The 57,671-nt window shown below is 28.9% G+C and carries 56 protein-coding genes, 1 pseudogene and 1 riboswitch (2 of these 58 cut by a window edge); of the genes and pseudogenes, 17 read left to right on the top strand and 40 right to left on the bottom strand.

What is annotated here, in order from left to right; genetic code table 11:
- A pseudogene (locus CKV72_RS02785) lies at positions 1-577 on the top strand (sodium-dependent transporter); it begins 799 nt to the left of the window's first position.
- 87 nt (positions 578-664) lie between these two features.
- A complete protein-coding gene (locus tag CKV72_RS02780; RefSeq protein ID WP_095177419.1) occupies positions 665-877 on the top strand; it encodes an alpha/beta-type small acid-soluble spore protein in 213 nt (70 codons plus the stop codon).
- 85 nt (positions 878-962) lie between these two features.
- On the opposite strand, the gene addB is transcribed toward CKV72_RS02780, so the two are convergent.
- The 7 genes from addB to CKV72_RS02740 form a co-directional block, all read right to left on the bottom strand.
- Positions 963-4,412, bottom strand: a complete 3,450-nt coding sequence (addB, locus tag CKV72_RS02775; RefSeq protein WP_095177418.1) for a helicase-exonuclease AddAB subunit AddB — start codon at positions 4,410-4,412, stop codon at positions 963-965.
- 158 nt (positions 4,413-4,570) lie between these two features.
- Positions 4,571-5,278 carry a hypothetical protein gene (locus CKV72_RS02770; RefSeq protein WP_095177417.1) on the bottom strand — a complete coding sequence of 236 codons (708 nt, stop codon included), beginning with the start codon at positions 5,276-5,278 and terminating at the stop codon, positions 4,571-4,573.
- A 339-nt stretch (positions 5,279-5,617) separates the two neighbouring features.
- Positions 5,618-7,168, bottom strand: coding sequence for an AbgT family transporter (locus tag CKV72_RS02765; protein ID WP_089863229.1), 1,551 nt, complete (start codon positions 7,166-7,168; stop codon positions 5,618-5,620).
- Between the two features lie 21 nt (positions 7,169-7,189).
- Positions 7,190-8,377: a M20 metallopeptidase family protein gene (locus tag CKV72_RS02760; RefSeq protein WP_089863231.1), complete on the bottom strand. Its 1,188-nt coding sequence runs from the start codon at positions 8,375-8,377 to the stop codon at positions 7,190-7,192.
- Between the two features lie 372 nt (positions 8,378-8,749).
- A complete protein-coding gene (pdxR, locus tag CKV72_RS02750; RefSeq protein WP_089863235.1) occupies positions 8,750-10,195 on the bottom strand; it encodes a MocR-like pyridoxine biosynthesis transcription factor PdxR in 1,446 nt (481 codons plus the stop codon).
- 21 nt (positions 10,196-10,216) lie between these two features.
- Positions 10,217-11,110 (bottom strand): D-alanine--D-alanine ligase, encoded by an 894-nt coding sequence (locus tag CKV72_RS02745; protein WP_089863237.1) that lies wholly within the window; start codon positions 11,108-11,110, stop codon positions 10,217-10,219.
- Positions 11,111-11,212: 102 nt separating this feature from the next.
- Positions 11,213-11,500, bottom strand: a complete 288-nt coding sequence (locus CKV72_RS02740; protein ID WP_089863239.1) for a hypothetical protein — start codon at positions 11,498-11,500, stop codon at positions 11,213-11,215.
- Positions 11,501-11,932: 432 nt separating this feature from the next.
- On the opposite strand from CKV72_RS02740, the gene CKV72_RS02735 reads away from it, so the two are divergent.
- Positions 11,933-12,319 (top strand): hypothetical protein, encoded by a 387-nt coding sequence (locus tag CKV72_RS02735; protein ID WP_095177415.1) that lies wholly within the window; start codon positions 11,933-11,935, stop codon positions 12,317-12,319.
- Here CKV72_RS02735 and CKV72_RS02730 read toward each other — a convergent pair.
- Both CKV72_RS02730 and CKV72_RS02725 read right to left on the bottom strand, forming a co-directional pair.
- Positions 12,302-13,243 carry an SPFH domain-containing protein gene (locus tag CKV72_RS02730; RefSeq protein WP_089863243.1) on the bottom strand — a complete coding sequence of 314 codons (942 nt, stop codon included), beginning with the start codon at positions 13,241-13,243 and terminating at the stop codon, positions 12,302-12,304. The two genes, CKV72_RS02735 and CKV72_RS02730, sit on opposite strands and share 18 nt — an antisense overlap.
- On the bottom strand, positions 13,240-13,680 hold the full coding sequence (locus tag CKV72_RS02725; protein WP_095177414.1) for an NfeD family protein: 441 nt from the start codon (positions 13,678-13,680) through the stop codon (positions 13,240-13,242). Before CKV72_RS02725 ends, CKV72_RS02730 begins: the two co-directional genes overlap by 4 nt.
- A 189-nt stretch (positions 13,681-13,869) precedes the next feature.
- On the opposite strand from CKV72_RS02725, the gene CKV72_RS02720 reads away from it, so the two are divergent.
- Positions 13,870-15,786 (top strand): NAD(+) synthase, encoded by a 1,917-nt coding sequence (locus CKV72_RS02720; protein ID WP_095177413.1) that lies wholly within the window; start codon positions 13,870-13,872, stop codon positions 15,784-15,786.
- A gap of 101 nt (positions 15,787-15,887) precedes the next feature.
- Here CKV72_RS02720 and CKV72_RS02715 read toward each other — a convergent pair whose 3' ends face one another.
- From CKV72_RS02715 to CKV72_RS02680, 8 genes are all read right to left on the bottom strand, one after another.
- A complete protein-coding gene (locus tag CKV72_RS02715) occupies positions 15,888-16,406 on the bottom strand; it encodes a peptidylprolyl isomerase (RefSeq protein WP_089863249.1) in 519 nt (172 codons plus the stop codon).
- Between the two features lie 50 nt (positions 16,407-16,456).
- Positions 16,457-17,086: an HD domain-containing protein gene (locus CKV72_RS02710; protein WP_095177412.1), complete on the bottom strand. Its 630-nt coding sequence runs from the start codon at positions 17,084-17,086 to the stop codon at positions 16,457-16,459.
- A gap of 303 nt (positions 17,087-17,389) precedes the next feature.
- The gene (locus tag CKV72_RS02705) at positions 17,390-18,409 is read right to left on the bottom strand and encodes an RnfABCDGE type electron transport complex subunit G (protein ID WP_089863254.1); all 1,020 of its coding nucleotides are present in this window, start codon (positions 18,407-18,409) and stop codon (positions 17,390-17,392) included.
- A 327-nt stretch (positions 18,410-18,736) separates the two neighbouring features.
- Complete coding sequence (gene ribH, locus CKV72_RS02700; RefSeq protein WP_089863256.1) at positions 18,737-19,198, bottom strand: 6,7-dimethyl-8-ribityllumazine synthase; 462 nt, start codon at positions 19,196-19,198, stop codon at positions 18,737-18,739.
- 25 nt (positions 19,199-19,223) lie between these two features.
- Positions 19,224-20,423, bottom strand: a complete 1,200-nt coding sequence (locus CKV72_RS02695) for a bifunctional 3,4-dihydroxy-2-butanone-4-phosphate synthase/GTP cyclohydrolase II (RefSeq protein WP_089863258.1) — start codon at positions 20,421-20,423, stop codon at positions 19,224-19,226.
- A gap of 450 nt (positions 20,424-20,873) precedes the next feature.
- Complete coding sequence (gene ribE, locus CKV72_RS02690) at positions 20,874-21,524, bottom strand: riboflavin synthase (protein WP_089863261.1); 651 nt, start codon at positions 21,522-21,524, stop codon at positions 20,874-20,876.
- Between the two features lie 404 nt (positions 21,525-21,928).
- Complete coding sequence (gene ribD / locus CKV72_RS02685) at positions 21,929-23,017, bottom strand: bifunctional diaminohydroxyphosphoribosylaminopyrimidine deaminase/5-amino-6-(5-phosphoribosylamino)uracil reductase RibD (protein WP_176760118.1); 1,089 nt, start codon at positions 23,015-23,017, stop codon at positions 21,929-21,931.
- Positions 23,018-23,222: 205 nt separating this feature from the next.
- A riboswitch (FMN riboswitch) is annotated at positions 23,223-23,337 on the bottom strand.
- Between the two features lie 603 nt (positions 23,338-23,940).
- Positions 23,941-24,465 carry a DUF4825 domain-containing protein gene (locus CKV72_RS02680; protein ID WP_089865370.1) on the bottom strand — a complete coding sequence of 175 codons (525 nt, stop codon included), beginning with the start codon at positions 24,463-24,465 and terminating at the stop codon, positions 23,941-23,943.
- Positions 24,466-24,760: 295 nt separating this feature from the next.
- Here CKV72_RS02680 and CKV72_RS02675 point away from each other — a divergent pair, with 295 nt between their 5' ends.
- From CKV72_RS02675 to CKV72_RS02665, 3 genes are read left to right on the top strand one after another with little or no spacing between them, the layout of a single operon-like run.
- On the top strand, positions 24,761-26,086 hold the full coding sequence (locus CKV72_RS02675) for an amidohydrolase (RefSeq protein WP_089865367.1): 1,326 nt from the start codon (positions 24,761-24,763) through the stop codon (positions 26,084-26,086).
- The gene (locus tag CKV72_RS02670) at positions 26,083-26,910 is read left to right on the top strand and encodes a DUF3100 domain-containing protein (protein ID WP_089865364.1); all 828 of its coding nucleotides are present in this window, start codon (positions 26,083-26,085) and stop codon (positions 26,908-26,910) included. The genes CKV72_RS02675 and CKV72_RS02670 overlap by 4 nt, the downstream gene beginning before the upstream one ends.
- 1 nt (position 26,911) lies before the next feature.
- Complete coding sequence (locus CKV72_RS02665; protein ID WP_089865361.1) at positions 26,912-27,358, top strand: LysO family transporter; 447 nt, start codon at positions 26,912-26,914, stop codon at positions 27,356-27,358.
- A gap of 97 nt (positions 27,359-27,455) precedes the next feature.
- Here CKV72_RS02665 and CKV72_RS02660 read toward each other — a convergent pair whose 3' ends face one another.
- The 5 genes from CKV72_RS02660 to CKV72_RS02640 all read right to left on the bottom strand — a co-directional run bounded on the left by CKV72_RS02660 (position 27,456) and on the right by CKV72_RS02640 (position 31,965).
- The gene (locus CKV72_RS02660; RefSeq protein ID WP_095177411.1) at positions 27,456-28,481 is read right to left on the bottom strand and encodes a 5-oxoprolinase subunit C family protein; all 1,026 of its coding nucleotides are present in this window, start codon (positions 28,479-28,481) and stop codon (positions 27,456-27,458) included.
- The gene (pxpB, locus tag CKV72_RS02655) at positions 28,481-29,224 is read right to left on the bottom strand and encodes a 5-oxoprolinase subunit PxpB (protein ID WP_095177410.1); all 744 of its coding nucleotides are present in this window, start codon (positions 29,222-29,224) and stop codon (positions 28,481-28,483) included. The genes CKV72_RS02660 and pxpB overlap by 1 nt, the downstream gene beginning before the upstream one ends.
- 25 nt (positions 29,225-29,249) lie before the next feature.
- On the bottom strand, positions 29,250-30,464 hold the full coding sequence (locus CKV72_RS02650) for an NRAMP family divalent metal transporter (RefSeq protein ID WP_095177409.1): 1,215 nt from the start codon (positions 30,462-30,464) through the stop codon (positions 29,250-29,252).
- A 12-nt stretch (positions 30,465-30,476) separates the two neighbouring features.
- Positions 30,477-31,247 carry a LamB/YcsF family protein gene (locus tag CKV72_RS02645; protein ID WP_095177408.1) on the bottom strand — a complete coding sequence of 257 codons (771 nt, stop codon included), beginning with the start codon at positions 31,245-31,247 and terminating at the stop codon, positions 30,477-30,479.
- A gap of 100 nt (positions 31,248-31,347) precedes the next feature.
- Positions 31,348-31,965 (bottom strand): IclR family transcriptional regulator, encoded by a 618-nt coding sequence (locus CKV72_RS02640; RefSeq protein WP_095177407.1) that lies wholly within the window; start codon positions 31,963-31,965, stop codon positions 31,348-31,350.
- A gap of 273 nt (positions 31,966-32,238) precedes the next feature.
- On the opposite strand from CKV72_RS02640, the gene CKV72_RS02635 reads away from it, so the two are divergent.
- The 3 genes from CKV72_RS02635 to CKV72_RS02625 are packed head-to-tail and all read left to right on the top strand — an operon-like array spanning position 32,239 to position 34,062.
- Positions 32,239-32,544, top strand: coding sequence for a hypothetical protein (locus CKV72_RS02635; RefSeq protein ID WP_095177406.1), 306 nt, complete (start codon positions 32,239-32,241; stop codon positions 32,542-32,544).
- Between the two features lie 35 nt (positions 32,545-32,579).
- Positions 32,580-32,897: a biotin/lipoyl-containing protein gene (locus CKV72_RS02630; RefSeq protein ID WP_095177405.1), complete on the top strand. Its 318-nt coding sequence runs from the start codon at positions 32,580-32,582 to the stop codon at positions 32,895-32,897.
- 16 nt (positions 32,898-32,913) lie between these two features.
- Positions 32,914-34,062 carry a sodium ion-translocating decarboxylase subunit beta gene (locus tag CKV72_RS02625; RefSeq protein WP_095177404.1) on the top strand — a complete coding sequence of 383 codons (1,149 nt, stop codon included), beginning with the start codon at positions 32,914-32,916 and terminating at the stop codon, positions 34,060-34,062.
- Between the two features lie 54 nt (positions 34,063-34,116).
- On the opposite strand, the gene CKV72_RS02620 is transcribed toward CKV72_RS02625, so the two are convergent.
- The 7 genes from CKV72_RS02620 to CKV72_RS02590 all read right to left on the bottom strand — a co-directional run bounded on the left by CKV72_RS02620 (position 34,117) and on the right by CKV72_RS02590 (position 40,200).
- Positions 34,117-34,545 carry a YaaR family protein gene (locus CKV72_RS02620; RefSeq protein WP_095177403.1) on the bottom strand — a complete coding sequence of 143 codons (429 nt, stop codon included), beginning with the start codon at positions 34,543-34,545 and terminating at the stop codon, positions 34,117-34,119.
- A gap of 76 nt (positions 34,546-34,621) precedes the next feature.
- The gene (locus tag CKV72_RS02615; RefSeq protein WP_089865355.1) at positions 34,622-35,230 is read right to left on the bottom strand and encodes a zinc ribbon domain-containing protein; all 609 of its coding nucleotides are present in this window, start codon (positions 35,228-35,230) and stop codon (positions 34,622-34,624) included.
- A 13-nt stretch (positions 35,231-35,243) separates the two neighbouring features.
- Complete coding sequence (locus tag CKV72_RS02610) at positions 35,244-35,543, bottom strand: hypothetical protein (RefSeq protein WP_089865352.1); 300 nt, start codon at positions 35,541-35,543, stop codon at positions 35,244-35,246.
- Positions 35,536-36,132 carry an RNA polymerase sigma factor gene (locus CKV72_RS02605; protein ID WP_157726523.1) on the bottom strand — a complete coding sequence of 199 codons (597 nt, stop codon included), beginning with the start codon at positions 36,130-36,132 and terminating at the stop codon, positions 35,536-35,538. The genes CKV72_RS02610 and CKV72_RS02605 overlap by 8 nt, the downstream gene beginning before the upstream one ends.
- Before the next feature lie 101 nt (positions 36,133-36,233).
- The gene (locus CKV72_RS02600; RefSeq protein ID WP_095177401.1) at positions 36,234-38,897 is read right to left on the bottom strand and encodes a cation-translocating P-type ATPase; all 2,664 of its coding nucleotides are present in this window, start codon (positions 38,895-38,897) and stop codon (positions 36,234-36,236) included.
- 233 nt (positions 38,898-39,130) lie between these two features.
- Positions 39,131-39,661 carry a chromate transporter gene (locus CKV72_RS02595; RefSeq protein WP_095177400.1) on the bottom strand — a complete coding sequence of 177 codons (531 nt, stop codon included), beginning with the start codon at positions 39,659-39,661 and terminating at the stop codon, positions 39,131-39,133.
- A 5-nt stretch (positions 39,662-39,666) separates the two neighbouring features.
- Positions 39,667-40,200: a chromate transporter gene (locus CKV72_RS02590; protein WP_095177399.1), complete on the bottom strand. Its 534-nt coding sequence runs from the start codon at positions 40,198-40,200 to the stop codon at positions 39,667-39,669.
- Positions 40,201-40,369: 169 nt separating this feature from the next.
- Between CKV72_RS02590 and CKV72_RS02585 the strand changes: the two genes are divergently transcribed.
- The gene (locus CKV72_RS02585) at positions 40,370-42,025 is read left to right on the top strand and encodes an alkaline phosphatase (protein WP_095177398.1); all 1,656 of its coding nucleotides are present in this window, start codon (positions 40,370-40,372) and stop codon (positions 42,023-42,025) included.
- A 59-nt stretch (positions 42,026-42,084) separates the two neighbouring features.
- On the opposite strand, the gene CKV72_RS02580 is transcribed toward CKV72_RS02585, so the two are convergent.
- Entirely contained in the window at positions 42,085-42,519 is a 435-nt protein-coding gene (locus tag CKV72_RS02580; protein WP_095177397.1) for a hypothetical protein, read from the bottom strand.
- A 171-nt stretch (positions 42,520-42,690) separates the two neighbouring features.
- Here CKV72_RS02580 and CKV72_RS02575 point away from each other — a divergent pair, with 171 nt between their 5' ends.
- Positions 42,691-43,005 carry a nucleoside triphosphate pyrophosphohydrolase gene (locus tag CKV72_RS02575; RefSeq protein WP_095177396.1) on the top strand — a complete coding sequence of 105 codons (315 nt, stop codon included), beginning with the start codon at positions 42,691-42,693 and terminating at the stop codon, positions 43,003-43,005.
- A 37-nt stretch (positions 43,006-43,042) separates the two neighbouring features.
- Here CKV72_RS02575 and CKV72_RS02570 read toward each other — a convergent pair whose 3' ends face one another.
- Positions 43,043-45,541 carry a DEAD/DEAH box helicase family protein gene (locus tag CKV72_RS02570; RefSeq protein ID WP_095177395.1) on the bottom strand — a complete coding sequence of 833 codons (2,499 nt, stop codon included), beginning with the start codon at positions 45,539-45,541 and terminating at the stop codon, positions 43,043-43,045.
- A gap of 145 nt (positions 45,542-45,686) precedes the next feature.
- A complete protein-coding gene (locus CKV72_RS02565) occupies positions 45,687-46,235 on the bottom strand; it encodes a L,D-transpeptidase family protein (RefSeq protein ID WP_089865385.1) in 549 nt (182 codons plus the stop codon).
- 257 nt (positions 46,236-46,492) lie between these two features.
- On the opposite strand from CKV72_RS02565, the gene CKV72_RS02560 reads away from it, so the two are divergent.
- On the top strand, positions 46,493-46,879 hold the full coding sequence (locus CKV72_RS02560; RefSeq protein ID WP_095177394.1) for a hypothetical protein: 387 nt from the start codon (positions 46,493-46,495) through the stop codon (positions 46,877-46,879).
- A gap of 33 nt (positions 46,880-46,912) precedes the next feature.
- On the opposite strand, the gene CKV72_RS02555 is transcribed toward CKV72_RS02560, so the two are convergent.
- From CKV72_RS02555 to CKV72_RS02545, 3 genes are all read right to left on the bottom strand, one after another.
- Positions 46,913-47,812: an HD domain-containing protein gene (locus CKV72_RS02555; RefSeq protein WP_089865307.1), complete on the bottom strand. Its 900-nt coding sequence runs from the start codon at positions 47,810-47,812 to the stop codon at positions 46,913-46,915.
- Between the two features lie 150 nt (positions 47,813-47,962).
- A complete protein-coding gene (locus CKV72_RS02550; protein ID WP_089865304.1) occupies positions 47,963-48,544 on the bottom strand; it encodes a DUF502 domain-containing protein in 582 nt (193 codons plus the stop codon).
- A gap of 131 nt (positions 48,545-48,675) precedes the next feature.
- On the bottom strand, positions 48,676-49,521 hold the full coding sequence (locus CKV72_RS02545) for a CvfB family protein (protein ID WP_169712378.1): 846 nt from the start codon (positions 49,519-49,521) through the stop codon (positions 48,676-48,678).
- 273 nt (positions 49,522-49,794) lie between these two features.
- On the opposite strand from CKV72_RS02545, the gene CKV72_RS02540 reads away from it, so the two are divergent.
- The 3 genes from CKV72_RS02540 to CKV72_RS02530 all read left to right on the top strand — a co-directional run bounded on the left by CKV72_RS02540 (position 49,795) and on the right by CKV72_RS02530 (position 51,713).
- A complete protein-coding gene (locus CKV72_RS02540) occupies positions 49,795-50,184 on the top strand; it encodes a DUF2500 domain-containing protein (protein ID WP_095177393.1) in 390 nt (129 codons plus the stop codon).
- Between the two features lie 21 nt (positions 50,185-50,205).
- Complete coding sequence (locus tag CKV72_RS02535) at positions 50,206-50,739, top strand: 2'-5' RNA ligase family protein (RefSeq protein ID WP_095177392.1); 534 nt, start codon at positions 50,206-50,208, stop codon at positions 50,737-50,739.
- Between the two features lie 542 nt (positions 50,740-51,281).
- Entirely contained in the window at positions 51,282-51,713 is a 432-nt protein-coding gene (locus CKV72_RS02530) for a CPBP family intramembrane glutamic endopeptidase (protein ID WP_089865295.1), read from the top strand.
- Between the two features lie 95 nt (positions 51,714-51,808).
- Here CKV72_RS02530 and CKV72_RS02525 read toward each other — a convergent pair whose 3' ends face one another.
- The gene (locus tag CKV72_RS02525; RefSeq protein WP_095178352.1) at positions 51,809-53,512 is read right to left on the bottom strand and encodes an ATP-binding protein; all 1,704 of its coding nucleotides are present in this window, start codon (positions 53,510-53,512) and stop codon (positions 51,809-51,811) included.
- A gap of 324 nt (positions 53,513-53,836) precedes the next feature.
- On the opposite strand from CKV72_RS02525, the gene CKV72_RS02520 reads away from it, so the two are divergent.
- Positions 53,837-53,998 (top strand): hypothetical protein, encoded by a 162-nt coding sequence (locus CKV72_RS02520; protein WP_168943707.1) that lies wholly within the window; start codon positions 53,837-53,839, stop codon positions 53,996-53,998.
- Positions 53,999-54,425: 427 nt separating this feature from the next.
- Here the strand turns inward: CKV72_RS02520 and CKV72_RS02515 are convergent, their stop codons facing one another.
- The 4 genes in view from CKV72_RS02515 to CKV72_RS02500 are tightly spaced (at most 55 nt apart) and all read right to left on the bottom strand, a layout consistent with a single transcriptional unit that may run on beyond the window.
- Positions 54,426-55,790, bottom strand: coding sequence for a sensor histidine kinase (locus CKV72_RS02515; RefSeq protein WP_095177391.1), 1,365 nt, complete (start codon positions 55,788-55,790; stop codon positions 54,426-54,428).
- Positions 55,778-56,440 (bottom strand): response regulator transcription factor, encoded by a 663-nt coding sequence (locus CKV72_RS02510; RefSeq protein WP_095177390.1) that lies wholly within the window; start codon positions 56,438-56,440, stop codon positions 55,778-55,780. The genes CKV72_RS02515 and CKV72_RS02510 overlap by 13 nt, the downstream gene beginning before the upstream one ends.
- A gap of 55 nt (positions 56,441-56,495) precedes the next feature.
- Positions 56,496-57,272 carry a lantibiotic immunity ABC transporter MutG family permease subunit gene (locus CKV72_RS02505; RefSeq protein ID WP_095177389.1) on the bottom strand — a complete coding sequence of 259 codons (777 nt, stop codon included), beginning with the start codon at positions 57,270-57,272 and terminating at the stop codon, positions 56,496-56,498.
- On the bottom strand, positions 57,272-57,671 hold the 3' portion of the coding sequence (locus CKV72_RS02500; RefSeq protein WP_095177388.1) for a lantibiotic immunity ABC transporter MutE/EpiE family permease subunit. The gene runs 350 nt beyond the window's last position; the window shows 400 of its 750 coding nt (coding positions 351-750); its start codon lies beyond the right edge, outside the window — the gene reads right to left on this strand; its stop codon occupies positions 57,272-57,274. Before CKV72_RS02500 ends, CKV72_RS02505 begins: the two co-directional genes overlap by 1 nt.

Here is a 57,671-nt window from a genome sequence, read left to right as displayed (position 1 = left end):
TGCAGGCATAGCTGTATTTCCTACAGTATTTTCCTTCCATATGAAACCTGAAGCTGGACCAGGACTACTATTTATGACAATACCATTAGTATTTTCAAAATTACCTTTTGGAAATTTTCTTTTAGTAATTTTCTTTTTCTTAACTGCAATTGCAGCTACTACAGCTTCTATTTCCATAGTAGAAGTAGTCGTTGCTTACTTTGTTGAGGAAAAAAACTTTAAAAGAAGTACTGCAGTAATAGTTAATGCTATCATAATACTATTAATAGGTTCTTTAGCAACATTGTCTGCTGATAAAGCGAGCCTTTTAGGAAATGTCTCTGTATTCTTAGGTAAAAGCTTTTTTGACACTTTTGACTTTATATCATCAAATATATTGTTACCTATAGGTGGACTACTAATCGCCATATTGGTAGGTTACTTTGTAAGTAAACATTCTTTAATTAATGAATTAACTAATAATGGTAAACTTAAAAATAAGGTTCTCATATCTTTATATCGCTATATACTTATGGGTATAACTCCAATATTATTAATAATAGTATTTTTAAGTTCCTTAAATATTATAAAGTTTTAAAGTATATAATTCTATCTTAATTTTCCTAGCATATAATAATTTATGTTGCAAAAACTAAGCATACAAGATAAAGAAAGGAGTCTATATATGGCGCGTAATAGAATTTTAGTTCCTGAAGCTAAAGGAAAGTTAGATGAATTTAAAATGGAAGTAGCTAAAGATATGGCTATTGAATATAAAGAACTACAAAACAGTTCTTCCCCTGAAAGTATTAGTAAAAAAATGGGTACCTTTGGAAATATAGGTGGAGAAATGGTTAAACGAATGATTGCTGAACAAGAGAGAAAACTTATCGACTAAAAAATTAAGGAGCTGTTGCAATGAGTGCACTAGCTCCTTAATACCATTTATTTTATTTATATATTTGATTTTTTACTATATACTACTATTCTTTCATTTCTTCTCTTATACATTGTAAAACTTCGTCATCTTTTTTGTCATTTATAAATCTATATTGGTTTCCCTTTATGGAAGTATCGAATTGACATATTGGGGAATAATCACAAAATCCACAAGGAGTATAATTACTTTTCTTATAGGGTTTTATACTTATATTACCTTCTAACATTTCCTCACAAAGTTCAACTATTAGCTTTCTAACATACTTTCTCAATAATTGAAAATCCTCTAAATCCGCTACAGAAGAATTTTTAGAAGGAGAGCCATCTTTGTTTACTCTAACAGAAATTATATCAGAATATCCACTTATTAAATTATCCATAGCCTTTATTATATCAGCATCTTTTAAAACTAATCCTTTTAACTTTAATTTTTTTAAAACTTCCTTTTCTGCTTCTTCCTTAGTCATTTCTTTTTTGGTGCTTATTAATGGATCATCCATATTAAAATATAACATTGCTGCTGGATTAACTTGTTTTTTCATAGTATTTTCTATTTCTTGAAGTAGTGCATCTAAATATACTAATAGCTGAATTTGGAGACCATAGTATATATCTGATAAACTAAAATCCTGTTTACCTGATTTATAATCAATTATTCTTACAAAGGTAGCATCTTCATTTTCTAATTTATCTACCCTATCTATTCTTCCTATTAAATTTACCCTTTCTCCGGAACTAAGTTCTATAGATATAGGTGGAAAATCTCCGTTAAATCCAAAGGCTAATTCATAAGCTGAAGGTTCAAAATCTCCCCTACTTATTTGCTTAGAAATTACCTCCATGGATTTAGAAAGTATATCTTTAATTCTATTAGTCATATACTTATATCTTGGAGAACTATTTAATATAGAGCCTTTCATATCTTTTATTTTCTCATCTATCATTGCAGATACAAGACTTTGGCATAAGTTTTCGTCTATTTGTTCCCAGGAAATATTCTCTCCTTCTATATATCTTGAAAAGTTTTCTATTACATCATGCATAAGAGTTCCAATGTCTGGTGTGGAAACTTTATATATTTTTCTCTCCTTAGCATTTATACCATATCTAATAAAATATGCAAAAGGACATTGAGAAAATTTTTCTAATCTGGATACACTCATATTTAATTTTGATCCATATAATTTCCTTACTCTTCTTGTGTCTACTATTTCTGCATAATTTGTATGATTAAATCCTTGTGATATATTTATAAATTTCTCTTTCCATTCTTTATTATTCATAAACCAATTATAAACTGACAACCATATGTCACTTAAATCTATCTCATCTTCTCCAACTTGTAATTGGGTTATAAATTCATTAAAAGTCGGTTTAGGCGATGATACTTTTTCTATATCCTCTTCTTCTTTAATTATATTGCTTTTTTCACATAGATTAGGGAATATTTTTCTAAGTCTAGATATAATAATGGAAGGTCTTAGGGTTTTTCCTTCTTCATTGGATATTGGATAACTTATTCTTAAATATTCACTCATAGTTGTAAGAGTTACATACATTAAAAATTGTTCTTCAAAAGCCCTGCTTTTACTATCTTTTGCTACCTCTAATCCATTTTCTCTTAAACTCTCTCTTTCTAAATCTGATAGTATTCCATCTTCATCTAATACACTAGGAAAAATACCATCGTTGGTTCCCACTATGTAAAGAGCTTTTATTTCATGACTTCTAAGCCTTGTAGTACTACTTACAAGAACTTGATCTAAGGACGGAGGTATAATTCCTAATTCATATTGCTCAAAACCACTTTTAAATATATTTTCTAGGGTTTTACTATTTAATTTTTCATCTTCCATAACCTCTACAAGCTGTTCCATAAGTCCTATGGCAACATCCCATATTTGCTTATATTCATTTATTTTATCTAATCTATTTACTTTATTAAAATATTTTATCCAATTTTCTATCTTACTGGCTATATTCATTTTCTCTAAAAAATTATATAGTTCTAAACAAAGATTTTTAGGAGTAAGTTCCCCCTTTATATTGTTATGAAACTCTATAAGTGGTTCTGTTATTTTTTTTCTAATTTCATTTATTTTATTTAATTTTTCTTCCTGTTCTGCTTCTTTCTCTTCACTTAAATCAAAACCATATAATATTTTATAATCCCAGTCCTTTTCTTCTATCCACCTCTTTCCCCTTATTCCATTTGCCAATACATAGTTTTCTATAATATCTATTTCATCTCTTTCTACACCTGCAAGCCCTGTTTTTAAATATCTAAATACGGATTCATAATTCCAATTTTTATTTAAAATTTCTAAGGAAGACAATATAAAAATTACTAAGGGGTTATTATCCACTTGAACTTTTTTATCTATAAAATAAGGTATTCCATACTCTGTAAAAACCGCTTGTATTAAACTTTCGTATCCTTGTAAGTCTCCAGTAATTACTGCTATATCTTTATATCTAAAGTTTTTATCCCTTACAAGTTTTATTATATCTCTTGCCGTATACTCTATTTCACTATACTCATTTAAAGCCTGAAAAACACATATATCCTCTGTATACTTTTCATAAACTTCATAGGGAAATGAAAATAAATTTTTCTCCATATGACTTAATTCTTTACTATTTTTAAATCTATAGCAAGGTGAACAATTAAGCTTTACTGGTTTTTCATACTTAATATTATTTCTTTCTACAATTTCTAAAATTTTTTCTTCTGTAGTTTTTACGGGAAGGAATAGATCTAAATTATCTACATCTTCTCCTCCACTTAGCCCCTCAGTACATAAAGTTATATTCACTTTTTCTGCTTTTAAAAGCAATTGTTCTAATACTGAGTACTCTTGAGGAGTAAAGTCAAAAAACTCATCTACCCAAATATAAGATCCATCAAAATACTTTGATTCTTTAAGTTTATCTGCTAATATAGTTAGGTCTTCTTCCTCATCTATAAATTTTTCTTTTATACTATCTTGAAATTTAGAATATATTAAATATATGTCCTGAAGTTTACCTTTTAATATATTATCTTCTCTATTTTCTGCAGCTTCCAAATACTCTTTTATCATTTCTGGAGGTAAATTATATCTTTTAAACTCTGTTATAATATCTGATAAAGTAGATACAAAACCATTTTTATCCGCAGCATTATTAAATATTTTAAGTTCCCCTTTTAATTCATTCAATATGCCATACAATAGCATATTTTTTCCTGCCTCATTCATATATCTATGGGTTATGCCCCCTACTTCATTAAAAACCCTATATGCCATCCTTTTAAAACTTAAAACCTCTGCTCTTGAAACTGCCTTTTCTCCTATATAATTTATTAAATTTTTCTCACTTTGAAAGGAGAACTGTTCCGGTACAAGCAATATTAATTTTTTATCATTATCTTCTTCTATTTTTCTTTTTATATCCTGAAAACAATAATAACTTTTACCACTTCCTGCCCTTCCATATATAAATCTCAAACTCATCTTACCACTCCTAATTATTACAATAGCCTTAATTATATTTTATCCTAAAACTAGTAAAAAAAAAGAGATTTTCTGACTAAAATCAGAAAATCATCATTAATTGTTCATTATTCATTGTTACTTGTGCATTAATTAAAGGTTATTCATTGACCAGGGGTTTATTTTTTCAATTTATAATTAAATTCCATAATATCATTTTCACTTAATAATACTATATTTGAAAATTCTATTAAACCTAATTCTTCCTTGAATACTTTCTTTTCCTTATATATTTTATTTGGATAACCTTCCAAACCCTTTATAGTTGTTTCTGTTTCTACAACTTTTTTATTGTCTTTATCAGTATAAGCATCTAATATTTTTGTTTCTCCAGGGTATTCCTTTCCCATAAAGGATACCTTTTCTGTCCATATCCTTCCCTTATTTAAAGGAGCTTTTAATACAGTTGATTTTTCTATAGCTTTAACCTTAGCCTTCCCATTTTTTTGTTCTTCTGTAATAGAATCTTCTTTTACAGTATATATTTTTTCAAATTGATGTTCTAAATTCGAAAGACCTTCTCCATCATCTGCAATCTTGTCTACTTCTCCTTTAATATGAATCTTCATCTCTTTTTTATCACTAGATATATTAAATAGCTTTAATTTTTCTCCATATTCTAGAGTTCCACTATAATTTAAATCCTTCTTTTCATTTAAAGGAAGCATTTTCATCAATTCTTTACTATACCCAACTTCATTAACCACTTCTTTATTTTTGATATTGCTAGTTTGTTCTTTTTTATCACTTTTAACTGTAGAACATCCAATAGCAAATATAGATACCAATAATATAATTCCCAATATTAAATTCATTTTATTTTTCATTTAATCGACCCCCATGTAATTAGTGAATAATGAATAATGAACAATGAATAATTATGGACATTTTTTCTCCTCTGTCGTTACGAAAAATTTTGATTTTATAACTTTTATATTAAGCAGTTTTTCACTAAAATAAGCGATGTTCAGCGAAGCGAACGAGCCTACAAAATAAAAGATTTTCTGTAGCAAAGCAGAAGAAAATCCTCCTTCACTGTCCTCTGTCAATTGTCCTCTGTCCTCTGAAAAAGTTCATTATTCATTGTTACTTGTTCATTAACTATATGGTATCTTTTATTGGGTTAAAATGAATTACGCCCTATTTACAATAGTATTACATATTGGTTACAATATATATTTTATAGCTCCTCCTGGTCCTAGTGGGATATTGAATATTATAAATACTATTAAAAGCAGTGTCCAAAATATACCAAAAACCAATGAGTATGGAATCATATTAGAAATTATAGTTCCCATGCCTGCTTTCTCATCGTATTTTCTTACAAAGGCTAATAAAGCAGGGAAAAATACAAATAGAGGACTTATAGGATTAGTTATGGAATCTCCTATTCTAAATGCCATTTGTGTAACTGCTGGATTATATCCTAATATTAAGAACATAGGCACAAATATAGGTGCCATTATAGCCCATTTAGCAGAGGCACTTCCTACAAATATATTTATAATAGACTCTAATATTATGAATCCTACTATTACCCCTATACCTGTAAATCCTGAATTTTTTAATAAGGTTGCCCCTTTAACCGACATTACAATTCCCATGTTACTCCAATTAAATAATGCTATAAATATAGATGCCATAAATGCTAATACTATATAAGAGCTTAAATCCTTCATAGCATCTCCCATCATTTTTACTAAATCCTTATCACTTTTTATACTTCCTGTTATTTTACCATATACATATCCTGGTACTAATAACATTAAAGTTATTATAGGAATTAACCCCTGCATAAGAGGCGACTCCCAGGCTAGTAGAGAACCTGTTTCTGGATCCTTCATAAGTGCATTTTCTCCTATACTTAAAAATACTACAATTAATGTCATTGCAATTAAGGTTATACCTGCCCAAAATAATCCCTTTTTTTCTTTTTCATTTATGGATTTTTCTTCTGTTATATTATTAAAATTATTATATCCTTCTTTTTCAAATCTAGGTGCAATTATCTTTTCTGTTATTAAAACACCTATTACAATTAATAGTATAGTGGAACATATCATAAAATATATATTCATAGCAGGAGTTCCTTTATAATTTGTATCTATCATTTGAGCTGCTGGTATTGTAAAACTAGCTACCAAAACATCTGTCATATTTACAATTAAATTAGCAGAAAAACCACCTGCTACTCCTGCATAAGCTACAAACATTCCAACTAAAGGGTGTCTTCCCATACTTAAAAATAGACTGGCAGCTAAAGGTGGAAGTAATATAAATCCAGCATCTCCAGCCCCATCTGCTAAAATACATACTAAAAGTACTGTAGCTGTTACTAAAGGTTTTGGCACTTTTTTTATGGAATTTTCCATAGCTGCAGACATAAGTCCAGACTTTTCTGCTACTCCTGCTCCTAACATAACAACAATTACCATACCTAGAGGTGGAAACTGTTGAAACTTATTCACACTTTCTGTTAATAATTTAGTTAACCCTTCCCTAGATAAAAGATTTACTATAGATACACTTTCATTATTAGAAGGGTTTATAACAGTAACCCCTGAAGCTAGATTTGATATTATCATTATTCCTATACATAATATAAAAAATATAGTTACCGGATCTGGCATTTTATTGCCTACTATTTCTATTTTATTTAGTATCTTATCTAATTTTGATTCCTTAATTTCTTCTTTTTCTATATTAACATTTTGCATGACTTTTCCTCCTTTATTACTCTAATTCACTAAAGTATTATTCAAAAAATTAATAGCTATAGTTGTTAATGATTCACAAGCTATAAGCAAATTCTTATCGTCCCATTTAAATTTTGAATTATGATGAATTACTTCCTCATCTTTTTTTATTCCCACAAAAAACATTACAGAAGGAACTTCATTTGTAAAAAACGCAAAATCTTCTGATCCTGAATATGGTCTTTTGCATTCTAATATTTTATCCTTTCCATACGTATCTTGTAAAGTTTTTTTAGCAAGCTCTGTCATAGATTTATCATTCATCACCGTTGGTGCAAAACTAAAAAAGTCTATTTCATAGCTTCCATCATAAAATTTTGTGGTATAATCAATAATTTCTTCCATAGAATTTTTAATATATTCTTTTATAGAATTATCAAAAGTTCTAAGTGTTCCTAAAATTTCCACATTATCTGGTATTATATTATGGCTTTCTCCTCCATGTATGGCTCCAAAAGAAAGTACTATAGGTTGAAATGAATCTATTTTTCTACTTATAAAGCTTCTTATATTATTTATAACTTGTACACTAATCTCTATAGGATCTATACATAAATGTGGTGTAGAACCATGTCCACCCTTTCCTTTAATTGTTATCTTAAAATCATCGCAGGATGCCATTAAAGGTCCTTCTTTAATTTCAATATGCTCTTCTTCTACTGAACCCCATAGATGACAAGCTATAGCTCCATGAACTTTAGGATTTTCTAAGACCCCCTGTTCTATCATTTTCCTTGCTCCACCTTCTCCTTCTTCCGCTGGTTGGAAAACTAATTTTATATTACCATGAAGCTCATGTTTAATTTCATTTAATACCATAGCTGTTCCCAAAAGTGCAGCTGTATGTCCATCATGACCGCAAGCATGCATAACTCCTGGTACTTTTGATTTATATTCCACATCTGCTTCTTCATTAATCAAAAGTGCATCCATATCCGCTCTTATTAAAAGAGTTTTTCCTGGATATTTTCCTTTAATTAAAGCAACCACCCCTGTTCCTGCCAAATCTTCCATAGAGTCCACATTCATTTTCCTTAATTCTTCTTTTATCTTTTGAGATGTTTTAAATTCCTTAAAACCTATCTCAGGGTGCATATGAAAATGATGTCTCAATCTAACCATATCCTCATAGTATTTATTGCAAAGTTTTTTAATTAGATTTTTTTCCATATAAGTCACCTTCCCCTTAAAAAATTATTTCCTTCTATTCTACTATAAATAGATATTTTTGTAAATACTTTATTATGATAAATTATTAAAGTATTGAAAATGGAAGATGATTGACATCTTTTCTCCACCTCATTACATTTGACAGAGGACAGAGGATATTTGATTGATATTTTTTCTCCTCCATTGTTACGAAAAAATTTTGATTATATAGAATATTTACGTTTAGCTAAAGCTAAACTTTTTCTAAAATACCTTCAATGTTCCGCAAAGCTGAACGAGTTTTACATAGTGCAACTATCTGCCTTATCTAATAAAATTAAAGTTCTTCCGACGCTAGGAGGAAGAACCTCATTAATTATTCATTATTCATTATTAATTCTTCATTAATCTAAGGGCTTCTTCCCCAATTATCCTTATTCCCTTTTCTATTTCTTCTAGGGAATTTCTTGAAAAACCTAGTCGTAAGGTGTCTTTTCCTCCATCATCTATATAAAACATATCTCCTGGAGTGAATATAACCTTTCTTTTGAGGCAGGCTTTTAAAAGATCTCGTGAATTTATGTTTTTTAATTTGACAAATATATAAAGACCTCCGTCACCTAGAATATATTTATATGGAATTTCCTTCTTACAAAGTTTCATTATATATTCATATTTTTCTCTATATATAGTCTTTACTTTTTTTACATACTTTTCAAAAGCTCCACTATTCATATATTCATAAAGTATTCCTTGGTCTAAAAAAGAAGTATGTATATTTCTGCTTCTTTTTACGCTTTCCAATATATTTATTAATCTTTTGTCTGCTAGAATCCATCCTATTCTCATACCGGGAAAAAGTATTTTAGAAAGGCTGCCTATATATATAATTGAATTTTCTTCTCCGCTTATGGCAGAAATTGGAGCTATATGAGTTCCTGAGTGTTGAAGTTCTTCATTAAATCCATCTTCAATTATTGGCACATTATACTTTTTTAATATTTCATAAAATTCTTTTCTTCTACTAAAAGACATAACTGTACCTGTGGGATTGTGATAAGAAGGAATTACATAACAAAGCTTAACTTCATTATTTTTTAGTTTATTTTCTAATTCATTTAAATTTATACCTTTTTCATCTATAGTAACACCTAATATATTAAGTTTATGAAGTTTCATAAGCTTAATTGCTGTATTATGAGTGGGATTTTCACATATTATTTTGTCACCTTTATTTAAGAGAGCTGAAAGTACTATATCAAAACCTTCTGTAAATCCATTGGTAATTAATATATCCTTATCTTTTACATTTACACCTTTTTCACTCATATATTCTAAAAGATAATCTATAAGTGGCTTATATCCCTTAGCATATCCATAGTTTAATATTTTCTCCCCTTCTAAGGATATTCTATTTAAAAAAGCCCTTTTTAATTCTTCTACGTCAAATAAATTTTCATCTGGTGCTATGCTTTTAAAAGAAATCATACCTTTTTTGTATAATGCTTCAGTTTTCATTATATCTAGATCTTCTGACATTTTTGCGTATTCATTTATTTTACTATCCCAATGTATTTTCCAATCCTTATTTTCTTTTATCTCTATTTCAGCTACAAAGGTTCCTTTTCCTCTTTTTGTGTAAACCAAATTTTCTTCTTCTAAAAGCTCATAGGCTTTCATTATGGTATTTCTACTTAAAGTAGTCATAGTTGCCATTTCCCTTGAGGAAGGTAGTTTACTTCCTGGTGGCATCATTTTGTTTTTTATAATTTCTTTTAAATATTTATATATTTCTTCATAGGCTATTTGTCCATCTTCTATATGGAAAATAGGGAACATTTTACCACCTCAAAATTTATATTACTTAAGGGAAAGTTCTATTATATTATCTAGAAGTTCACTAAAATCTAAGCCATGAAATTTTGCACTTTTAGTAAAAAGGCTCTGCTTAGTCATACCTGGTAAAGTATTTATCTCTATTACATATATTTCTTCCCCTTTTATAATCATATCAATTGCTCCATAAACCTTCAACTTAAAAATTTCCCAACACTTCTTGCTTATTTTTTCAACTTTATCTTTTAAATTCTGTGAAAGACTAGCAACCTTTTCCTCTGCTAGTCCCTCAAAATATTTAGCTTTGTAATTAAAAAATTTCTCTTTTGTTTTTATAGATAATATAGGAAGAGGTTTGCCATCTAACATACAACAGGTAATTTCTTCTCCCTCAATATATTCCTCTATTAAAACTTCTTCATCAAACTTAAAAGCTTGTTCTACAGCTTTTACTAATTCATCATCTTTTCTAACTATACTTATACCTATACTAGAACCACCACTGTTGGGCTTTACTATTAAAGGGTAACCTATATTTTTAATTTTTTTTAAATCTATATCTTCATCTTTATATAATACTATCCACTTAGGAGTTTTAATACCTTCCCCTTGTAATACTTTTTTACTCATATTTTTATCCATACAAAGAGAACTTGCCAACACCCCTGAACCAGAATAAGGTACCCCCATAGTTTCTAAAAGGGCTTGAACCTTTCCATCCTCTCCAAAAGTACCATGTAATGCAATAAACGCAAATTCCAAACATTTTATTTTATCAATTAATCCGAATTTTGTATTTATGGGTATAGGAAGTATTTCATATTTATTCTCATCTAAATTTTCTATTATGTGTTTACCTGTAAGATTTGATATTTCTTTCTCTGTGGATACTCCCCCCATAATTACTCCTATTAGCATAAAAAATTCCTCCTAAAAAAACATTAATACAGTATTATTGTATTAATAACACTGTATTAATGAAAGAACCACTTATATGTATTTTTCTATAGCATGTGGATTTTATAATAATTTATTCTCTCTTAAAAACGATATATTTTTATAAAGTCTAATTCCATTTATGAAAAAAATCAACATACTGCATATTAAAATAAATTTTCCCAACCCCTCTATATCCTTTATATAATTTCTATTCACCATAATAAAAGCAATTACTAGCATACTTAATATGTTTTTTAATACATAATAATAATACAATTTCTCTTCTTTAAAATAAACATCTTTTACATAGCTCTCTAAAAAAATAAATATGCACAATGCTAAAGTTAAAACTATTAAAATCTTTCCCATAAAAACCCCCCGATATGTTGTTAAAATTAAAATTTTAACAACAGTGAATAATGAACAATTATTGATATTTTTTCTCCATTGTCATTACGAAAAAATTTTAATTGTATGACTTATATATTAAGTAGTTCTTAACTAAATAAGTGATGTTCAGCAACGCTGAACGAGTTTTCCATAGTGCAACTATCTTTAACAGATCTAATAAAATGTAAGATTTTCTGTAGCAAAGCAGAAGAAAATCCTCCTAAATTGTTCATTATTCATTGTTAGTTGTTCACTAATTAAAGTTGTTCATTATCCATTATATTATGGCTTTCTTTCCTAATCATTACTAAAATCTTAACTTTTGCTTAATTCTTGTTTAGATTTTAATTTATTCACCTATTTAATAATTTTTCATAATATAATAGTGTAGTTTTTAAAAGGAGAGATTTAATGTACTATAACAAATTTAATTGCCCTTTTTATCGTCAAAGACCTGGTGGATTTCCCGGTGGTCCTATGGGACCTGGCGGTTTTCCTGGAGGGCCAGGAGGTCCAAACAGACCACCTATGGGACCACCTCCATCCTTTACCCCAGAAAAGCCTAAATCTTTTGATGGGATACAAACCAAAGCTGTTGATCCCGGTTCTATAAGACCTTGTAGATTTAGATTTGTTTATATTTGGCCAGAAAGAGGCCGTCCATTTTGGATGTTTGTAACCTTTGTCGGTCCAAGATCCGTTGCTGGCTGGAGATGGAATGGATTTTCTTGGTCATATTTTGGCATAGACATAAATAGAATCGATTCCTTTATGTTATATTTATTTATTTTTATTTAACATCTCACCAATAGCAGCTATGCTTCCTAAACTAGATAAACTTTCGTTTGGAAGTATAAGTTTATTTGCTGGATTCTTAGCCATTTCTTGAAGAGCTTCTACTTGTTTTAATGCTATTACTGTTTCATTAGTTCCTGATTCTAATATAGAAGCGTTTACTAATCTAACAGCTTTAGCTTGTGCTTGTGCTACAGACTCAATAGCTTGAGCTTTACCTTCTGCTTCCAATATTTGAGATTGTCTAAGTCCTTCTGCCCTTCTTATGTTAGCTTCTTTTTCAGCTTCTGCTTGAAGAATTTTAGCTTGCTTATCACCTTGAGCTCTTTCAATTTCACTTTGTTTTTGGCCTTCTGCTTGAAGAATTGCAGCTCTCTTATCCCTTTCTGCTTTCATTTGTTTTTCCATAGCTTGTTGTATTTCTGCTGGTGGAATTATATTTTTTATTTCTACTGATAAAATCTTTATTCCATAAGCATCAGTAATTTCATCAACTACTCTTAAAAGCTCATTGTTTATTTTATCTCTTCCCGATAAAACTTCATCTAAAGTCATATTACCTACTATATTCCTCATATTAGTTATAGTTGAATAAACAATACCAGATTTATAATTTTCTATATTATATACAGCATCTTTTGCATTCATAACTTTATAGAATATAACATTATCTATAGATATTCTAACATTATCTTGAGTTATAACATTTTGAGGTTCTATATCAAGTATTTGTTGCTTTGTAGATATCTTTTTTCTCACAAAATCTGCAAATGGAATTGTAAAATGCCATCCTGGTTCTAAAACCTTATAAAATTGTCCAAACCTCTCCACGATATAAAGACTACCAGTATTTACAATCTTTATTGATGATAATACTGACGCCAATACTATTACTAATAGTATTATCAATATAATTTTCCCTATCATAAATTTGCCTCCTCATATTTTTTTAATATAAACTTATTTCCATCCAAAGCTATTATTTTAGCTTTTTCACCTTTGTTTATTAGCTCACCTTTGTTTATTACAGTCCAGTATATTCCATCTATCTTTATAAGTTCCTCTTCTTTAACATCCTTTTCTACAGTTATAATTCTATTTACATAATTTTCTCCCATAGGTAAGGTTTTAGGCACACTTTTTTTTATAGTCTTCTTAACTATAGGATAACCTATTGCTAATAGAATAACACTAGTAAATATAAAAGCTATAAATTGTACTGAGAAAGCATATCCTAAACCACTGATTATCAAAGCTACTATAGATCCTACAGTAAACCATATAAATAAAAAGCTACTAGTAAATATATCTATAAGTATTGCAACTGCGCCTATAACTATCCAAAGTAAAATTTCCCCATACATGTTTTTCCTCCTCTCCACATAAAGCAATGAAAAAAGGTATTTGAATTAATGTGTTAATTATTTATAATTAAATTAAATGTCTTTATAAAAATTATACACTATATAGAATATTTTTTATAGCATTAATATTTATATAATTGTACTTTTAAGGATATCTTAAGAATGTATATAACAATTGGAGGTAAATTTATGAATTTTTTAAAAGAACAATATAAGCCCTATGAAGATTTTTTAAATATAGCATCTGCCTGCCCTATTACAAATGTAATGGATATAGAGTTTAATTTAACTAATATAAAAGAATGTATAAATGATGCCATAAATAAAAAAGTTAAGTATATAATTTTTCCAGAACTATCTATAACATCCTATAGTTGTGGTGATTTATTTTTTAATGGACAATTATTAAATTACTCACTAAAAGCTATAGAAGAACTTTGTCTATTTTTAAAGGATAAGGATATTTTAGTATCCATTGGAGCACCTTTATTACATAAAAATTCTCTTTATAATTGTGCATTCATTATACACTATGGAAAAATTTTAGGAGTAGTTCCTAAATCCAATGTATGTTCTAGTGAACAAAGATGGTTTTCTTCTGGATTTAAAATTAAAAATGAATATGTAACCACCTATTTTCAAGAAAATATACCTTTTGGAATAGATTTAATTTTTGAAAGTGGAAAATTTAAGTTTTCCTTTGTATTAGGTGATGATTTTAATAATCCTATTTCCTTAAGTAATTATCTCTGCATACAAGGAGCTAATATAATAGGAAATTTATCTGCCTCTAATGAATTAGTAGGTAAAAGTGAAAAAAGAAGACATTTTATTAAAACTTATACAAAAAAACTTTCCTGTGGATATATTTATTCTTCCTGTGGAGTATACGAATCCACCACAGACTTAGTTTACAGTGGTCATTTATTAATCGGAGAAAGTGGTTCCTTATTGAAAGAAAATAAAAGATTTAAAAGAGAAAATGAAATAATAATATCTTCAATAGATGTTGATAAACTGATATTAAATAGAATAAAAAATACTAATTTAAATGAGTATTCAAACCTATGTCCTTTTGATTCTAGAACAATAAATTTTAGTTTTAAAAATTTACAGGAATTCCATTTACAAAGAACTATAAAAAAATATCCTTTCTTACCTTATAACGAAAAATATAATAGGTTAGAAGAAATATTTAACATACAAGTTTCTGCCCTAGCTAAAAGGTTAGAACATACCAATCTTAAATCTGCAGTTATTGGTATATCTGGAGGCCTTGACTCTACTTTAGCTCTATTAGTAACAGTTAAAACTTTTGAGCTTTTAAACCTAGACCTTAAAAACATAATTGCCATAACCATGCCAGGATTTGGAACAACAGATAGAACCTATAATAATGCTATAAGCCTTTGTAAAAAGTTAAAAATATCTTTAAGAGAAATAAATATAGTAAAATCATGTCTTCAACATTTTGAAGATATAGCTCATGACCCTAATATACACGATGTAACCTATGAAAATGTTCAAGCAAGAGAAAGAACTCAAATACTTATGGACATAGCCAATAAAGAAGGAGGATTAGTTGTAGGCACTGGTGATTTATCTGAAATGGCTTTAGGTTGGTGTACCTTCAATGGTGACCATATGTCTATGTACGGCGTTAATGCATCTGTACCTAAAACTTTAGTAAGGTATTTAGTAAAACATGTTGCCCTAGAACAAAAAGATAAAGAAATTTCCTCTATACTGTTAGATATATTAGATACTCCTGTAAGTCCTGAGCTTCTTCCTAAGGATGCTAAGGGAAACATATGTCAAAAAACAGAAAATATAGTAGGACCCTATGAACTTCACGATTTTTTCCTTTATTACTTTATAAAAGGTTTTGATGTTAAAAAAATATATTATCTAGCTTGTGAAGCTTTTAGAGAAGATTATAAAAAAGACATTATAGAAAAATGGTTGAAATTCTTCATAAAAAGATTTTTCACTCAACAATTTAAGCGTTCTACTGTACCTGATGGACCTAAAGTAGGAAGCATTAGTCTTTCTCCAAGGGGAGATTTTGTAATGCCTTCTGATGGAAGTTATAACTCCTTTTTATGATAAATATATATAGATAGTTATAAAAAAAGAGCTGTGGCACTAAGGAATTTACATATAATGCATTGTAGTATTATTCCTAATGTAACAGCTCCCCTTTTTAATTATAATTTTTCAGGTTCTTCATACTCTTTTCCAAAGGTATCTACAGTTATTTCCTTTATCTTTTGCTCTTCTAAAGGTTTATCCATAAAATCTGTTGGTTCATCTACTATTTTAAAAGCTACATCCAATCCTTCTGTTATCTTTCCAAAACCAGCATATTGTCCATCTAAATGAGGTGCTTCTCCCACCATTATAAAAAATTGACTTCCTGCTGAATCAGGGTGCATAGCTCTTGCCATGGATAAAACTCCCTCTTCATGCTTAAGTGAATTTGGGAATCCATTAGCTGAAAATTCTCCTTTAATAGAATATCCTGGACCTCCAACTCCTGTTCCCTCTGGACAACCTCCTTGAATTACAAAGCCAGGTATTACTCTATGAAATATTAATCCATTATAAAAACCTTTATTTATCAAACTTATAAAATTTCTAACAGTATTTGGAGCTATTTCAGGATATAATTCCCCCTTCATAACATCCCCATTTTCCATTGTTATAGTAATTATAGGATTTTTCATTTAACTCTCTCCCTTATCTTATGTTATTTTGTTAATTATACCACTTTTTATTATTTAGTACTTTCTTTTTTTACAGTATTTAAAAAAACTTCTATGTCTTCTTCCTCTTTTTTTATTCTCTCCTCATTCATGTCTCCTCTACCCAATCTATCACATTTCGATAAAAGAGCTATTTCTTCTGGTGAACATTCTTTTTTCATGGAATCTATATCAGCAAATCTCATCTTTTTAGCTACAAATAAAGGTTGCATATGCCATCTTACTAAAGCCGCAACTTTTTTTATAAGATCCTTATCTTGTGTAAATTCTTCTAAAAACTTTATAGCTAAAAATTCTCCCTCTTTATCATGATTATAAGAAGTTATTTTCCCCCTTCTTATTTTAGTAGTAGTGCCTTTACCTATATCATGTAACAGTGCTGACCACATAAAAGCCCTACTATCTTCACTTAGTTCTTTACTCTTAGCTGCTTTATCCACCACCATCATAGTATGATTCCAAACCGTACCTTCTGGATGATGAGTTAAATTTTGATCAGTCTTTTTTAAGTTTTCCAAAAGATTAAAAGGATATTCCTTTAAAACACCTTCTTCACTTAGTTCATTTAAATATTTAGAAGGATTTTCATCTTCTAACAAATGTTTCTCTATATTTTTAAATATATCTATTTTATTTTCCATAATTTATATTTACTCACTCCTTTCTTTAACTTTTGAGAATGTTAGTTAAACCTAAAATACCTTCAATGTTCAGCAAAGCTGAACGGGGTTTCCATAGTGCAACTACTTTAACAATTCCAATAAAATTATAATTTTTCTGAGCATAGCGAAGAAAAATCTCCTTAATTGTTCATTATTCATTGTTAGTTATTCATTGATTAAATGCTATTCATTGTTAGTTATTCACTAAACACGTTGTTTTTATTATACTTAAAAATCAAAAACTCTTAAAGAAAAACTTTAAGAGTTTTTGATTAATTATATTTACTTTTTAAGTTTTTCATTGTAGAACTTAATAGCATTATTTACTCCACCAGTAACTCCTTCTGTACTTACAGTAGCTCCTGTTACAGCTTCTACTTCATTGTCTTTTACTGGTGGATTTTTAACCACTTCTAATCTTTCTTCCACAGATTTATTTAAAAATTTCTTTGTAAAGTCTTCTTCGTGTATTACATCTCCAATTCCTTCTGTTTCACTATCTGCTACTACTTTTACAAATACAATTTTACCATCATTAGAGATACCTACCATGGTTTGAATTTCATTCATTCCTGCACCTAAACCAGTTATAGCATATCCTAAAAGTTCTTCTCCTTTATATATACCTTTAACTTCTTTAACATTTTCAGTTAATTCGACTTCTACATCTTTCATACTATCAGCTTCAGGTATTATATCCTTAGCTTCTAATGGTTTTTCCTCTTCTTCTTTAACTTCTTCTCCTAATACATTTTCTTTATAGAATTTTATGGCTTCGTTTACAGCTTTAGTTACACCTGTAGATGTAATTGTAGCTCCTGTTACAGCTTCTACTTCATTGTCTGCTGAAGGAGTTGTTTTTACTATTTTTAATTCTTGTTCTATAGGTTTACCTTTATATCTTCCCATAAAACTTTCTTTTTCAACTATATCTCCAATACCTGGAGTTTCTGCATGAGAAACTATTTTTAGTCCACCTATTTTTCCATCTTTAGTTATTCCCACAGTCATTTTCAATGGTCCCATACCTTGAGCATTTGATATTATAGCATGTCCTACTAATTCACCCTTTGAATAAACTTCATATGCTGAACTTATTGGGCCATTCTCCTCTAATTTAACATTCATTTCTTTTGGTTCATCTGCATTTAATCCTGGTAATATTACGTCTAATTGCAAACTTTCCTTCTTCTCAATAGCTGCTATAGTGTCTTTAGTTGCATCATATGTAAGTCCTAATATTCCTCCACAAACAGCGGCTATTAAACATAAGGTTATTATTCCTTTTAAACTATTCTTCATTTTTCCAATTACCTCCTAACTACTAAATAACTATTTAATACAATTATAAATGCAATTATACTTAAATTAAGAATTATAAAATTCTTTTCATTATATACTGTTCAATCATTCCTTTTCCTTATAAAATTAAAATAATTAATAAAAAAACCTATCCTTTTTTTACATGGCTCTCCTCCTTAAACTCTACAAAATATATATATTTTTATATATATATACATATGTTAATATATTAGCAAATTGATTGTCAACATTATTTTAGGATTTAGCACTCATTGTATAAAAAAAGAATAGGTTTGTTCAAATTTTATATTTTTATAATTTTTTTATTCAAATTTCATTTACTAGATTTGCCATTTCTATTGCAGTACAAGCTGCCTCGTATCCTTTGTTACCTGCTTTTGTTCCTGCTCTTTCTATGGCTTGCTCTATGTTTTCTGTAGTTAAAACACCAAATATTACTGGTACTTCTTCATCTAAAGTAACTTTAGCTATACCTTTAGATACTTCACTTGATACATAATCATAGTGAGTAGTAGCTCCTCTTATAACAGCACCTAAACATATTACTCCATCATATTTTTTGCTTTTAGCCATTTTTTTAGCTATTAACGGTATCTCAAAAGCTCCCGGCACCCAAGCTATTTCTATATCTTTTTCATCTACACCATGTCTTACAAGAGCATCTATAGCTCCATCTAAAAGTTTTCCTCCTATAAATTCATTAAATCTTCCTACAATTATACCAAATTTTAAACCTTGCCCTATTAAATTTCCTTCTATTATATTCATTTAATATTCCTCCCAATTTTATATATTAAAAATGTAGTAAATGACCCATTTTTTCTTTTTTAGTTTTTAGGTAAAATTCACTTTCCTCATTTTCGTGAATTTCTAGTGGAACTCTTTTTACTATTTCTATTCCATAACCAGATAATGAAGTTATTTTCTTAGGATTGTTTGTCATAAGATTTATTTTTTTAACTCCTAAATCATTTAATATTTGAGCCCCTATTCCATAATCTCTTAAATCAGGTGGGAAACCTAAAGCAATATTAGCTTCCACAGTGTCCATACCCTTATCTTGAAGATTATAAGCCTTTAATTTGTTAATAAGACCTATTCCTCTTCCTTCTTGACGCATGTATACAAGAACTCCTCTTCCTTCTTCACTTATAGCTTTCATAGCTGCTTCATATTGATATCCACAATCACATCTTACAGAACCCAGAGCATCCCCTGTAAGACATTCTGAATGCATTCTAACTAGTACATCTTCTCCATTTTCTATATCTCCTATTACAAGAGCTACGTGGTGTTCACCATTTATTTTATTTTCATAGCCTATTATTTTAAATTCTCCCCACCTTGTTGGCATTTTAGCTTCTACAACTCTTTCTACTAGGGTTTCTTTCTTTCTTCTATAAGCTATTAAATCTGCTATATTTATAATTTTTAAATTATGTTCCTTAGAATATTCCATTAATTGAGGAAGTCTTGCCATTTTTCCATCTTCCCCTACAATCTCGCAAATTACTCCTGCTGGATAAAATCCTGCAAGTCTTGCTAGGTCTACAGCAGCTTCTGTATGTCCTGCTCTTTTTAATACTCCACCTTCTCTTGCTTCTAATGGGAAAACATGTCCTGGTCTTTTAAAATCCTCTCCCCCTACATTGCTGTCCAATACTTTTGATATGGTATGAGCTCTTTCATAAGCTGAAATACCTGTAGTAGTATCCACAGAATCTATGGATACTGTAAAAGCTGTTCCATTAGTGTCTGTATTTATATCCACCATTTGGTTAAGATTTAATTCCTTTAATCTTTCTCCAATTATAGGCATGCATACTAATCCTCTTCCATATTTAATCATAAAATTAATATCCTCAGGAGTTACCTTTTCTGCTGCCATTAAAAGATCTCCCTCATTTTCTCTATCCTCATCATCTACCACAATAACCATTTTTCCTTCTTTTATATCACAAATTGCCTCTTCAATACTATTAAATTTAAACATTTTTAACACCCCTTTATTTTTAGTGAATAGCTTTAATTAGTGAATAGTGAACAACTATGGATAACTTTTCTCCACCTCATTACATTTGACAGAGGACAGAGGACAGAGGACAATTAATGATATTTTTTCTCCACTGTCGTTGCAAAAAAATTTTAATTATATAAGATCTTTAGGTTTAGTTAAAACTAAACCTTTTATCAATGAATAATGAACAATGAAGAATGAATAATTATGGTTATTTTTTCTGAGTGTAGCGAAGAAAAATCTCCTTCATTCTCCATTCTCAACTTTCCATTTTCAATTACACCTAAGCTCGCGATGTTTAGCGAAGCAAACCAGCCAACAAAACAAAATGTAAGATTTTCTGTAGCAAAGCGGAAGAAAATCCTCCTTCACTATCCTCTGTCAATTGTCCTCTGTCCTCTGAAAAAGTTCATTGTTAGTTGTTCATTAAATAAATCCGTTGTTTTTCAAAAAGTCCATATCTATTTTACTTTCTTTCTCTTCATGATTTTTAAAATTTAAAATTTTCTCCACGTATTTTCCTATTAAATCGCATTCTATGTTTAAAGTGTCCCCTACTCCCTTTTTTAATAGGGTAGTTTCTTCACTGGTATGGGGGATTATGGAGACTTTAAATAGCTTTTCATCTACATAAGCTACGGTTAGACTTACACCATCTAAGGCTATAGAGCCTCTTTCTATTACATACTTTAGAAGTGTTTTTTCAGGTTCTACTGAAATCCACCAAGCATTTCCTTCTTTTTTATATTCCTTTATAATACCTTCTCCATCTATGTGTCCACTAACTATGTGTCCACCTAATCTTCCTGTAGGCTTTAGTGCCCTTTCTAAATTTACTAAACTGCCTTTTTTAATATTTTTTAAACTACTTTGCCTTATAGTCTCTGGCATTACATCTACAGTAAAACTATCCTTGGAAAAATCAGTAACTGTAAGACAAACTCCATTAGTGCATATGCTATCTCCTATATTTACATCCTCTAAAACCTTTTTAGCCTTTATTTTTATACTATAAGCACTTTTCTTTTTTTCTATATTCTCTATACTTCCTAATTCCTCTACTATACCTGTAAACAATAAAACACCACCTTTTTATAATGAATAATGAACAACTTTAATTAATGAACAATGAATAATAAATAATGAACAATTGTGGTTATTTTTTCTCCATTATCATTACGAAAAAATTTTAATCGTATGATTTATATATTAAGTAGTTCTTAACTAAGCCAGCGATGTTTAGCGAAGCAAACGAGCCCTTTGTTTAATGAATAATGAATAACGAACAATGAATAATTGTGGTTAGCTAAAGCTAAACTTTTTAAAATTAAATAAACCTAAGGCAGCTTCGATGTTCAGCAACGCTGAACGAGCTTTCCATAGTGCAACTATCTTTAAAAGATCTATAAAATGTAAGATTTTCTGTAACGTAGTGGAAGAAAATCCTCCTTAATTGTTCATTATTCATTGTTAGTTGTTCATTAAATAAAGCCTTCTATCAAAATATCTTCTTTAAAATTTTTAATGGATAAATTCTTTAGTTTTATACAATCCTTAACATACTTTGTCCCTTCTCCTTCTACAGGTGTTTTGCTGTTTTCTCCACCTAGTATTTTTGGAGCTATGAATATAAGAGCTTTATCTACAATTCCTTCTTTTAAAGCTGAATAGTTTAGTGTTCCACCACCTTCTAAAAGTACGCTGTCTATATTAATTTCTGCTAAATAGTTAACAAGATATTGTAAATCAATTTTTCCATCTTTTTCTGGTGTAATAATTATTTTGGCTCCTATTTTTTCAAATTCTTTTCTTTTTTTTTCTTGAATTTGTGAAGTAGTTGCTATAAAAGCATCTCCTTCTTCTTTAAAAATCCTTGCATCTAATGGTGTTCTTCCTTTGCTATCCACAATAATTCTTGTGGAATTTACACCTTTTCTATCTTTTAATCTTGTGGTTAAAGAAGGATTGTCCTTTATAATTGTATTTACTCCAACCATTATGGAGCTTACTTTATTTCTAATTAAATGCACATATTCTCTTGAATCTTCTCCTGTTATCCATTTGGAATCTCCTATGGGCGAACATATTTTTCCGTCTAACGTTGATGCCCATTTTAATATACAAAAGGGTTTTTTGTGAGTTATATATTTTATAAATATTTCATTTAATTTCCTGCATTCATCTTCTAAAACTCCAACTTCTACTTTTATGTTAGCTTTTTTTAATATTTCTATACCTTTTCCTGCAACTAAAGGATTAGGATCTTTCATGCCTATTACTACTTTTTTTATTCCCTTTTTAATTATGCCCTCTACACAAGGAGGAGTCTTTCCATAGTGAGAACAAGGTTCTAAATTTACATATAAAGTACCACCTTTGGGATCCTCTTTACAATTTTTAAAAGCATCTATTTCAGCATGAGCTTCTCCAAATTTTTTATGGTATCCTTCTCCTATTACCTTTCCGTCCTTTACTATAACTGCTCCTACTAAAGGATTAGGATTTACATATCCTTCACCCAAGTGTGCTAGTTCAATTGCCATTTTCATATAAATTTCATCCAAATTCATCATCTCCTTTTCATTGCATCCTTCAAAGATAACGAAAACATTGTGAAATTCATGTTACTAAAAACATATAAAAAACCCTGAAAGAATTAATTCTTTCAGGGTAAAGTAATCTTACCTAATACATTCTAAAAAAAGTAATATAATTTAAATTAGCAACATAAATATTAGAAACTATATAAGTGTACGCTAATTAGAACGTATATGTAATTTCCTTCTTTCATCCAGACTTTAACTGTCGGCCCTGGAATTTCACCAGATCTGCCTTACGGCTCGTGGGCTTTACCACCGGTATGGAATCTCACCAAACCCTGAAGGATGTATAAATATTCAATTTATTTTCTATTTGTAGCATATCACCTTTTTATTTTTATGTCAACAAATAAAAAAACTGCGACGCATTTTTTTACAGAGGACAGAGGACAATTGACATAGGACAATTAAGGAAGGTTTTCCTCCGCTTTGCTACAGAAAATCTTAAATTTTAAATATCCTGAAGCTCAGCTAAAGCTAAATGAATTACTAATATATAACCTACTTTAATTGTTTACTATTAAAACTAGCGACTATGTCGCAAGCCGATAGGCCGTTGATTAATGAATAATGAATGCGATAGCTTGTCTTAAATTTATTTTGCTTGTTTATCAAACAAAAACTTTTAATTTTAACTTTTATAAGAACTAAAGCGATGTTTAGCTTGCTAAACCAGCCATCAATAAAAATGTCAATTAATTCTCCATTCTCAACTCTCCATTTTCAATTATAACTTATAAAATATAAGATTTTCTGACCAAAGGAAGAAAATCCACCTAAATTGTTCATTATTCATTGTTAGCTGGTCATTAAAAATTGTCCTCTGTCCTCTGTCCTCTGTCAATTGTCCTCTATAAAAATTTTGTGACGCAAAATTTTTAAGTTGTGAACTACTAACTATTTAAAAATTTTTTAAACGAAGTATCATCTTCAAATAAGTCTTTTAAATTGCCGCCATATTTTTGTTCTAAACTTTTTCTATCGTATTTATAAGATTTTTCACCTATGTTATCTACATTAAATTCTATAACATCAGCATTTTGTATAAGCGATAATAATACTACTGCGTTCTTTTCTAAAAACTCATTAACTTTTTTATCACTCCAAAATTTATTATAATTTTCTTCACCCAAATTTTGATTTACTTTATAGTTAATAGTTATTCCATATGGTTCTTTATTAGTTTGTAGACTAAATCCTGCATTATACTCATTAGCAGGTAACTTTGTTATTATATTTCCTACAGAACTATTATCACCTACATACGAGCCTTTGTATTTTACCAAATCATATGTTTCAACTTGGGAAGTAGTTTTTACATCTTGATTTGATATTTTAGCAGAATTACTTCCACAACCTATTAAACTTAATAATACACTTATTATTACAGGTGCTAATATTTTAAATTTATTCTTCATATAATTCCTCCTATTTTACAGAATATTATCTCACAATCATATATTAGATTATAGTATAACCATATTATAATACCAATATTGTATATAACTAAACAAATAATTTCCTTGTCTATCAATAGCAGTAAAAATACAAACTTACTCGTTAAGTTTTGCTTAACATCGCTATTTAATAAAATATTACTTTCTGTTTTCTGTTGACATACACTTGTATAAGTTATAAAATATTACTCATAGATTTAGTACATATGTATTTGTATGGAATACATATACATAGTCTAAGGGGGGAGAAATTCAAATGAATGTAAATGAATTAAAAGAATTAGTTTGTAAAGTTATTGATGATAACTATGACAAATTATTTAATCTAGCAAAGGATATTGAAAATAATCCTGAGTTGGGTTTTAAGGAAATAAAAACAGCAGAAAAGGTATGTAAGTTTTTTGATGAATTAAATATTTCATATAAAGATAAACTTGCTTTAACTGGTGTTAAGGGGCAATTAAAAGAAAAAAGTGATGGTCCTAATGTAGCTATTTTAGGAGAATTAGATGGTGTTATTTGTTTTGATAGTGCCAATGCCAATAAAGAAACAGGAGCTTCTCATACCTGTGGCCACAATTTACAAATAACTGCCATGGCAACAGCAGCACTAGGACTTAAGCTTTCTGGTATAGAAGATAAACTTCATGGTAATGTAAGTTTTATGGCAGTGCCTGCTGAAGAATTTATAGAAATTGAATACAGACAAAAACTTAAAGAAGAAGGAAAAATACATTTCCTTGCAGGTAAGCAAGAACTTATTTACAGAGGAGCATTTGACGATGTAGATATGGCTATGATGATACATTCTCTAAAAGATACTCCAAAACCAACTGTTGCTCTTGGAAGCTCTAGTAATGGATTTATAGGAAAAACTATTCAATATATTGGTAAAACAGCTCATGCAGCAGAAGCTCCTCATACAGGTGTTAATGCTTTAAATGCGGCTATGTTAGGTCTTATGGGAGTTAATGCTCTAAGGGAAACCTTTAGAGACGAAGATTCTATAAGGGTTCATCCCATAATAACTAAAGGTGGTGACACCGTAAATAGCGTACCTGCTGATGTTAGAATGGAAACCTATGTACGTGCTAATAATGTAGATGCTATGAAATTAACTAATAAAAAAGTGGACAAGGCATTACTTGCTGGGGGATATGCTATAGGTACTGAAACTATAATAAACACTATACCTGGACATCTTCCACTAAAATCTTCATTACCTTTAAATGAAATTTTTAAAGAAAACAGTCTATCTTTATTACCTGAAGATAGTGTTATAGATGCTGGTCACTTTGCAGCTTCTACAGATATGGGTGATGTATCAAATTTAATTCCTGCTATACATCCTTTTATAGGTGGAGTTTCTGGTGCATTACACACTAAAGATTTTAAAGTAGAAGATTTTTATTCCGCTTGTATATTGCCTGGGAAAATAATGGCTATGTCCGTTATAGATTTATTATTTAACAATGCTGAAAAGGCAGAAGAAATTATAAATTCTTACACTCCTACCTTTGAAAGCAAGGAAAAATATATAGAATTCTTAGAAGAATGTTTTGAAAGGAAGGTTGAAAAATGAAGAATTGGAAAAACCATATATTAGTTCTTTTGTTAGTAGTAATAGCAGAAGCAATTGGTGTTATAAAATTTAAGTTTGGACCGGGAACTATCGTACTATTGCCAATGCTTTATGCCTTAATTATTGGAATATTTTTATCTCCTAAATTTTTAAAAGTTGTAAATGAAAAAGATATGAATGATGCTGGTACATTAATAACTGTATCTCTTATGTTATTAATGGCAAGATACGGTACATTAATAGGACCAACATTGCCAACTATAATAAAATCCAGTCCAGCTCTTATATTGCAAGAATTTGGTAACGTAGGAACAGTATTTTTAGGAGTTCCAATTGCAGTATTACTTGGATTAAAAAGAGAATCTATAGGGGCTGCACATTCTATTGCCCGTGAACCAAATATAGCTTTAATAAGTGATATTTATGGTCTTGATGGTGAAGAAGGTAAAGGTGTTATGGGTATATATATATGTGGTACTGTTTTTGGAACAGTTTTCTTTGGACTTTTAGCAAGCTTCTGTGCAGCTTATCTTCCTTTCCATCCTTATTCTTTGGCTATGGCCTCTGGAGTTGGTAGTGCTAGTATGATGACTGCGGCAGTAGGTTCTCTAAGTGCTATGTTCCCTGCTGAAGCTGATACATTAGCAGCTTTTGGAGCAGCAAGTAATATGTTATCAGGACTAGATGGACTTTATATGTCTTTATGGATAGCTCTACCTTTAACAGAATGGCTATACAGAAAAACTTATAAATTCAAATATGGAATTGAACTTCCAAAAGTTAAAGTTTCTGAAATAAACTCTTGTAAAAAGGAGGAAGCTTAAAATGAAATTAAAAGATACTCTTTTTATACTGTTAATAGTAGGTGTACTATCCTTAGTTGGAAACATGGTAGGACCTAAACATAATATAATAGAAGCTATTCCTGGTATGATTATACTTATAGGTATATCAATTGGTGGTATAGCCCTTGCTAAATTTATGCCTGGTAAAATTCCCGCAGTAGCCTATATAGTTACTTTAGGATGTATTCTAACTTATCCTACAATGCCAGGGGCTGCAATGATTTCTCAATATATATCAAAGGTAGATTTTCTTGCCCTAACTACTCCAATACTAGCTTATGTTGGTATTTCCATTGGTAAGGATTTAGAAGCCTTTAAGAAATCCGGATGGAGAATTGTTGTTCTGTCCTGCGTTATATTTACCGGAACTTATTTAGGCTCAGCATTAATTGCACAATTAATTTTAAAATTCATAGGCCAAATATAAAATAAAGGAGTTGTGACATTAAGAGTAAATACTACATTTCTTAGTGCCACAGCTCCTTATGATTTATTTATGGAAATTAAGAACCTTTCTATATTATTTATCCCACTTCTTCTACTTTTACATTATAATCTTTTCCATTTACCTTTAATTTAAGCTGACTAGTTTTAACAACATGTTCTTTATCACAGATTTCTTTAATGGTATTAATATTTTCTTCCATTTCTTTGAGAAGTTTTTGAGCTTCATAGATGCTTACTTTCTTAAATTTAATAATATCTCCAGGTTTCAACTGTGCTATTTTAGGAAGATCTATGGATATAACATTTGCGATTTTTGTATATCCACCAGCAGTTTGTCTGTCTGACATCATAATAATTGGTTGTCCATGACTTGGAATCTGAATGGCACCAAAATTAATACCATCAGATATAATATCTCCACTATCAATATGCTCAATTACTTCTCCCTCTAATCTATACCCCATACGATCACATTCATTAGTAACCTTATACTCAGTTGAAAGAAACTTATCTAACCCTTTTTCAGTAAAATAATCATCTTGAGGTCCCAAAACAACTCTCACTTCTGAAACACTTGAATAATTAGGAATATATTTATCAGGTAATTTTCTATATTTAATAGAAATATTATTTAAATCACCTATTTTTATAATATCTCCAGCTTTTAAACTTTCACCATGAAGTCCTCCAATTTTAGCTTTAACATAGGTGGATTTACTTCCCATAACATTTTCAACTTTTATCCCTCCAGCAAAGGCTATATAACTTCTACAACCTCTCTTTATGCCGCTAAAAGATAATACATCCCCTGTTTTCACCTGTAAACTTTCCCACATAGCAATAGCTTCACCATTTAATGCAGGGCTTAAATCTCCACCTGTAACAGCTATTAGAGAATCATTCGTAAATTCTATTTCAGGTCCTAATACAGTTGCCTCTAAAACAGCTTCATTTTCATTATTTCCTACTAAAATATTGGCCATCCTATGAGAAAAACTATCCATGGCTCCTGAAACTGGTACACCATACTGTTGATAACCATATCGACCACTGTCTTGTATTAATGTTAAAAGTCCAGGCTTTTTAATTTTTATTTCTCCCATTATGACCTCCCCCCTATTTGTTTAATATAAGTTTTGTATTTATAAGTTCCATCATTTAAAGCTTCTTCTATAGTTTTATACTCTTTTTCGGAAATTGGAACAAATTTAATATAATTACCTGCTTTTAAAAGTATTGGCACTTCCCTATTTGGATCATAAAGTTTTAAAGGGGTTCTTCCAATTAATTGCCATCCTCCTGGACTATCAATAGGATATATTCCCGTTTGACTTCCTGCAATTCCCACAGATCCTTTAGTAATTTTTGTTCTTGGTGATTTTAACCTTGGAGTAGCAATTTTTTCATCCATTCCTCCCAAATATGGAAATCCTGGAGTAAAACCTAACATATAAATAAGGTATTCCTTAGAACTGTGTATTTTTATTACTTCTTCTACAGTTATTTTGTTGTGCTTTGCAACATTTTCAATATCCGGTCCGTATTCTCCACCATAAACTGTAGGTATTTCAATAACTTCAGGCTCTGGTAGGGATATATCTTCAAGTTTATTTTCCAAGGATTTTAGCTTATTTACTAAATCATCATATCCTATAATTAAAGGATTATAATGAACCATTAAAGAACGATAAGTAGGAACAATTTCTACAATTCCATCTATTTTATTGGCTTCTAAAGCAACCATCATAGATCTTACCTTACTACTTATATCTTCAGATATTTCATTTCCATATTCAATAGTTAACGCTTTATCCCCAGCTGTTAAATACTTTGTTTCCTTATACATTTTATCCCTCCTAGCTATTAGTATTTTAGAATATATTGGATAAAGACATTATTCCTGCATAACCCGCAATAATAACTATCAACATACCAAACAATAATAACCAAGTAGGATGTTTATACTCTCCCACAATATCTTTTCTTCTAGAAGCTACTAACATTACACCTATAGTAATTGGTAATATTAATCCGTTAAGTGATCCTGCTAAAATAAGTAGACTTGCAGGTTTTCCTATAAAAGCCACCACCATAGTAGAGAAAACAATAAATCCTACAATAAAATATTTTTCATATTTTTCTATAAATGGGTGAAGTGTCTTTAAAAAAGATACTGAGGTATACGCTGCTCCAATTACTGTATTGATACTTGCTGCTAACAATACAATACCAAATAGTTTATATCCTATCATTCCCGCACCACTTTTAAATGCAGAAGCTGCTGGATTTGAAGGATCTAGAGCAATTCCTTTACTTACAACACCCAATACTGCTAAGAATACTAACACCCTCATAATAGATGCAATAATAACGCCAAGAACTGCAGCATTTGTTATCTTTTCAACATTCTCTGATCCTGTTATACCAGCATCAATTAATCTGTGTCCACCTGAAAAGGTAATATATCCCCCTACTGTTCCTCCAAGCAAAGTAACAATTGGAAGCAACAAAGTTTTTGGATTTTCTGGAGCAACACTTCTAAGCAATGCTTCTCCAACAGGAGGTTGTGTCTTAATTGCTACATAAGCCACAATTATAATCATTATTGCAACTAACGTTCTTGTTAACTTATCCACCAATACCCCTGCTTCTTTAGATAAAAAAATCATACTTCCTACTATTCCACAGATAATAGCACCATATTTTACATTAAGTCCACAAAGAACATTTAACCCTAAAGCTGCACCACCAACATTTCCAATATTAAAAGCCAATCCTCCTAATGCAACTATAATAGCAACAAAGTAACCAAGTCCAGGTACAACTTTATTAGCAATATCCTGTCCTCTCATACCTGATACTCCAATAACTCTCCACACATTTACCTGAGCACCAATATCAAGAATAATAGACAATAATATTACAAACGCAAAGCTTGCAGCAAATTCACCTGTAAATTGAGCTGTTTGAGTTAAAAATCCTGGTCCTACAGCAGAAGTAGCCATAATAGTTGCCGCCCCTATAAGAGCACTTATATTACGTTTCGGTTTAGAATTCTTTATAATTTTCTCTCTTTCCGTGTTCATTATTACCTCCCCCTATTTAATAAAATTTAACATTGAAGTTACTTCTATACCTTCTTCTTGAAGCTTTGTTTTAATTCTTTTAACGAACTCCACAGCTTCTGGATTATCACCGTGTACACATATTGATTGGGCATTTATCTCAACATCTTCTCCAGTTATTGATGTAACTTTTCCTTCCTTTATCATTCTTATAACTCTAGCTATAGCAACATCAGCATCATGAATAACAGCTCCTTCTTTTGATCTCGATACCAATGTTCCATCAGCATTATACGCTCTATCAGCAAACACTTCGTTAGCAACTTTTAAACCAACTCTCTCTCCTGCTTTAATTAATTCACTATTAGCAAGTCCTAATAGAATAATATCCTTGTCCACCTCGTATATAGCCTCAGCTATTGCCACTGCAAGTTTTAAATCCTTAGCTGCCATATTATACATAGCACCATGAGGTTTAACATGCTGTATTTTCTTACCTTGACTTTTCCCAAATGCCATAAGTGCGCCTAATTGATATTTTATATAATTTTTCATCTCACTAGGACTTACTGAAAGATTTCTTCTTCCAAAACCCATTAAATCTGGAAATCCAGGATGTGCTCCTACTGCTACTTCATTTTCTTTTGCTAATTTAATAGTCTTTTCCATTACTAGAGGATCTCCAGCATGCCAGCCACAGGCAACGTTTACAGATGTAACATATTTTATTACTTCTTCATCTAACCCTATTTTATAATTTCCAAAGCTTTCTCCTAAGTCACTATTTAAATCAACTCTTAGCATTTTAATCCCCCCAAAATAATAATTATTTTTCATATATTGAACCGGTGGTTTATTTATAATTATGATATCATAGCAAGAAAATATTGTCTACACTAAATTTTCATAAAATTAAAACAAATGAATGTATTTTAGTTTTTATTTTATTATTCACAAAATAAAAACTAGTAGATATAACCCATACTTTTGCGATGGTAATTTCTGTATACCTTTCTAAAGGCTCACTATCTAAAATCTCCTGTATTTCTTCATCTTGTAAAAAAGATAATATAGCTCTTGAGCAAGCTCCAGCACTTAAAGGAGCCTTTCTTCCTGTCTTTGTGAATAATCTTACAGGATGAGTACAAATCAACTTTTCAATATAAATAGCGTAATTATTATCTCTTATAACTAGTTGAACATCTTCATTAAGTAAATCTCTTAACTTTTCCATAAAGGGTAAGGCTGTTTCCTTTAATTTTATTGATTCAGATACAATCATTCCTAATTCAAAAAATTTCATGCCTAGTTTATATTGATTTTGTTTTCCTTGTATATCAACCTTTTGTAAAAATCCGTTTTTCTCAAATGTATTAAATAATCTATATACAGTTGCCTTTGGGATAGATGAAATCCTACTAATTTCACTTAACCCTCTGACAGGATTTTCTTCTGAAAAATATTTTAAAAGATCTAGTGCCTTGTCTAAACTATTATTTATGTTATTTTGTTGGTTTGTCATTATTTTATTTTATTCCTCCTTTTGATGAAAAATCCTATTATATACTTAGTTTACTCTAACACAGGGCATTATACAAGCGTAAGTATATTATTTTTTATTACCATGTAAAATAGTTTTTATAATATTAAGAAAATATAAAATTATTAAATTTATTTGTAGACAATATATTTTTCATATGCTAACATATAAATATATTAAACCGGTGGTTCAAATAGTAAATCGAATTATAAATTCATTATTTTTTATATTCGAAAGTTCGAAAGGGGGATTCATATGTCAATATCTGAGGCTATATTAATAGGATTATTCCTCATACTTATAGTATTTGCTGTTCTTATCTTGTTAAGTATAATTTTAAAATTACAATCCAAATTTTTTAATTATATAGAAAAAAATAAGTTTTTAAATAAAACGGATTTAGTTAACGATAACAATTGTATAAATCTATTAGCTGATAAAAATACTTTTGGAAATATTGATGAAGAAACCATTGCAATTATTCTAGCTTCAATAAGTCATACCTCTAATATTCCTTTAAAATCTCTTAAGATAAAATCTATAAAGCCAATTGATTTATAAACTACATTATTATTTTATAAGGGGGTAACACCGAAATGAAATATATGGTTACTGTTAACAATAAAAAATATGAAGTTGAGGTTATGGACAACTCTCAAAAAGAAAATCTTGAGAATGAAATAAAAAATACAAATGAAATTAAGGAACCTTTAAAAGCTCCAATGCCTGGAACAATCATAGATATAAAAGTAAATATAGGAGATTCCGTTAAAAGAGGTGACACCTTATTTATACTTGAAGCCATGAAAATGGAAAGTGAGATTGCATCACCTTGGGATGGAATTATTAAAGAAATTCAAGTTATAAAGGGAGCTTCTGTTGATACTAATGATATTCTTGCTGTATTTGAATAGTGAGGAGGGAATATAAATGAATTTTTCATTTAAATATATAATCATTAAATTATTAAAAGAATCGGGATTTACAGCATTAACATGGCAACAACTGGTAATGATTCTTATTGCTTTTATCCTTATATATCTAGCTATCAAAAAAGAGTTTGAACCTCTTTTGCTTTTGCCTATATCCTTTGGTGTTCTATTAGCTAATTTACCAGTTACAGGAATAATGTCTGGTCCTCTAGCTAATTCTTCGGAACCAGGTGGATTACTTTACTATTTGTATCAAGGTGTTAAGTTAGGAATTTATCCTTCTTTAATATTTTTAGGAATTGGTGCAATGACAGACTTTGGTCCTCTTATCGCTAGACCTTCAAGTTTATTTCTAGGTGCTGCAGCTCAATTTGGTGTTGTTATGGCCTTTATTATTGCAATTGCATTAGGCTTTTCACCTCAGGGCGCAGCTTCTATAGGTATTATTGGTGGAGCAGATGGTCCTACTGCAATATTTTTAACTACAAGACTTGCTCCAGAATTGCTACCAGCCATAGCCATTGCAGCTTATTCTTATATGGCTTTAATTCCTCTTATTCAGCCTCCTTTAATGAAACTTATAACTACAGAAAAAGAAAGAAAAATTAAGATGGAACAACTAAGAGAAGTATCTAAACTAGAAAAAATAGTATTTCCTATAGTTGTAACAGTACTTACAATTTTATTACTTCCTTCTGTAGCACCTCTTATAGGAATGTTGATGATGGGAAATTTATTTAAAGAATCTGGAGTTGTGGACAGACTTTCTTCCACAGCACAAAATGCATTAATTAATATAGTTACCATTTTTCTTGGTACTACTGTAGGTGCTACTGCTAGAGCAGACAGATTTTTAAGACCAGAAACTTTAAAAATTATAGCTCTTGGACTTATTGCCTTTGCTTTTAGCACTATAGGTGGATTACTTTTAGGAAAACTTATGTGCTTTTTATCTGGAGGAAAAATCAATCCTCTTATAGGTTCCGCTGGTGTTTCAGCAGTTCCAATGGCTGCAAGAGTTTCTCAGGTTGAAGGACAAAAAGCAAACCCAACAAATTACCTTCTTATGCACGCAATGGGTCCTAATGTAGCAGGAGTTATAGGTTCTGCTGTTGCTGCTGGAGTATTATTAGCCTTGTTTGGATAGTGAATAACCTTTAATTACTCATTAAAAAAAGTGGATTCTAAAAATCCACTTTTTTTATTTATAAATATCCACTAATAATCCTGTTATTTCATCTATGCTGCTAGCTATATCTAAGTTTTCTTTTTGATCATTTAATAAAGCTTGAGTTAATTCTTCCAACTTTTCATCTATGGTTTCCACAGTGATAAAATATTGAGTCTGCCAAAAGCTAATATCCTTTTTAACACCGTACATAAAGTTTAAAACTGATTCTAGATATTCTTTTATCATTTTTTTATAGCGAATAACATCTACATAACATTTAGTTGTTACCAGTCTTTCCCCTTTTTTCTTTATATCTTCAAACATTTTTTTAAGTTCTTGTTCTGTTCTTCTTTCTCTTGCAAAGTTAAAGCTTTGAGAAAAACTTTTCTTACTACTAATTGCTTTAGTATCTTCTTTAGAACTTACCTGTGTTCTATTACCTATTCTCGATATTTCCAAAGAAATTTCCTCCCTTGTAAAGAATCCTATTAACTATATTATATATTAGTTTTATATGAAAAAATAGCATATATATTTATTTTGATAAATTATTTCCACAATGAGGACATATATTCCAGTTTTCATCTACTACTTGTCCACAATATTCACATTTCTTTTTTAAATTCTCTCCACAATTAGGACAAATATTATAATCCTCTCTTACACTACTACCACATTTAGAACATCTTTTATTATAAGTATTGGTATCATTTGTATTATAACTTCTTACTATTAAGTAAATTATTAAGCCTATAAAGTTAGGTACAAATATTACAACTAAAAGCCATAACCATGGATCCATCCCTCTACTTTTAGCATCATAATAAACAAATCTTCCAATTAATATTAATATAATAAAGAAACCTAAAAACATTAGTAAAAATATTATAGGTGAAATTATAGAGGCCACTGTTCCAAACAATGGGAACCCATAACAACCAGAATCAACATTAAAACCAATTAAAAAGAACACTAAAATCACTGCTAAAATAGCTAAAAATGCATAAAAAAGTTTTTTATATGGACTTTCACCTTCGTAGTCTTGTCCATTATTTTTTCTTGTAATACGTAAAATTGCATATATTATAGCTGCTATTATAGCTAATATAGTTGTTGATATCAAAATCATTGGTAACATAAACATAACTTTATCACTCCTATTCAAATTTTTCTTGTAAATTATTAAAACATAATATTGTTAATGCTATAATTCCATTACCTAAACTAAAGCATATATTACACCATAAAATAATTTGTTTTAAGCTCATTTTAGGTAAAATACTAAATATAATTATTGCTACAATAACCATATTTAATATAAATCCTAAAGGAATAAGATATCTTAGATGTCTATATTCTAGATGATTTTTAGTTTTTTCCACAATATCCTCTGGGGGCGCCTTAATTTCTTCTTCTCCTATTTGAAATAAAAGTTTTTCAATTTTATTTTCATCCATTTAATTCCACCTCCACATATTCCTTTAAAAGTTTTCTAGCTTTATTTAGTCTGGACTTTATAGTTCCTTCAGGTATAAGCATTATTTCTGATATTTCTTTATAACTAACTCTTTCAAAATAATATAGTATAATAGGAATTCTATAATCATCTTTTAATTTATTTACTGCCTTTTTTAATAGCTCTTTTTCTTCATTTTTTATAATTTCTTTTTCTGGCAAATTATTTTTAGAAGGAAAATTAATTATTTCTTTCTCTTTTTTTTCTTCATTAAAGTAATGTTTAATAATATTAAGCCATCTTTTAGATTTTCTGTATTTGTCTTTATATGTATTTAAGCATATTGTTCTTATCCATGGTTCAAATCTATCATTCCATGTATATTTATCTATATTTTTTAAAACCTTAACCCAAGTATCTTGAAATAAATCATCACTTTCCATAGAATTTTTACATAAGTAAAAGGAAAATCCATAAACAAAATCCTTATATTCATTTATTAGGATTTTTATGGCTAAATCTTTATCTTTTTTATATATGCTATGTATATTTTTTTCATATAAATTATCACCTTCTTGCTCCTTTCCCAATACTTTACCCCCTTCCACTTATGTTATACGTTCCACTATGTCATAGGTTCACAATTTCATAAAAAATGTACCTAAAGTTTAAAACCCTAGGTACATTTTTGTTATTTGCTTTTAGCTCTTAAAAATATTTTTGCTATTTCATTTAAAGCTAAAGGTATTACAGAAAGTATTCCAACAAGTAACCAGTCTTTTGGCAATAGGTCATATACTTTAAATATATTTGCTAAGAAAGGTATTGTTATAACTACATCTTGTAATATTATACCAAAAATTATAGATCCAATTAAATACTTATTAGTAAATACTCCTAATTGGAATATGGATTTTTTAGGATGTCTTAAGTTTAGTGCATGGAATAGTTGAGATACACTTAAAACAACAAAAGCCATAGTTTGAGCATGAGTCAATGCTTCTTTTGACACATTCTCAGGTATTAGTGGAAATAGTGTAGTGCTATTTGTATAAACTTTAATTCCAACTATAAAAGCTGCTAATGTTAAAAATCCTATTAAAAATCCATTTAATATTAAGAATACACCTGTGCCTCCTGCAAAAAGACTAGCCTTTGGATCCCTTGGTTTTTCATCCATTACATCTGGGTCCCCTGGGTCTACTCCTAGGGATAATGCTGGTAAACTATCTGTTATAAGGTTAACCCATAAAAGATGAATTGGTCTTAATGGTGCTGGCCAACCTAAAAGTATTGCAAAGAACAAGGATATAATTTCACCTATATTACAGGATAGTAAAAATACTATAGATTTTTTTATGTTATTAAATATATTTCTACCTTCCTTTACTGCAGCAACTATAGTAGAAAAATTATCGTCTGTAAGAATTACATCCGAAGCTCCCTTAGCTACGTCTGTTCCTGTAATACCCATAGCAACACCTACATCTGCTATTTTTAGGGAAGGTGCATCATTAACTCCATCACCTGTCATAGATACTATATTTCCCTTTTCTTTAAAAGCTTTTACTATTCTCACCTTATGTTCTGGAGAAACCCTTGCAAAAACTCTTAAGTTATCTATTCTTTGGCTTAACTCTTCATCAGACATTTTATCTAATTCTTTTCCAAAAACAGCTTGAGATTCATCTTCTGCTATGGCTAATTCCTTTGCTATAGCTAATGCTGTATCCTTATGGTCACCTGTAATCATTATAGTTTTTATACCTGATTTTTTACATTCCTTAATAGAATCCTTAACTTCTTCTCTTGGAGGGTCTATCATTCCCACAAGTCCTATTAATATCAAATTACTTTCTAAATTATCTTGGTTTATTTCATCTTGAGATATCTTTTTATAAGCTCCACCTAAAACTCTTAGTGCATCCTTTGACATATTGTTAGCACTTTCCATAAACTCATTTTTTATATCTTCTGTAAGCTCTATAACTTCACCATTTTTATAAACATGGGTACATATATTAAATAAATTGTCTATGGCTCCCTTGGTCATAACGTATATGTACTCACCATATTTATTTACAGTGGTCATTAATTTTCTATCTGAATCAAAAGGTAATTCATTTAATCTTCCATGACTTGCTTCTAATTCTTCCTTTTTTATACCATATTTATAACCTGCTTCTAATAATGCTATTTCTGTTGGATCTCCTGTTTGTGTGGATTCTGAATAAGTGGCATCATTACATAGTATTAAGTTTTCTAATAAAAGTTTATGACCAGGTTTTTCTATATCTAATGTAGATATGTCTCCATAATCAGTATCTGCATAAAATTTAGTAACAGTCATTTTATTTTGAGTTAATGTTCCTGTTTTATCTGAACAAATTACATTAACAGCTCCTAAGGTTTCTACTGCTGGAAGTTTTCTTACTATGGCATTTTTCTTTATCATTTTTTGAACTCCCATAGCCAAAACTATAGTTACTATGGCAGGAAGTCCTTCTGGTATTGCCGCTACTGCCAAACTTATAGCTGTTAAAAACATTTCAAACATATCTCTTCTTTGAATTAGTCCAACTCCAAACATTAAAGCACAAATAGCTAGTGCTCCTAGTCCTAAAGTTTTCCCAAGTTCCTCTAATTTTCTTTGTAGTGGTGTTAAATTTTTTTCTTCTGTATCTAACATTTTTGCTATTTTACCAATTTCCGTATCCATACCTGTGGCTACTGCTATACCTACTCCTCTTCCATAGGTAGCTAAAGTAGACATAAAAGCCATGTTCTTTTGATCTCCTAGTGCTGTATCCTCTCCACTTAAAACTAAACTTGCATCCTTATCTACTGGAACGGATTCTCCTGTTAAGGCTGATTCTTCAACTTTTAATGAGGCGGTTTCTATAAGCCTTAGATCACAGGGAATATATCTTCCTGCATCTAAAATTATTATATCCCCAGGCACTACTTCTTCTGAAGGAATTTCTTTAAGCTCTCCATCCCTTCTAACCATTGCCTTAGGGGTGGACATCTTCTTTAAAGCTTCTAATGCTTTTTCTGCTTTTGACTCTTGAACTACACCAATTACTGAGTTTAATATTATAACTAGAAAAATTATTATTGCATCACTGGTTTCTCCTAAAAAACCTGAAATTAAAGCTGCAGCTAAAAGTATGTAAATTAACATATCATTTAATTGCTCAAAAAGCATTCTAAATATAGATTTTTTACCTTTTCCTTTAAGCTCATTTGGCCCATATTTTTCTCTAGATTCTTTTACTTGCTGCTCTGTTAGTCCATTTTCAACATTAGAAGAATACTCCTTTAATGCATCTTCTGCACTTTTGTCAAACCACATAAATTTCACCTCGTTTTATATTATTTGTTTAATATTGATAAATTATTTAAAAATCTTGAAAATAATAAAAGACCTTTGTTCTACAAATTTCTCTACAGAACAAAGGTCTTGCAATCTCTCTTTGGAGTAACTATCCGGGCTTTAATGCCGTAATGACGAATAGTTAATTTATTTTGCTACTCCCCTTTATGCAGTAAATTATAGCATAGGTATTATTTTCTTACAATGATATTTTACAAATATCCATAAAAAATTATACCCATTACTGCAGATATAATAATAATTATTATAGGATGTATCTTATCCCACAAAAGTAGCCCCAATGTTATGAGGACTATTACAATGCTTTTTATATCGCTATAAACACCTTTTGAAAGAGATAGAACAGCAGATATTATAAGTCCTATTAATGTTGGTCTCATGCCAAGCAGTGCAGATTTTACTATTTTAGATTCTTTAAATTTAATTAAATAGTGAGATACTATAAAAACTAATGTAAAAGATACAGTAACAACTCCTAGGGTTGCACATAGACTACCTAAAACTCCGCCTATTTTATATCCTACAAAAGTTGCAGAATTTATAGATACAGGTCCTGGGGTCATTTGTGAAATACCTATTATATCCCTAAACTCTTGAGCATTAATCCATGCCCTATGATCCACAATTTCTCTCTCTATTAAAGTAATCATAGCATAGCCGCCTCCAAAGCTAAAGGCTCCTATCTTTAGAAAAGACCAAAATAATAATATTAAGTTTTTCACACTAATCACACCCTTTCCCTGTAATAAATAACTCCATAAATAGCAGAAGCTATTATTACAATAACAGGATGTACTTTAAAGAAACTTATAAGTAATACAGTTATTATAATTAATATAATATTTCTAACATTTTTCTCAACAGCCTTAGCTAAACTAATAACAGCTATTAACACAAGTGCAGGAACTGCTGGTGAAATTCCTTTAAATGCTAAGTCTACATAATAATTGTTTCTAAACTGCATAAAAAAAGTAGCTATAATTATAATTGTAAAAAAGGAGGGCAGTACCGTACCTAAAAGTGCCATAATAGCACCCATTGTTCCAGCTATCTTATATCCTATAAAAATTGAAGTATTTACAGCAAATGTGCCTGGAAGAGATTGAGATATAACTAAAGTATCTATAAATTCTTCTTTGCTCATCCACTCTTTTGTATTTACTACTTCCCTTTCCATTAAAGAAACCATAGCGTAACCCCCGCCAAAGGTAAAGGCCCCTATTTTGAAAAAGCTCCAAAACATAGTTAATAATTTTTTCATGATTGCCTCCATTGTATCTGTAAATTTTTTCATAATATTATAATATGATTTATGATGCTTTATATTTAATGATAACACTATTTAAATTGAATTAAAATACATTTATTTACATACTTTTAAAAATCGTAGCATATTATTAATTAAAGTTTTAATACAAGGGGGTAGTCTTATGTTTAAATCTAGGAGGAAAAAGTTTATTACGTTTTTCCTATCATTAGTTCTAATGTTAAGCTTTTCATTAGTATCTAACTTTAATAAGGTAGCAGCAAGTCCTAGTAAAGCTAAAAACGTTATTTTGCTAATTCCAGATGGCACTGGAATTACTCACACCACTCTAGCAAGATGGTATAAAGGTGGCGAACCTCTAGCTATGGATGAAATTGCCTGTGGCCTTATTAGAACCTATTCTTCTGATGCCGTAATTGCAGACTCAGCTCCAGCAGCTACTGCCATGGCAACAGGTTATAAATCACACACTGGGTTTATTTCTGTACTTCCCGATGTAGCCAATATGCCTTTAGTAGAACCCATAAAAAAAGGAGAAGAAAGGCGTCCCGTTGCTTCTATATTAGAGGGTGCTAAATTAAATGGAATGGCAACAGGTATTGTAGCAACTTGCGAATTACCTCATGCAACTCCTGCAAGTTTTGCTTCCCATTACCCAAATAGAAAAGCATATGATACTTTAAGTGAACAGATAGTATATAATGATGTAGATGTTTTATTAACAGGAGGACGTGATGTTTTAGTTCCTGAAAAAAGAGCTGATAAAGAGGATATGATTAGCATTTTACAAAATAAAGGATATGATATTGTTAAAAATGTAGAAGAGTTAAGAAATACTGACGCTACAAAGGTTTGTGGTCTTTTTGCACCTATGGCTTTAGATTATGAATTTGATAGATCTTATGAACAACCAAGTCTTTCTACTATGACTCAAAAAGCTATTGATATCTTATCCAACAATAAAAAAGATGGATTTTTCTTAATGGTAGAAGGCAGTAAAATAGACTGGGCTTCTCATGCTAATGATCCAGTAGGAATTATTAGTGATGCTTTAGCCTTTGATGATGCTGTTTCAGTAGCATTAAATTTTGCAAAGAAAGATAAAAACACTGTAGTTATAGTTGCTCCTGATCACAGTAATGGTGGTATGAGTATTGGGGATTCTGCTTTAGATAAAACCTACGATAACCAACCTCTTTCAACTATAATAGGACCTCTTAAAAAAGCAAAGCTTACAGGAGAAGGCATAGGTAAAAAACTAAATGCAGATAGAAGTAATATAAAAGAAGTTATGTTAGCATATTATGGTATAGATGATTTAACAACTGAAGAAGAGCAATCTATAAAAACTTGTGATATTAATAAAGTTATTGATACTGTAGGACCTATGATAAGCAAAAGAGCTCATATAGGTTGGACTACAAAAGGTCATTCTGGTGAAGAAGTGGGATTATATGTTTATCATCCAAAGGGCATAAGACCTACAGGAGTTATCCAAAATACTGATGTTAACAAATATATGTGTGAAGTTCTAGATATAAATCTTCAAGATGTTACAGATAAACTATTCCTTCAAGCTGAAAAAGCTTTTAAAGAAAAAGGAGCCACCATTTCTGTAGATTCTAGTGATACAGAAAATTTAGTTCTTGTAGTAACTAAAGATGATACAACAATAAAGTTTCCACAAAATAAAAATATAGCTATTATAGGAGATGAAATTATAGAATTACCTGGAGTTACTGTTTATACTGGAACAAAAGAAAATATAGAAATAGCTAAATGGTATTTATCTAATAAAGCTATAAATTTAATTAAATAAAATAAAAAACATAGTTTGCATGGAAAAATGCTTCCATATAAACTATGTTTTTTATAGCTTTAACTAACTACCTTTTTTCTCAAAAAAACACTAATAAATCTTACCCCACAGGAAAATAGAGCAAATCCAAGGCCACTATAAAATGGCCCTATAATATTATCTGGTATTAAATGTGAAGTCCTTAACCACATTCCTCCTGTCATCATAATAATCATTACAATATAAGAAGGAACATCAAAAAATTCCCAAAATGGAAGCCTATCATTTTTCTTAGATTTAATTCTATTAGTATGCTTTCCCACTAGTTTTGAAAATATAAATATATAAAACACCAAAAAAGTAGATATAGCAAATAATAAGTGCCAAAATCCCTGTACTATTAACTTTGTTAGAATTGGTACCCCCACCTTCATAACCATAGCTCCTGCTATTATCCAAAGCATTCCCGCTATTAACATCAAATAGTTCTTTGGTATTGATAGTTTTTGTTTCATTTTAGCACCTTCTTTTTTTTATTTTCTTTTAGTTTATTTAATAGCAAATTATTTTATTCTTTTTTTGTGGTGTTGTCAATGGATGAGGTTATAAAAAAATTATACATCTATGTATTAAAACAATTTTTATATATAATAATTATATAATATAATTTTTAGGAGGGTGTTTTTTTGAAAATATATAATAAATTAGTGAGAGATAATATACCTGAAATAATAGAAAAAGACGGAAAAAAATTTGATATAAGATATGCTCAGAAAGAAGAATTAATTTCTTTATTAGAAGCTAAACTTCAAGAAGAAGCAAAGGAATTTTCTGAGGATAAAAATCTAGAAGAATTAGCAGATTTAATGGAAGTTATATTTGGTCTTTGTAGTGCTATAGGTTATTCTGAGGAAGATCTTATGGCTAAAAGAAAAGCTAAAGCTGAAAAAAGAGGTGCCTTTAAAAAAGGTATAGTTTTAGAAAGAGTTTATGAAGATTAAAAAACATAGTTCAGATGGGAAAATAACTCCATCTGAACTATGTTTGCTTATTAAGCTCTTCTCTTTTTTCTAATCTTTCTTTATAAAATTTACTTGTTTTATAATCAATAACATCCTTAAAGTGACTAATAAAATATTTATTATTTACATAGTCTTCTAATTCATCAGTTATTTCATAAGTTTCCCCTTTATCTATAAAAAACTCTTTAGCAGTGTTTATAAAAGCATTCCTAGGATTTTTAGCAACTTTTAAATATTCTTCTCTTCCCCACTCTTTATAATTTTCTCCATTTTTATCTCTAATTAAATCTACCGCATTTGAAGGTTTTTTATAAAATTCTTTAAAACTTAAATATATTTCTTCTTCACTTACTTTTAATTTAAAATCTCCATTATTATAAAAAGCTAATAATAATGGCATTTTATATGTTTTTGTCATAGCAGTGGTTTCAATTTTAACTATGAAATCATGGGCTTTTGTTTCTATAAATTTATTTTCTTCTTCATTTAATTCTTCTAATTTATTTAAAAATCCTAAATAATCATTAAAAATATTTAGTTTTCTCTTAGTTCTTATATTATTATATATATTATCATCAATATACTTGTACATATCTAATCTAGTAGGTCTTCTTTTTAGTTCATGTTTAATTCTATAATATTCTTCTATAACTAAATCTATTATTTTCTTTTGTTCTTCTCTCATTTTTTTAAATATATCTACAAGTCTAAAGTCAAAATCAATACTACAATCTTCTGGGAAATTCTCTTCTGGAGGAATTATATTTTTTTTAGATTTTTCACCTATGTTTTTTATATCTCCTGTTAATAAAAATGGTATTAAATTTGCTTTCTTGTAATTTCCTATAAAATCTAGTACATTTACATATTTTTTATCCTTATGTTTTCTAAGTCCTCTACCTAATTGTTGTAAAAATATAGTTGAAGATTGAGTAGGTCTTAAAAACATCACCATATCAACTAAAGGCACATCTAACCCCTCATTAAACATGTCCACAGAAAATATTACTTTTATTTCTCCAGAGTTAAACTTTTTTAATGCTTCTTCTCTTTCTATACAATATTCTAATTTTTCCCCACTTAAAACAGCACAAGATGGAATACCTTTTTCACTAAAATACTTTGCCATATAGTTTGCATGATTTCTGCTACTACAAAAACCTAAGGCTCTTTTACTATTATATTTATTATAGTGTTTTAATATTAAATCGCCTCTTTTATTTATCATTAATGCTTCTTCTAACTCTTTATCATCATATTTACCATTTTTAAAACTTATATTATTATAATCTACATCATCATATATACCATAATATCTAAAGGGTGTAAGCCAACCTTTATTTATAGCCTCTTTTAATCGTACTTCATACACAACATCATGATTACATATTTCAAATACATCTCTATTATCCATTCTTTCTGGTGTAGCTGTAAGCCCTAGCAAAAACTTAGGTTTAAAATAGTCTAATATATTTTGATAATTATCTGCCACAGCATGATGAAATTCATCTATTATTATGTAATCAAATTCATCATCTTTAAAATAATCATCACATAAATATTGCTTTTGTCCTAAAGTTTGAACTGTAGCAAATAATACATCCTTGTTCCTATCCTTTCTATTTCCACTAAAAAATCCTGTATTATTAGTTTTTCTTACAATTCTAAAAGATGTTTCTGCTTGATTTAATATTTCTTGCCTGTGAGCTACAAATAAAACTTTATTATATTCAGAAGAATCAAAGGCTGCTAAATAAGTTTTGCCAATGCCTGTAGCAGCTACTACAATTCCTCTATCAAAGCCCTCTTCTCTAAACTTTTTTAATTTATATAATGCTTCTATTTGAGCATCCTTTGGTTTTGGGTAGCTTATTATCTTTTCTTCTGTTTTTTCCTTATTATCTATATCAAAAAATAATTTTGGTTTTCTCCAGTTTTTAGAATATCTATCTAACTCATTATCATCTACTATTATGGACTTGTTATTAAATAAATTCTCAAATGTATCCTTATAACATTGAAAATCTAATTCATTATTTTCTTTTCTTATTCTGTAATTCCACTCTATTCCACTAGTTAGAGCTGATTTAGATATATTAGATGAACCAATAAATATATCTCCATCTTTATTGTCATATTCAAATATATATGCTTTAGGATGAAAGGATTTTCCTGAAACATTATAAAACCTTAAGTCCACCTTATCTTTTAAAATATCCTTTAAAAGATATAGGGCTTGAGGTTGTGTTATATTTAAATAATTTCCTGTTAATATTCTAATTGGAACATTTCTATTTAAAACATCTTTTAAATCTTTTTCTAAAAGCCTAACTCCTGATTCCATTAGAAAAGCAACTATGATGTCTATTTTTTTAGCTTTTTTAAAAGCCTTTCTTAATTTATCTAAAAGATGATCACTATCTCCCGTTATACAATTTGTAGAAGTCTCTATTTCTTTATTGGCTAAATTCCCTTTAACAACTTCCTCTTCTATAGATTTATTTTTAATGGTCATTTTATCAACCTTTCTTGTAGTTAAATATTTAAAAACTTCTTACTAATAAGTATAACCCATTTCAGTTGATAATTGACAGTTAAAACTAAAGTTCTTCCCACCCTAAGAGGAAGAACCTCATTAGTTATTCACTATTACTTATTCATTACTCAAAGGGTTGCATTCCCAATTTATTATACATTTCTCCATCTATATAATGACTAAAGCTTAGATTATTATCCGTCTTAAACTTTAGGATTATGGACTTCATTCCCACTCCATAGATGCCATCTAGTTTTCCCGGGTAATATCCTCTGTCTTTTAATACTCTTTGCACTTCTAAAACGTCTGCACCTTTATCTCCAGGTTTTAATGTTCTAAAATTGTTCCATAAAAGATTATAAGGACCACCATATATAACTACTATGGTGCCTACATCTACATATTTATATAATTCCTCTACATCTTTATTAAACATTCTAATACATCCTTGAGAATCTGGATTATTTATGGTGAGTGGTTTATTTGTTCCATGTATTCCATATTGTCCCCAGGGAACATTTAATCCCATCCATCTTGTACCAAACCCACTACCCCAATTGGCAGATTTAGAAATTACTTTCCAGGTTCCATAAGGTGAAGGTGTTGTTGGTTTTCCACCTGCTATGGGATATTTTTTTATAGGTTTGTTGCTGCCTTTTTCTATTAAATACATTTTAAATTCGCTAATATCCACTAGTATGTTATACCCTTCCTTATTCTTTTCAATAGGTTTATTATTTAAACTGCTGGCTTTTATTGTTTTAGAACAAATTAACAATGTTAAAAAAAAGCAGTGTAGAAATAATTTTTTTAAATATTTTCAAATTTTCCACCTCCATAAAATATTTATAATAGGTTATAATTTCCACTATGTCCCCATATAATTCTATGATATAATTTATTTACCAAGGAACTAGAGAGGATGATTTTATGGATCCTATATTAAAAGAAATTCTAGAAAAATTAAATAAAATTGAAGAAAATCAATATACAACCAATAATAGACTTACAAATATAGAAAGTGATGTTTCCACTCTTAAATCTGATATGTCCACACTTAAGTCTGACGTTTCTACTCTTAAATCTGATGTTAATAAACTTAAGTCTGATGTCACTACTCTTAAATCTGATGTTAATGATTTAAAAGAAGGTCAAATTCGTATTGAAAAAATGTTTGAAGATTTAGAATCTAAAAATGCTACAAGACACACTGAAATACTTTCTAAAATTGATAATCTTTCCGAAGATTTAACCCTTGTAGAATTAGTTAGTAGCAAAAACGCTACTGATATAGCAAAGCTAAAGCTTATTAAATAATAAGAAAGGAAATTTAATCCTTTCTTATTTTTTTTATATATAAAGTTTTCCTGCAATTCTCCTATCATAATCTGACCATGTATTTGGATCTAATCCTTCTTTTATTTGAGCTACTTTATTCATTGTGGCATCTACATAATCAGCATAGTGAACTATATAGGCTTCCTCTGTATTTGGTGTTTTGGGAGATCCGTATTCCATTTTTCCATGATGTTGAACTATGCAGCCTTTCATTCTATTTTTAAATTCTTCACTATATAATTCAGGTTTTTCCCTAAAGGCCTCTTCTAGCATAGTTACTCCTATAACAATATGCCCTTCCATTTCCCCTCTTAGAGTGTATGAAAAAGGCCCTTCTACAAAATACTCTTCTGTTTTTCCTATATCATGAAGTTTTGCTCCAAGTATTGCTATTTCTTTATTCCTGCAATTGTATCTGTAGGCTAAAATTTTTGCCATATACATTACATTTAAAGTATGCTCTGCTAGTCCTCCTATGTAATTGTGATGTTGCCTTGCACCCCCTATACCTCTCTTAAATTTATGTAAAAACTTATTATTTCTAAAGAAATATCTATCTAAAATTATTATTTCTTCACTTTTGAACTCTTCTTTTGATATATCCTCTATTTCTTTTAATATGTCTTCAATAGGTCTTTTTACAGATGGAAGGTAATCTTCTAATTTAAATTCATCTTGTTTTGAAAAAGATTCTACTTTTAATATGGTTTCAAAAACTGCTTCACATTCTATTACATCTCCTTTTTGGAGTTCATAATCTCCTTCTATAATAGATGCTTTAAGCTCTCCTGTATTATCTCCTATATACATAATAGTTCTATTATTTTCATCTTTGTATAATATTTTCATTATCATAAAAGACCCTTTAATTTTCTTACCTGGTTCTATATCTTTAATAAATAAATCCTTCATAGTTTTAGCTCCTTATTCCTCGATTTTTATGCTTATGTTTCACATTTTATTATGTTCATATTCAAAAGAATTTATCCAATGCATTATGTTAAAAAATAAAAAACATACACTGCTAAAATTTTTTAACAATATATGTTCTTCTTATATTTTTTATTTCATTTTTGGTTCGCTAACTCCTAGGGAAAGTATGAATTTAAAAGCTTCCTCAAAGGGCATAGATAAATATTCTACATCATCTTTATCTACTAAAATTAAAAATCCTGTGGTGGGGTTTGGTACTGTAGGCACAAAAACAGATATTTTATTTTCTTTAATAGTTTTATCTGAAGTTACAAAACCTACACTTAACATTTCTGAGTTAGGGAATTTTACTAATACCGTTTGTTTAAATGAAACTTTATCCTTTTTAAGTATAGAATTGCTAAGTCCTTTAATTGCAGAATATATATGTTGTATTATTGGTATTTTTAAAAATATTTCTTCTAATTTTTTTAAATAAGTTCTTCCAATTATAGATTTTGCTAAAAGTCCTGCTCCATATATTATTGCAAGTGTCATTATGAAACCTAAACCCGGAAGCCTTCTTCCAATTAATTTATAAATTACCCCTCCATTTAGTTTATCTATAAAATTAAATACAAATCCTATTATGTAAAGAGTTATAGCAGCAGGAAGTATTACAGAAATACCAGCTAAAAATGTACTTATATGTTTTTTCATATTTGAATTCATGTTATCACTCCTTGTCTACTATAATTATAGCCTTTTCTACATTAATTTTAACAATTTTCTTCTTAATTTATTATTAATTTTTCATAAAAAATAGATGTCTCTAAATTTTTTTGAGACATCTATCTTTTTTTCTATTTTTCTATAAGTTTAGTTCCTTCTTTTGTTTGCTCTATAAGACCTTTTTTCATAAGACCACCTAGGGCTCTTTTAAAATAATTTTTGCTTTCTTTAAATACAATTCTTATATCCTCTGGTGATGAATAATCGTTTAGTGGCATAAATCCATTGTTTTCTTTAAGATATTCTAATATATCTTCTTGCAATTTATCTCTTTGTTCTTTTCCTGTAATTCTTATAGTAAGGCCTAAATTACCATCTTCATAAATTCTTTTTACTTTAAATTTTAATTTATCCCCTGGATTTACCTTTTCATAGTATTCATTTTTTAACATAACAGCTCTATACTTTCCTTCTACTGCTACAGCTACGCTATTGTTATCATAAATATCGTAAATTATTCCTTCTACTTCGTCTCCTATTTTATGTCCTTCCGCTATTTCTAAATATGATTCTATATCTGTAGTGGCCGCTATTCTTTCTGATTTGTCTATGTATATATAAAACAAATATTTTTTTCCTACAATTAGAGGATATTTTTTTTCTGCCATAGGTATAAGTATATCTTTAGGCACTCCTATATTTATAAAACTACCCATAGATGTATTATCTACCACTTCTAAATAAGCTATGTCCCCCACTTCTGCTAATGGTTCTTTTATTGTTGCAATAGGTCTATTTTTAGAATCTTTATATATAAAAACTTTAATTTTATCCCCTGTCTTTAATCCTTTTCCTTCTGCATCACTGTGAGGTAGTAATACATCATCACTGGTATTTCCTGTTTTCATGTCTAGGTAGTACCCTGGTGCACCATTTCTTACTATTGTAAATTCTTCATATTTTCCTAAATGTTCCAAATTATTCCCTCCGTATTTTTCATTTATTTTCATATTAATTATATCACATAATCTTCCTTTCTTAGTGAAGGAACTTTCCATTTTCAATTACAGCTAAGCCCGCGATGTTCAGCGAAGCGAACGAGCCAACAAAACAAAATCCTCCTTAATTATTCATTATTCATTGTTAGTTGTTCATTAATTAAGGTTGTTCATTGACTAAAGGTTGTTCACTGTTAATTATTAGCTGTATAATATATTTAATATATTTATTATTTTTAGGGGGTAACTAAAATGTTTCAAGCACTATTTATCTTTGTATTTATATATATTATTTTCAGTAGAATAAAACAATATTCAGAGAACTCAAAATGTCCAATTATTACGGTAGAAGCTAAGGTAATTGATAAAGATAAGCGAACAACAACTCATGTGCACAATAATAACGGTACCATTACTCATCATCATAATACTAATTATTATGTAACTTTTAAAACGGAACATGGTGAGGAAATTCCATTTCCTATTAGTAGAAGATTTTATAATGATCTTATAGAAGGTGATTATGGAAATTTAACTTATCAGGGAACTTGGTTTAAGGATTTTAAAAAAATGTCTTTTGTGAAAGAATATAATGAAGAGAATTTTGAAGACTTTTCTTCTATTAAATATAAAGAATATTAATAGAGTAAGGAGGATTTTTATATGAATCGATATGTTATAGTATGTTTATTTAAAGATGATGTACTTAAATTTCATGAAAAACTTGTAAATGATGTGTGTTCTAAGTTTAATGTTAAAAAACAAAAGCTTCCTGCTCACTTTACTATAAAAGCTCCTTTTGAAACGGAGAATATAGGGGAAATTGAAAAAATAACAGAGGAATTTGTAAAAAATAATAATAAGCAAAATATAAAGATTAGTGGATTTGATAAATTTAGAACTGATGTGGTTTTTATGAAAGTCATTCCTTCTAAAGAAGCCTTAAAAGTCCATGATGAATTTATTAATAATCTTAAAAAGGTTAATTGGTTAAAGTGGAAACATCATGAAGGCAATGATAAAAATAAGGTGTTTCACTGTACCATAGTAAGCCGTCTTAAAGAGGATAAATTCTATGATATATGGGAATATGTAAATAAATATAATCCGCAATTTGAAACTTATTTTGATAATATATCTATACTTAAATGGGAAAATAGTAGATGGGAAGTTTATAAAGAGTATTTTCTAAAATAAAGGTTTTGTAAGCAAAACCTTTATTTAGTGAATAACTAACAGTGAATTATGGACATTATACCATAACCTTTTGTATTTAATGATTTATTAATATGTATTTTTTGTTATTAAGTTTATATTAAGTTTAAATTAATAGGGTATTAATACTATAATAGTAGAATGATAAATGTAAAATAAATGCAAAAGGACGTGGTTTTAATAGATAATCTATTTGAGAAAATAAAGATACGAAAAATAATACTAATTTATATTTGTTCAATTATATTGACTTTTGCAATTGTAGCAATACCTTTTATTAACAATATTTGTTTAAAGGACAAGGCCTTTAGAGAAATCATTTTAAATCTTTTAATTATAATTTGGTTTTGTATAATATTATCTAAAGAAAATGTATTTATTAAAAGTAAAATAATTAATTGTATAAAAAACATAGATTATAAAAAAATAACTCATTTATATATTTTAAATATTGGTAATTTATATTGGAATAGGATTTTGTTTTTTTTATTGGAGACAAATCCTCTATAAAACTTCCTTCTGCTATGTATATTATTTGTGGCATAACTTTAGCTCCTATAGTTGAAGAGTTAATATTTAGAGGTGTTATATTAAATAGGTTAAAAATAAGATTTAGTATTATTCCAGCAATTTTTGTTTCTGCAATATTATTTGGAATAGCACATTTTGATATAAATATACTTGGTAGATTAATTTTTGGCTTGCTATGTGCCATATTATTTTTTCAAACTAAAAATATTTTAAATTGTATTATTCTTCATTTATTAAATAATGCAAGCATATTTATGTTTCCAGTATTATCTAAGTATACAAATTTGTCAATAAATACTAATAGTGAATTTAAAACAGCAATGCTTATACTAATAATTTTTAGTTGTTTTGTTTCATCAATAGTGTTTAGTATTATTTATATAAAGAATACCTTACCAGATTTAAATAATTATAACTTAAATTAATTTCTACGATATTCTCTTATATTAAAAATTATAGATGGACAAACCCCATCTATAATTTTTTTATTATACTTAATACTTAATTCATTAGGCATAATTTATGTTTCTGGTATTATCTCAGTATAAATATCCTTTTTACCTACCACAATAATAAGAGCTTTTTTCAATCCTTCTTCTCCTAGTTGTTCTTTAACTATTTTACTTTCCACATAGCCTTTAAGTTGTTTTAGCCCATCCTCTTTAACTTTTTCTAAGGTATTTCTTTCACTTTCCTTTATATATTTTAATTCTATAATCCATTGAAATTTGGTTATATCTTTATATTGAATTTTTCTTTTAAGCATTATATCCACATAACCTTTGTTATTTTCAGCTTCACTTTGTATAAAATAGGTGCTGTCTATTCCTAAAAGAGTTAAAAACATCATTTTAATGTGCTTTTCGTCCATTTGAATTAAATCTCTATTGGATAAATCTTCTAGTATTTCACCTATAATCTTAGCTAAAGGCTCAATGTTTCCATATGATCTCATTTCATTAACAGCTATTCTTATATCTTGTGGTTGAATATTATATTCTAAATTCATTCTTTGAAAATATTGTTCCCAATAAATTGTTTTTATCACATAGTTAGGCACTCTAAGTACTGTACCAAGTGGTCCTTGCCCTTTTATTGTAAGCATTCCAAGATAAAATAATAGGGATTTAAAATTTTCTTTTACACTGTACATGGTATGAATATTAAATCTATCCACAAGCATAGTAGAGGTTTCGCCCTTAGTCATTATTTCCTCTAGGGCTTCTGTGTCATTAAAATTATACGCTAGCTGATTAACTTTTCCATAATCTGTTTTTACATTATTATCTATCATTTCTTCTGGATATTCATTATATGCTAAATATTTATTAAGAAAATACATAGACATATCTGGATTAAATACACTATTAGCTTTTTTATTAAACTTATATCCATCATAATAAGTAGTCATATCGGTACATATTTTTTTTCTAAGTTCTGTATCCTTTATATTAACTTCATCCATAATCCAAGATAGCTCTTCTCTTGTAAATCCCATCATGGCATTAAGATCTCTATCTAGAGTATAATTCATGGTTATGTTAAATCCACTGGTTAAATCATCTAACATTATAGGACTTACTCCAGTCATAAATATTCTATTAAAATTATCCATAGTTGCATCTTTTAATGCTTTATAAAACACTTTAACAAAGCCTTCACCATGGAGAATACTTTCATAGGTGCTTTGTTTTCCTCCTGTAATTAGTTCATTGGCAAAATTATCATATTCATCTATTAAAACAAATACAGGTAGTTTTATTTTGCTAGCTAATAAAGATATATATTGCACTACCATTTCGGCACTGTCTACTTCTTTTGGAATAGTGTTTTCTCCCAATAAATTTGAGTATTGATTTAAAAACCCTATAGCTGATAAAATTACTTTTGAATTAAAACTCTTTCTAAGTTCTTCTTCTCCATGACCTGCATCAATACCAGCAAAACTTATTTTCCAAACAAGGAACTTATTTCTCTTCTCTGTAGGATTTTTGCCTATATATAAATCTCCAAATAATTCTTCAAATTTATCCTTCTTATTTATATCATAGTAATTTTCTAATGTGGATATAAATAAACTTTTTCCAAATCTTCTAGGTCTTATAAAAAATTGATAAGGAGCATATCTATCTAAAATTTCTATATATGATGTTTTATCTACATAAAGATAATTTTCTTTTCTTAAAACTTCAAAATTGGAAATACCATAGGGTATTCTTTTCATAATTTTATTCACACTCCTAAATTTATTCTCTATTCCTACCATACTTTTCCTCCATAAACTACTAATTTGTCTATTACTCAAATTTGTTCCTAATTTCATTATAACATATTTTATAAATACCATATTACTTATGATACGGTTATCCCTATGATCTCTAAGTGAGATTTTTCCATATTATTCTTGTGTATATATTCTACATAATTATGGTATAATTCTAAGGTGATATTTTAAAATTCCGTAGTAGGATGGCTACGGGGGTTTTGGGCATTTTATCCCCTTGGACTATTGGTGATATTTCATCATAGTTAGGGGGTGGTATTGGATATGCTAAAATTAATGATAAAAAGTTTTGCTACAATCTATGTTATTAGATTAGTTTTAAAACATAATCTTTTTATTTCTAAGTTAATTATCAAGAGTAAATTTCTTGGTATTCATATAGAACTTAATAGCAAAGAGAAAAAGCACCCATCCGACAATGATTAGTGCTTTAAACTCTTAAATTCATATAATAAATTTTATCCAATAGCCCTAAAACAAAATAAATGTTCCAAGGATTGCTTAGTGTTAGAGCACTAAGCTTTTCTTACTAAAATTCTTATAAACTTATTTTTTAGAATTCTGTACTCCTCAACTCACCTCAATGAGTTTCCTTATATATATTATATCAAATTATTATAAAAAATAAACCTATATAATTTTTCTATTTAAAAAATTTTAATTTCAACAATATAAATTAATAATTTATCTAGATAATAATTATAACGAAATTTTCATTATATGGAAACTCATATTGCAATATTAGAAGAAATAACAAGTAAAATGATGAACATTTGTTTGTATAGCTTTTTAATGCAAGCAACGGGGTTATCAACTGTTAATTATTCACTAAATAAACTTCGATAACTGTTCTTTAACTATTTGGTAAATTTAATATAACCTTTGCACCTTTAAGTGATTTTGAGTTCTCTAGAATTATACTTCCATTATGTTTTTCTATAATTCTTTTTGCAATATATAATCCCATACCATAATGATTTTTTGAATTTCTACTTTTATCTCCTTGAAAAAACTGCTTTGTTGCAAAGCTTATTTCTTCTTTTGTAAAGCCCTTTCCTGAATCTTCAATTATAAATTGTATATTTTTATCATCAGAATCAACAGTAAATAATATTTCCCCATTATTTAAAGAATAATCAATGGAATTTGAAATAATATTATTTATAACTCGTTTTAGTGCTATTTCATCTACAAAAATAAATTCTGGTATATTTTTAATTTGACTTTTAAAATTTAAATTCTTATTTTTACTAATTAAACTTGCACTCTTTGTTATATCATCTATAAAATCCATTACGTTTACTTGCTTTTTTTGTATTACAGCTTCCTTTTCTGACCTTGTAATTTCTATTAAAGATTTAATGTAAAATTCCATATTTTTAATTTCATTTAGAGTAGCATTATTAAATTTAGTTTGCTCAGCATTTAAATCTGATTCTCCTAAAAGTTCTGAATTTCCTCTAATTATTGTTAAAGGTGTTTTTATATCATGAGCCAATGCTCCTATTTGTTCCTTGCGAGTTTCTTCCATATCCCACTGTTTAGTAAGTGAGTCATTTAACTCTGTTTTCATTTTATCTAATGCATTAATTACATCATTTATTTCTACTATATTAGAGTATTTTACTTTAAACTCTAAGTTTTTCATTTGTATATTTTCTGTAATATCCTTTAAAATTTTCATTTCTTTTTTCAATCTTTTTTTAAAACATTTTGAAAGAATAATAATCTGCACAACAAATAAAGCAAATAATAATATAAACAAAATACCCTCAGGATTTTTAATATATTTTCTCAAAGTTGGATTTTTAAAACTTGCATTAAGCCTATATTCTACAACACAAATTCCATCTTTTCTTTGAATAATTTTGTAAAAAAATTTTGACTTACTTGCTTTATTTGACTTTATAAAATTCCAAATATCTATAGCTTTTTCCCTGGAAATATTTCCTTGAAGAACTTCGCCATCTAAACTATAAACTGCATATTTACATTCCTTAGGTATTATTTTTTGTACATCTTTAGCTTTTGATATATCTTCTCTATATTTTTCAATTGTCTTCTCGTAATAATTAGCTGGTAATATAATTCCACTTCTTAATCCAATGACAAATATACCCATATATAATAGCACTGAAATAATAGAAGTTATACAAAAGACAACCACATATATTGCAAAAATTTTAGAAATACTTTTTTGCTTTTTTATTCTTTCCACTTATACCCTATCCCCCAAACTGTTTCTATCGGATTTATCCCCATATCTTTTAACTTATTTCGTATGTTTTTAATATGTTCTACAATTGTTGTGGTATCACTATTTCCATAAACTCCAAATACCTTTTCATATATTCTTTCTTTAGAAAATACTTGTCCATGATTCATAGCTAAACATTCACATATGCTATACTCACTTTTTGTAAAAGGTATTAATTTTTCATTATAATATGCCTCTTTTGAAGTTATATTAAATTTCACATTAGATACAGAAAAAGCGTTTTGTTTTTCTCTATGTTCACGTCTTAAATGTGCCGCTACTCTTGCCCTTAGTTCGCTAATACCAAAAGGCTTAGATATATAATCATCCCCTCCCAAACTTAATCCCATTACAATATCTTGTTCCATAGTCTTAGCTGTTAAAAATATTATTGGACAATCAACTAAATTACGTATTTTTTTACAAAGGGAAAAACCATCTATTTCTGGCATCATTACATCAAGTAAAATTAAATCATATTTTAAATATTTATCTTTTGAAAGACATGTGGGATTAGAAACTGTAGTGACAGTATGTCCTTCTTTTTCTAAAGCACTTTTTACAATAGTTAATATTCCTTCTTCATCATCTATAGCTAAAATATATGCCATTTTAATCCCTCCCACATCTATTATAAGTTATATTCCCATAAAATCCGATTCTTTATTATTCATTTTCTCTACCTTCGAAAAAGTTAAACCATATTCCGAATAAAATCCCTAAAACAATGGTAAAAATAATGCAATTTCTGAGTCCTATGGCATTAATAGAAAGTCCTGTATTAAAATCAGCTAACTCATTAAACACATCTATAGAATTAGATTCTTTTATAAAAAAATTATTGCAAAATCTAACAGACCATGCACAAGGAATCCATTGCCATATTCCATCACCAAGTCCTGTAATAATTAATGCTGAAAACAAGCTTTCAAATATGCCCATTCCTATAGATGCTTCACTTCCAAACTTAATACTTAACCACAAATGAAATAAATATATAAATATCTGTGCTACAAATATTAATAAAGTTAAAATAACATAAAACTTAAATGGTAGTATATTTTGCTTTAAAATATATTGAAATCCAATAAAAAATCCACCTACCGCTAAGCTAAGTGAAAAAAAGCCCATAACAAGTACAACTAATATCTTGCTTAAAAGGCATATTCCCTTTCCATATTCTATTGATAACATTTCTTTAAATTTTCCTGCCATTACTTCCTGTTCTATTACAGTTGAACATATAATTCCAATTAACACTGGAAATACTAATGATAATGCATCTAAATAACCATTTACCTTACCTATACTTCCCAAAATTGAAAATGAATAATACCATAAAAACATGAAAGTTCCTATAACTGGCATACAAATATGAATCCAGTAAAATGAAGTATGTTTCATTTTTATAAAATCTGCCTTCATAAGGCGTAAAATCTTCATTATTTTACCTCCTGTCTTTCATACCATTTAGCTGTTAAATAAGTAATTACTATAAATAACACTACAGAAATTCCAATTCCAAGTGGTATTGATGATGTATTTAAAAGTTCTGGTGTGAATGTTTTACTACCTTCTTTTGCTAAAAGTCCATTTGGAAGAAGTCTTAATATAGGACACATAAGTCTAGATGTATATGAAAAAGGATTAACTATCCAAAACCTTTTTGTAGCCATAACTATAGAATATATATTTGTTGCTAAACTTAGTATAATACTTGGAAATACACCTATCTTACTTCCTAAATAAAAGTATAGCGGAATTTGCCAAATTGACGTAATAATTATTACTAGAATCCCTACAAACCCACTTAACATCGAAATGTTAGATTCGCTTCTCATT

It is taken from the genome of Clostridium cochlearium (genome assembly GCF_900187165.1).
GTDB classification, from domain to species: Bacteria; Bacillota; Clostridia; order Clostridiales; family Clostridiaceae; genus Clostridium_G; species Clostridium_G cochlearium.
This window is presented reverse-complemented; position numbering and strand designations above follow the sequence as displayed.

Coding starts and splice junctions, on each gene's coding strand:
- CKV72_RS02780 (WP_095177419.1), top strand. CDS start 665: ATGGCGCGTAATAGAATTTTAGTTCCTGAAGCTAAAGGAAAGTTAGAT.
- addB (WP_095177418.1), bottom strand. CDS start 4,412: ATGAGTTTGAGATTTATATATGGAAGGGCAGGAAGTGGTAAAAGTTAT.
- CKV72_RS02770 (WP_095177417.1), bottom strand. CDS start 5,278: ATGAAAAATAAAATGAATTTAATATTGGGAATTATATTATTGGTATCT.
- CKV72_RS02765 (WP_089863229.1), bottom strand. CDS start 7,168: ATGCAAAATGTTAATATAGAAAAAGAAGAAATTAAGGAATCAAAATTA.
- CKV72_RS02760 (WP_089863231.1), bottom strand. CDS start 8,377: ATGGAAAAAAATCTAATTAAAAAACTTTGCAATAAATACTATGAGGAT.
- pdxR (WP_089863235.1), bottom strand. CDS start 10,195: ATGTTCCCTATTTTCCATATAGAAGATGGACAAATAGCCTATGAAGAA.
- CKV72_RS02745 (WP_089863237.1), bottom strand. CDS start 11,110: ATGCTAATAGGAGTAATTATGGGGGGAGTATCCACAGAGAAAGAAATA.
- CKV72_RS02740 (WP_089863239.1), bottom strand. CDS start 11,500: ATGGGAAAGATTTTAATAGTTTTAACTTTAGCATTGTGCATATTTATT.
- CKV72_RS02735 (WP_095177415.1), top strand. CDS start 11,933: ATGTACTATAACAAATTTAATTGCCCTTTTTATCGTCAAAGACCTGGT.
- CKV72_RS02730 (WP_089863243.1), bottom strand. CDS start 13,243: ATGATAGGGAAAATTATATTGATAATACTATTAGTAATAGTATTGGCG.
- CKV72_RS02725 (WP_095177414.1), bottom strand. CDS start 13,680: ATGTATGGGGAAATTTTACTTTGGATAGTTATAGGCGCAGTTGCAATA.
- CKV72_RS02720 (WP_095177413.1), top strand. CDS start 13,870: ATGAATTTTTTAAAAGAACAATATAAGCCCTATGAAGATTTTTTAAAT.
- CKV72_RS02715 (WP_089863249.1), bottom strand. CDS start 16,406: ATGAAAAATCCTATAATTACTATAACAATGGAAAATGGGGATGTTATG.
- CKV72_RS02710 (WP_095177412.1), bottom strand. CDS start 17,086: ATGGAAAATAAAATAGATATATTTAAAAATATAGAGAAACATTTGTTA.
- CKV72_RS02705 (WP_089863254.1), bottom strand. CDS start 18,409: ATGAAGAATAGTTTAAAAGGAATAATAACCTTATGTTTAATAGCCGCT.
- ribH (WP_089863256.1), bottom strand. CDS start 19,198: ATGAATATAATAGAAGGAAATTTAATAGGGCAAGGTTTAAAATTTGGT.
- CKV72_RS02695 (WP_089863258.1), bottom strand. CDS start 20,423: ATGTTTAAATTTAATAGTATTGAAGAGGCAATTTGTGATATAAAAGAA.
- ribD (WP_176760118.1), bottom strand. CDS start 23,017: ATGAATTTGGATGAAATTTATATGAAAATGGCAATTGAACTAGCACAC.
- CKV72_RS02680 (WP_089865370.1), bottom strand. CDS start 24,465: ATGAAGAATAAATTTAAAATATTAGCACCTGTAATAATAAGTGTATTA.
- CKV72_RS02675 (WP_089865367.1), top strand. CDS start 24,761: ATGAATGTAAATGAATTAAAAGAATTAGTTTGTAAAGTTATTGATGAT.
- CKV72_RS02670 (WP_089865364.1), top strand. CDS start 26,083: ATGAAGAATTGGAAAAACCATATATTAGTTCTTTTGTTAGTAGTAATA.
- CKV72_RS02665 (WP_089865361.1), top strand. CDS start 26,912: ATGAAATTAAAAGATACTCTTTTTATACTGTTAATAGTAGGTGTACTA.
- CKV72_RS02660 (WP_095177411.1), bottom strand. CDS start 28,481: ATGGGAGAAATAAAAATTAAAAAGCCTGGACTTTTAACATTAATACAA.
- pxpB (WP_095177410.1), bottom strand. CDS start 29,224: ATGTATAAGGAAACAAAGTATTTAACAGCTGGGGATAAAGCGTTAACT.
- CKV72_RS02650 (WP_095177409.1), bottom strand. CDS start 30,464: ATGAACACGGAAAGAGAGAAAATTATAAAGAATTCTAAACCGAAACGT.
- CKV72_RS02645 (WP_095177408.1), bottom strand. CDS start 31,247: ATGCTAAGAGTTGATTTAAATAGTGACTTAGGAGAAAGCTTTGGAAAT.
- CKV72_RS02640 (WP_095177407.1), bottom strand. CDS start 31,965: ATGACAAACCAACAAAATAACATAAATAATAGTTTAGACAAGGCACTA.
- CKV72_RS02635 (WP_095177406.1), top strand. CDS start 32,239: ATGTCAATATCTGAGGCTATATTAATAGGATTATTCCTCATACTTATA.
- CKV72_RS02630 (WP_095177405.1), top strand. CDS start 32,580: ATGAAATATATGGTTACTGTTAACAATAAAAAATATGAAGTTGAGGTT.
- CKV72_RS02625 (WP_095177404.1), top strand. CDS start 32,914: ATGAATTTTTCATTTAAATATATAATCATTAAATTATTAAAAGAATCG.
- CKV72_RS02615 (WP_089865355.1), bottom strand. CDS start 35,230: ATGTTTATGTTACCAATGATTTTGATATCAACAACTATATTAGCTATA.
- CKV72_RS02610 (WP_089865352.1), bottom strand. CDS start 35,543: ATGGATGAAAATAAAATTGAAAAACTTTTATTTCAAATAGGAGAAGAA.
- CKV72_RS02600 (WP_095177401.1), bottom strand. CDS start 38,897: ATGTGGTTTGACAAAAGTGCAGAAGATGCATTAAAGGAGTATTCTTCT.
- CKV72_RS02590 (WP_095177399.1), bottom strand. CDS start 40,200: ATGAAAAAATTATTAACTATGTTTTGGAGCTTTTTCAAAATAGGGGCC.
- CKV72_RS02585 (WP_095177398.1), top strand. CDS start 40,370: ATGTTTAAATCTAGGAGGAAAAAGTTTATTACGTTTTTCCTATCATTA.
- CKV72_RS02580 (WP_095177397.1), bottom strand. CDS start 42,519: ATGAAACAAAAACTATCAATACCAAAGAACTATTTGATGTTAATAGCG.
- CKV72_RS02570 (WP_095177395.1), bottom strand. CDS start 45,541: ATGACCATTAAAAATAAATCTATAGAAGAGGAAGTTGTTAAAGGGAAT.
- CKV72_RS02565 (WP_089865385.1), bottom strand. CDS start 46,235: ATGTATTTAATAGAAAAAGGCAGCAACAAACCTATAAAAAAATATCCC.
- CKV72_RS02560 (WP_095177394.1), top strand. CDS start 46,493: ATGGATCCTATATTAAAAGAAATTCTAGAAAAATTAAATAAAATTGAA.
- CKV72_RS02555 (WP_089865307.1), bottom strand. CDS start 47,812: ATGAAGGATTTATTTATTAAAGATATAGAACCAGGTAAGAAAATTAAA.
- CKV72_RS02550 (WP_089865304.1), bottom strand. CDS start 48,544: ATGAATTCAAATATGAAAAAACATATAAGTACATTTTTAGCTGGTATT.
- CKV72_RS02540 (WP_095177393.1), top strand. CDS start 49,795: ATGTTTCAAGCACTATTTATCTTTGTATTTATATATATTATTTTCAGT.
- CKV72_RS02535 (WP_095177392.1), top strand. CDS start 50,206: ATGAATCGATATGTTATAGTATGTTTATTTAAAGATGATGTACTTAAA.
- CKV72_RS02530 (WP_089865295.1), top strand. CDS start 51,282: ATGTATATTATTTGTGGCATAACTTTAGCTCCTATAGTTGAAGAGTTA.
- CKV72_RS02525 (WP_095178352.1), bottom strand. CDS start 53,512: ATGAAAAGAATACCCTATGGTATTTCCAATTTTGAAGTTTTAAGAAAA.
- CKV72_RS02520 (WP_168943707.1), top strand. CDS start 53,837: ATGCTAAAATTAATGATAAAAAGTTTTGCTACAATCTATGTTATTAGA.
- CKV72_RS02510 (WP_095177390.1), bottom strand. CDS start 56,440: ATGGCATATATTTTAGCTATAGATGATGAAGAAGGAATATTAACTATT.
- CKV72_RS02505 (WP_095177389.1), bottom strand. CDS start 57,272: ATGAAGATTTTACGCCTTATGAAGGCAGATTTTATAAAAATGAAACAT.